The sequence below is a fragment of the Paenarthrobacter aurescens genome, assembly GCF_025421775.1.
GTDB classification, from domain to species: Bacteria; Actinomycetota; Actinomycetes; order Actinomycetales; family Micrococcaceae; genus Arthrobacter; species Arthrobacter aurescens_B.
Genome location: NZ_JAOEFX010000006.1, coordinates 115,344 through 173,014, shown reverse-complemented (window position 1 = coordinate 173,014; position 57,671 = coordinate 115,344). Strand labels below are relative to the sequence as shown.

At 62.2% G+C, this 57,671-nt stretch carries 51 protein-coding genes (2 of these 51 cut by a window edge); 22 read left to right on the top strand and 29 right to left on the bottom strand.

The genetic code is table 11. The annotated features are described in order from the left end of the window. On the bottom strand, nt 1-483 hold the 5' portion of the coding sequence (locus N7568_RS14390; RefSeq protein ID WP_261610477.1) for a hypothetical protein. Its footprint begins 747 nt before the window's first position; the window shows 483 of its 1,230 coding nt (coding positions 1-483); its start codon is at nt 481-483; the stop codon falls past the left edge of the window. A gap of 305 nt (nt 484-788) precedes the next feature. Here N7568_RS14390 and N7568_RS14385 point away from each other — a divergent pair, with 305 nt between their 5' ends. After that, entirely contained in the window at nt 789-1,619 is an 831-nt protein-coding gene (locus N7568_RS14385; protein WP_090826227.1) for an HAD-IIA family hydrolase, read from the top strand. Between the two features lie 12 nt (nt 1,620-1,631). After that, on the top strand, nt 1,632-2,339 hold the full coding sequence (locus N7568_RS14380) for a tyrosine-protein phosphatase (RefSeq protein WP_261610476.1): 708 nt from the start codon (nt 1,632-1,634) through the stop codon (nt 2,337-2,339). Nucleotides 2,340-2,342: 3 nt separating this feature from the next. Here the strand turns inward: N7568_RS14380 and N7568_RS14375 are convergent, their stop codons facing one another. From N7568_RS14375 to N7568_RS14280, 20 genes are all read right to left on the bottom strand, one after another. Further along, on the bottom strand, nt 2,343-3,467 hold the full coding sequence (locus tag N7568_RS14375) for a thioesterase domain-containing protein (RefSeq protein ID WP_261610475.1): 1,125 nt from the start codon (nt 3,465-3,467) through the stop codon (nt 2,343-2,345). A gap of 106 nt (nt 3,468-3,573) precedes the next feature. After that, nucleotides 3,574-4,146 carry an orotate phosphoribosyltransferase gene (gene pyrE / locus N7568_RS14370; protein ID WP_261610474.1) on the bottom strand — a complete coding sequence of 191 codons (573 nt, stop codon included), beginning with the start codon at nt 4,144-4,146 and terminating at the stop codon, nt 3,574-3,576. 5 nt (nt 4,147-4,151) lie between these two features. Beyond that, nucleotides 4,152-5,159: a LacI family DNA-binding transcriptional regulator gene (locus N7568_RS14365; protein WP_261610626.1), complete on the bottom strand. Its 1,008-nt coding sequence runs from the start codon at nt 5,157-5,159 to the stop codon at nt 4,152-4,154. Nucleotides 5,160-5,249: 90 nt separating this feature from the next. Next, nucleotides 5,250-6,533, bottom strand: coding sequence for a multiple monosaccharide ABC transporter permease (mmsB, locus tag N7568_RS14360; RefSeq protein WP_261610473.1), 1,284 nt, complete (start codon nt 6,531-6,533; stop codon nt 5,250-5,252). 5 nt (nt 6,534-6,538) lie between these two features. Next, nucleotides 6,539-8,068, bottom strand: a complete 1,530-nt coding sequence (mmsA, locus tag N7568_RS14355) for a multiple monosaccharide ABC transporter ATP-binding protein (RefSeq protein ID WP_261610472.1) — start codon at nt 8,066-8,068, stop codon at nt 6,539-6,541. 120 nt (nt 8,069-8,188) lie between these two features. Continuing rightward, on the bottom strand, nt 8,189-9,313 hold the full coding sequence (gene chvE, locus N7568_RS14350; RefSeq protein ID WP_368736520.1) for a multiple monosaccharide ABC transporter substrate-binding protein: 1,125 nt from the start codon (nt 9,311-9,313) through the stop codon (nt 8,189-8,191). A 359-nt stretch (nt 9,314-9,672) separates the two neighbouring features. Further along, nucleotides 9,673-11,904 (bottom strand): gluconokinase, GntK/IdnK-type, encoded by a 2,232-nt coding sequence (locus tag N7568_RS14345; protein ID WP_261610624.1) that lies wholly within the window; start codon nt 11,902-11,904, stop codon nt 9,673-9,675. Between the two features lie 28 nt (nt 11,905-11,932). Beyond that, a complete protein-coding gene (gene manD, locus N7568_RS14340; RefSeq protein ID WP_261610471.1) occupies nt 11,933-13,162 on the bottom strand; it encodes a D-mannonate dehydratase ManD in 1,230 nt (409 codons plus the stop codon). A gap of 147 nt (nt 13,163-13,309) precedes the next feature. Then, nucleotides 13,310-14,737, bottom strand: a complete 1,428-nt coding sequence (uidB, locus tag N7568_RS14335; RefSeq protein WP_261610470.1) for a glucuronide transporter — start codon at nt 14,735-14,737, stop codon at nt 13,310-13,312. A gap of 256 nt (nt 14,738-14,993) precedes the next feature. Next, complete coding sequence (locus N7568_RS14330) at nt 14,994-16,358, bottom strand: mannitol dehydrogenase family protein (RefSeq protein WP_261610469.1); 1,365 nt, start codon at nt 16,356-16,358, stop codon at nt 14,994-14,996. Next, nucleotides 16,355-17,761 (bottom strand): glucuronate isomerase, encoded by a 1,407-nt coding sequence (gene uxaC, locus N7568_RS14325; protein ID WP_261610468.1) that lies wholly within the window; start codon nt 17,759-17,761, stop codon nt 16,355-16,357. Before uxaC ends, N7568_RS14330 begins: the two co-directional genes overlap by 4 nt. A 92-nt stretch (nt 17,762-17,853) precedes the next feature. After that, nucleotides 17,854-18,900, bottom strand: coding sequence for a LacI family DNA-binding transcriptional regulator (locus tag N7568_RS14320; RefSeq protein WP_261610467.1), 1,047 nt, complete (start codon nt 18,898-18,900; stop codon nt 17,854-17,856). A gap of 77 nt (nt 18,901-18,977) precedes the next feature. Further along, a complete protein-coding gene (locus N7568_RS14315) occupies nt 18,978-20,144 on the bottom strand; it encodes a Gfo/Idh/MocA family protein (protein ID WP_261610466.1) in 1,167 nt (388 codons plus the stop codon). Between the two features lie 26 nt (nt 20,145-20,170). After that, nucleotides 20,171-21,031 (bottom strand): sugar phosphate isomerase/epimerase family protein, encoded by an 861-nt coding sequence (locus tag N7568_RS14310; protein WP_261610465.1) that lies wholly within the window; start codon nt 21,029-21,031, stop codon nt 20,171-20,173. A gap of 66 nt (nt 21,032-21,097) precedes the next feature. Continuing rightward, nucleotides 21,098-21,973 (bottom strand): ATP-binding cassette domain-containing protein, encoded by an 876-nt coding sequence (locus tag N7568_RS14305; protein WP_261610464.1) that lies wholly within the window; start codon nt 21,971-21,973, stop codon nt 21,098-21,100. Next, the gene (locus N7568_RS14300) at nt 21,970-23,844 is read right to left on the bottom strand and encodes a dipeptide/oligopeptide/nickel ABC transporter permease/ATP-binding protein (RefSeq protein WP_261610463.1); all 1,875 of its coding nucleotides are present in this window, start codon (nt 23,842-23,844) and stop codon (nt 21,970-21,972) included. The genes N7568_RS14305 and N7568_RS14300 overlap by 4 nt, the downstream gene beginning before the upstream one ends. Then, complete coding sequence (locus N7568_RS14295; RefSeq protein WP_026542293.1) at nt 23,841-24,782, bottom strand: ABC transporter permease; 942 nt, start codon at nt 24,780-24,782, stop codon at nt 23,841-23,843. Before N7568_RS14295 ends, N7568_RS14300 begins: the two co-directional genes overlap by 4 nt. 6 nt (nt 24,783-24,788) lie before the next feature. After that, nucleotides 24,789-26,327 carry an ABC transporter substrate-binding protein gene (locus tag N7568_RS14290; protein ID WP_261610462.1) on the bottom strand — a complete coding sequence of 513 codons (1,539 nt, stop codon included), beginning with the start codon at nt 26,325-26,327 and terminating at the stop codon, nt 24,789-24,791. Nucleotides 26,328-26,572: 245 nt separating this feature from the next. After that, on the bottom strand, nt 26,573-27,580 hold the full coding sequence (locus tag N7568_RS14285) for a Gfo/Idh/MocA family protein (RefSeq protein ID WP_261610461.1): 1,008 nt from the start codon (nt 27,578-27,580) through the stop codon (nt 26,573-26,575). A 42-nt stretch (nt 27,581-27,622) separates the two neighbouring features. Then, the gene (locus N7568_RS14280; protein ID WP_261610460.1) at nt 27,623-28,468 is read right to left on the bottom strand and encodes a sugar phosphate isomerase/epimerase family protein; all 846 of its coding nucleotides are present in this window, start codon (nt 28,466-28,468) and stop codon (nt 27,623-27,625) included. 214 nt (nt 28,469-28,682) lie between these two features. Between N7568_RS14280 and N7568_RS14275 the strand changes: the two genes are divergently transcribed. From N7568_RS14275 to N7568_RS14240, 8 genes are all read left to right on the top strand, one after another. Further along, on the top strand, nt 28,683-29,702 hold the full coding sequence (locus tag N7568_RS14275) for a LacI family DNA-binding transcriptional regulator (RefSeq protein WP_261610459.1): 1,020 nt from the start codon (nt 28,683-28,685) through the stop codon (nt 29,700-29,702). A 67-nt stretch (nt 29,703-29,769) separates the two neighbouring features. Further along, on the top strand, nt 29,770-30,591 hold the full coding sequence (gene nadE, locus N7568_RS14270) for an ammonia-dependent NAD(+) synthetase (protein WP_261610458.1): 822 nt from the start codon (nt 29,770-29,772) through the stop codon (nt 30,589-30,591). Between the two features lie 289 nt (nt 30,592-30,880). Then, complete coding sequence (locus tag N7568_RS14265; protein WP_261610457.1) at nt 30,881-31,534, top strand: PadR family transcriptional regulator; 654 nt, start codon at nt 30,881-30,883, stop codon at nt 31,532-31,534. A gap of 76 nt (nt 31,535-31,610) precedes the next feature. Then, nucleotides 31,611-32,369: a MerR family transcriptional regulator gene (locus tag N7568_RS14260; RefSeq protein ID WP_261610456.1), complete on the top strand. Its 759-nt coding sequence runs from the start codon at nt 31,611-31,613 to the stop codon at nt 32,367-32,369. Between the two features lie 44 nt (nt 32,370-32,413). Continuing rightward, complete coding sequence (locus N7568_RS14255; RefSeq protein ID WP_261610455.1) at nt 32,414-33,001, top strand: TetR/AcrR family transcriptional regulator; 588 nt, start codon at nt 32,414-32,416, stop codon at nt 32,999-33,001. Nucleotides 33,002-33,098: 97 nt separating this feature from the next. Then, the gene (locus N7568_RS14250; protein WP_261610454.1) at nt 33,099-33,434 is read left to right on the top strand and encodes a hypothetical protein; all 336 of its coding nucleotides are present in this window, start codon (nt 33,099-33,101) and stop codon (nt 33,432-33,434) included. A gap of 11 nt (nt 33,435-33,445) precedes the next feature. Then, the gene (locus N7568_RS14245) at nt 33,446-34,366 is read left to right on the top strand and encodes a hypothetical protein (RefSeq protein WP_261610453.1); all 921 of its coding nucleotides are present in this window, start codon (nt 33,446-33,448) and stop codon (nt 34,364-34,366) included. Nucleotides 34,367-35,277: 911 nt separating this feature from the next. Beyond that, nucleotides 35,278-35,439 carry a hypothetical protein gene (locus N7568_RS14240; RefSeq protein ID WP_261610452.1) on the top strand — a complete coding sequence of 54 codons (162 nt, stop codon included), beginning with the start codon at nt 35,278-35,280 and terminating at the stop codon, nt 35,437-35,439. A 78-nt stretch (nt 35,440-35,517) separates the two neighbouring features. On the opposite strand, the gene N7568_RS14235 is transcribed toward N7568_RS14240, so the two are convergent. Both N7568_RS14235 and N7568_RS14230 read right to left on the bottom strand, forming a co-directional pair. Next, nucleotides 35,518-36,303: a restriction endonuclease gene (locus tag N7568_RS14235; RefSeq protein ID WP_261610451.1), complete on the bottom strand. Its 786-nt coding sequence runs from the start codon at nt 36,301-36,303 to the stop codon at nt 35,518-35,520. A gap of 235 nt (nt 36,304-36,538) precedes the next feature. Further along, nucleotides 36,539-38,125 carry a molybdopterin-dependent oxidoreductase gene (locus N7568_RS14230; protein WP_261610450.1) on the bottom strand — a complete coding sequence of 529 codons (1,587 nt, stop codon included), beginning with the start codon at nt 38,123-38,125 and terminating at the stop codon, nt 36,539-36,541. 122 nt (nt 38,126-38,247) lie between these two features. On the opposite strand from N7568_RS14230, the gene N7568_RS14225 reads away from it, so the two are divergent. From N7568_RS14225 to N7568_RS14210, 4 genes are all read left to right on the top strand, one after another. Next, nucleotides 38,248-38,985 (top strand): hypothetical protein, encoded by a 738-nt coding sequence (locus N7568_RS14225; protein ID WP_261610449.1) that lies wholly within the window; start codon nt 38,248-38,250, stop codon nt 38,983-38,985. A 69-nt stretch (nt 38,986-39,054) separates the two neighbouring features. Continuing rightward, entirely contained in the window at nt 39,055-40,566 is a 1,512-nt protein-coding gene (locus N7568_RS14220; RefSeq protein WP_261610448.1) for an aldehyde dehydrogenase family protein, read from the top strand. Beyond that, complete coding sequence (locus N7568_RS14215; RefSeq protein WP_261610447.1) at nt 40,567-42,219, top strand: GMC family oxidoreductase; 1,653 nt, start codon at nt 40,567-40,569, stop codon at nt 42,217-42,219. Between the two features lie 144 nt (nt 42,220-42,363). Further along, on the top strand, nt 42,364-43,953 hold the full coding sequence (locus N7568_RS14210) for an APC family permease (RefSeq protein WP_261610446.1): 1,590 nt from the start codon (nt 42,364-42,366) through the stop codon (nt 43,951-43,953). A 17-nt stretch (nt 43,954-43,970) separates the two neighbouring features. On the opposite strand, the gene N7568_RS14205 is transcribed toward N7568_RS14210, so the two are convergent. After that, nucleotides 43,971-45,188 (bottom strand): acyl-CoA dehydrogenase family protein, encoded by a 1,218-nt coding sequence (locus N7568_RS14205; protein WP_261610445.1) that lies wholly within the window; start codon nt 45,186-45,188, stop codon nt 43,971-43,973. A 135-nt stretch (nt 45,189-45,323) separates the two neighbouring features. On the opposite strand from N7568_RS14205, the gene N7568_RS14200 reads away from it, so the two are divergent. Both N7568_RS14200 and N7568_RS14195 read left to right on the top strand, forming a co-directional pair. Further along, nucleotides 45,324-47,042 (top strand): AMP-binding protein, encoded by a 1,719-nt coding sequence (locus tag N7568_RS14200; RefSeq protein ID WP_261610444.1) that lies wholly within the window; start codon nt 45,324-45,326, stop codon nt 47,040-47,042. Between the two features lie 41 nt (nt 47,043-47,083). Next, entirely contained in the window at nt 47,084-47,590 is a 507-nt protein-coding gene (locus N7568_RS14195; RefSeq protein ID WP_261610443.1) for a MarR family winged helix-turn-helix transcriptional regulator, read from the top strand. Between the two features lie 34 nt (nt 47,591-47,624). Here the strand turns inward: N7568_RS14195 and N7568_RS14190 are convergent, their stop codons facing one another. Continuing rightward, nucleotides 47,625-49,034 (bottom strand): HNH endonuclease, encoded by a 1,410-nt coding sequence (locus N7568_RS14190; protein ID WP_261610442.1) that lies wholly within the window; start codon nt 49,032-49,034, stop codon nt 47,625-47,627. Between the two features lie 145 nt (nt 49,035-49,179). Here N7568_RS14190 and N7568_RS14185 point away from each other — a divergent pair, with 145 nt between their 5' ends. Beyond that, nucleotides 49,180-50,376 carry an MFS transporter gene (locus N7568_RS14185; protein ID WP_261610441.1) on the top strand — a complete coding sequence of 399 codons (1,197 nt, stop codon included), beginning with the start codon at nt 49,180-49,182 and terminating at the stop codon, nt 50,374-50,376. Here N7568_RS14185 and N7568_RS14180 read toward each other — a convergent pair. After that, the gene (locus N7568_RS14180) at nt 50,316-50,594 is read right to left on the bottom strand and encodes a hypothetical protein (RefSeq protein WP_261610440.1); all 279 of its coding nucleotides are present in this window, start codon (nt 50,592-50,594) and stop codon (nt 50,316-50,318) included. The two genes, N7568_RS14185 and N7568_RS14180, sit on opposite strands and share 61 nt — an antisense overlap. A 630-nt stretch (nt 50,595-51,224) precedes the next feature. On the opposite strand from N7568_RS14180, the gene N7568_RS25960 reads away from it, so the two are divergent. The 3 genes from N7568_RS25960 to N7568_RS14170 all read left to right on the top strand — a co-directional run bounded on the left by N7568_RS25960 (nt 51,225) and on the right by N7568_RS14170 (nt 54,400). After that, complete coding sequence (locus N7568_RS25960; RefSeq protein ID WP_368736519.1) at nt 51,225-51,698, top strand: lactococcin 972 family bacteriocin; 474 nt, start codon at nt 51,225-51,227, stop codon at nt 51,696-51,698. 64 nt (nt 51,699-51,762) lie between these two features. Continuing rightward, nucleotides 51,763-53,724, top strand: coding sequence for a hypothetical protein (locus tag N7568_RS14175; RefSeq protein ID WP_261610439.1), 1,962 nt, complete (start codon nt 51,763-51,765; stop codon nt 53,722-53,724). Nucleotides 53,725-53,728: 4 nt separating this feature from the next. Then, the gene (locus tag N7568_RS14170) at nt 53,729-54,400 is read left to right on the top strand and encodes an ABC transporter ATP-binding protein (RefSeq protein WP_261610438.1); all 672 of its coding nucleotides are present in this window, start codon (nt 53,729-53,731) and stop codon (nt 54,398-54,400) included. A 142-nt stretch (nt 54,401-54,542) separates the two neighbouring features. Here N7568_RS14170 and N7568_RS14165 read toward each other — a convergent pair whose 3' ends face one another. Then, complete coding sequence (locus N7568_RS14165) at nt 54,543-55,142, bottom strand: hypothetical protein (RefSeq protein WP_261610437.1); 600 nt, start codon at nt 55,140-55,142, stop codon at nt 54,543-54,545. Between the two features lie 137 nt (nt 55,143-55,279). Between N7568_RS14165 and N7568_RS14160 the strand changes: the two genes are divergently transcribed. Further along, nucleotides 55,280-55,519, top strand: a complete 240-nt coding sequence (locus N7568_RS14160) for a hypothetical protein (protein WP_261610436.1) — start codon at nt 55,280-55,282, stop codon at nt 55,517-55,519. An 89-nt stretch (nt 55,520-55,608) separates the two neighbouring features. On the opposite strand, the gene N7568_RS14155 is transcribed toward N7568_RS14160, so the two are convergent. Further along, nucleotides 55,609-56,505 (bottom strand): helix-turn-helix transcriptional regulator, encoded by an 897-nt coding sequence (locus tag N7568_RS14155; protein ID WP_261610435.1) that lies wholly within the window; start codon nt 56,503-56,505, stop codon nt 55,609-55,611. Nucleotides 56,506-56,564: 59 nt separating this feature from the next. Further along, on the bottom strand, nt 56,565-57,425 hold the full coding sequence (locus tag N7568_RS14150; RefSeq protein WP_261610434.1) for a universal stress protein: 861 nt from the start codon (nt 57,423-57,425) through the stop codon (nt 56,565-56,567). Nucleotides 57,426-57,531: 106 nt separating this feature from the next. Here N7568_RS14150 and N7568_RS14145 point away from each other — a divergent pair, with 106 nt between their 5' ends. After that, on the top strand, nt 57,532-57,671 hold the 5' portion of the coding sequence (locus N7568_RS14145) for a TenA family protein (RefSeq protein WP_261610433.1). 523 nt of this gene lie beyond the right edge of the window; the window shows 140 of its 663 coding nt (coding positions 1-140); its start codon is at nt 57,532-57,534; its stop codon lies off the right edge, out of view.

The following is a 57,671-nucleotide window of genomic DNA, read 5'->3' as shown; positions in this document are numbered from 1 at the left end:
GGCCGTGGGCTTGGTCATCGACGGAATCAGCCAGGTAAACGCCACCACCAGGGCAATGATCACGACGACGGCGACTCCGCCGAGGATCAGGAACAGGGATTTCTTGTTGTGGTCACCCGGGTTCTGGCCGGGTCCGCCAGGCTGGTTTGGGTAGCCGGGTCCGCCAGGGTAACCGGGCTGGTTGGGCTGCGCGGGTCCGCCAGGGTAGCCGGGCTGGTTGGGCTGCGCGGGTGCGCCAGGGTACCCCGGCTGTGCAGACTGGTTGGGATAGCCGGGCTGAATGGGGACATCCTGCGCGGGGAAAGCCTGGGTGGGTGCGGGCTGTGTGGGGACAGCCTCGGTCTGGCCCTCCTGCGCCTGGCCCGGTTGGTACTGCTGGCCCGGCTGGTACTGGCGATAGGGCTCCTGGCCCGATCCATAGCGTGGCTGTGGCACGCCGTCGGGGTTGTAAGGAGGCTGGGGTGCTCCGTTGTTATTGCTCATGGCAGGCCCTTTCGAGTGCAGTGCTGGCACCGGGCCTCTGAGGACACCGGTGGACAAATTCCGTGAAAAGGGGACCTGCTGGAGCGCGGCAGGCACTGGGTGGCCACCGTGTTGATCCCCCGACCCACGGTGTGGTCCGTACCGCGCAGCCACCAGCGTAGTTCAGGTCACCGCGCTTCACACAAGTCAAAACCCATATCCACATGGGCAGAACTACCCACATAAGGGGAATCCCAGGATGTCCAGCCGCCCGAATGATGAAAGACTGGGTGGCAGTGCATGAACAATCCCAGCCGGAGGCAAATATGGCAGAAGAATCCACGCCCCACACGTCCACATCGGTTTACCGTAACGGCCACGAAATCGAATGCTGGCTCACGGACATGGACGGCGTCCTGGTCCACGAAAACCAGGCGATCCCCGGTGCGGCCGAGCTCATCCAGCGCTGGGTAGACACGTCCAAGCGCTTCCTGGTGCTGACCAACAACTCCATCTTCACCCCACGTGACCTCGCGGCCCGCCTCCGCGCATCCGGACTGGAAGTCCCGGAAGAGAACATCTGGACGTCCGCGCTGGCCACGGCGCAGTTCCTCAAGGACCAGGTCCAGTCCTCGGATTCGGGCAACCGCGCCTACACCATTGGCGAAGCCGGCCTCACTACCGCGCTGCACGAGGCCGGGTTCATCCTCACGGACACCGACCCCGACTTCGTGGTGCTCGGCGAAACCCGCACGTACTCCTTCGAAGCGATCACCATGGCCGTCCGCCACATCCTGGCCGGCGCCCGCTTCATCGCCACCAACCCGGATGCCACGGGCCCCTCCAAGGACGGCCCCATGCCGGCAACCGGCGCCATCGCGGCCATGATCACCAAGGCCACGGGCCGCGAGCCGTACATCGTGGGCAAGCCGAACCCCATGATGTTCCGCTCCGCGATGAACCAGATCGACGCCCACTCCGAGACGACGGCCATGATCGGCGACCGCATGGACACGGACATTGTGGCGGGCATGGAAGCGGGCCTGCACACCGTCCTGGTGCTCAGCGGCATCACGCAGCGGGAGGAAATCGTCTCCTTCCCGTTCCGGCCCAACCAGATCCTGAACTCCGTGGCCGACCTCAAGAGCCAAATCTAGAAGGATAGAACCATGGCTGTGCTCAATCTGCGTCCCTTGGCCGGTGGCCGGATACTCAGGGGGAGCCAGCCGTTCGGCTTGGATGCCGCTGCAACGTCGGGTTTCCTTGCGGCGCACGGCATCCAGGCGATCGTGGATTTGCGGAGCGAGCTTGAACGCTCCTTGGTTCCGTGGCTGGTTGACGACGACGGCGGGCCTGCCGCCGTCGTCCCGCCCGCCGTCGAACTCATCCATAATCCACTCGACCCAAACGCCATTGCGGGGTCGCTCCAAGCCGTGGAAACAGCGGAGGATCTCGGCGAGCTGTATTTGGGGTGGGTCCGAATCAAGCCCGAGTGGGTGGCTGACGCCTTGCGTCCGGTAGCCCGAGGCAAACGCACACTGGTTCACTGCTCGTTAGGCAAGGACCGGACGGGTGTGGTGTCGGCTGTTGGACTTCTTGCAGCCGGCGGGACCGAGGATCAAGTGGTGGCTGACTACGCCGCAACCACAGCAAACCTGCCGGACGTCCTGAAGATCATGGCGGAGACATGGCGCCTTAGCGTCCCGTCAACCCCGGCAGAGTATTTCAGCCCGGACCTCATGATCCTGCAAAGCCCCGAAGCTGCGATGCGGCACTTCCTGGCCGGCTTCGCGCAGGAGTTCGGGGACGTTCGAGGCTTCCTTCGCGACGCGGGCCTCACCGCCGTCGAAGTTGAATCGCTGGAAAACGGCGCCTGAAACCTACACCGGCCGAATGACCCTGCCGTTCGGCTCCCGGAATGACGGCTCCTGGGGCTCGGGCGGGAGCGGCTGTAGCTCGTTCTGGACGCGTTCCAGCAACGGACGGTACAGGCCGCCGTTCCATTGGGGACTCGCGTGCGCGGGCCGGGCGCCTTCGGTGCTGAGCGTGGGCAGCGCCATGTTGGCTCCGAACACTTTGCTCCACCCGGCTCGCGCGGACTCATAGTCCACCGTGCCATCCTTGGCGTTGCCCAGGAACGCCATCTTGGCTCCCCCGATCTTTCCCGCTAATCGGAGACCGTCAAAGTGGTAAATGTAGGCCGATTCGGTCTGTATGAGCACGCTGGAAGGGGCGATCGGCGAGAGCTGCTCCAGGCTTTGGTCAAGGATCTGCCGCCACGTGCGCTCGTCCTTGTGGGCCACACGCTCCCCCAGCTCATAGCCGCCGCGGAGGACCGACGGGATGCGGAAGCCATTCTCGTAAAGGAACACCACACCGTCGAACCAACTCTGGTCCAGCACGTCCGCCCGGCTGAACGGGCTCGAGTCCAGGACGATCAACTGTGTCTCAACGCCGTGCAGCTCCAGCAGCCGGGCGGCCACTTGCGTGGCCAGCATCCCACCGAAACTGTGGCCGTAGAAGTACAGCTTCTCCAACTCCAGTTCACGGACGTGCAGGATGATTGCGCGGACGACCTCGTCCACGTCCAGGCCCAGGTTGGAATATCCGACGGCGGCGAGACGGCCGCGCTGGTGCAGGGCCGGGCGCAGGGTGTTGAGAATCCATTGAGCTTCTTCCCAGCTCGTTTTGTACCCGGGGAAGAGGATCCAGCTGGCCTTGGGAAAGTAAAGGTCCGAGTACGGATCGGGCACGCGGAGGATCTTGGTTGCCCGGCGCTCGGCCTGCACATGCCGGGTAAAGAGCATGTCCCCCGCGAGCGCTGCCGAGGCTCCGGCGGTGATGAGAAAGTTGCGGCGGGACGTCTTCTTCAGCCGGGCAGCGTAAGGCAGGACCCGGGCCCATGCGCCCGGATCCTCTGCTTTCCCCGCTTCTGGAGAAGCCGGCACCGGGAGGTTTTCGTCCACCTCCGGAGGTGCCGGGAGCTTCCCTACTTGAACGTCCACGCAGCAAGCATAGGCTTCGAAAGGCGGTGCCTCACAGCCCCGGAGTTTGTGTACACCTGATGCCCTTAAGATGCGCCTTTAAGGTCAAGAGCTGTACAAAAACTCCTTAGCTGAGGCCCAGCTCGTCCTTGCCGAAAGCGAAGAGGTACGGCACGCCGGTTTCGGCTTCGATCTTCTCTTTGGCACCGGTGTTGCGGTCAACGATGACGGCGACGGCCACCACATTGCCGCCCGCCTTACGGACGCCCTCGACGGCGGTCAGCGCGGATCCGCCCGTGGTGGACGTGTCCTCGAGAACCACAACATTGCGGCCCTCAACCGAGGGGCCTTCCACTTGGCGGCCCATGCCGTAGGACTTCTGGGCCTTGCGGACAACGAAGGCGTCCACTGCGCGGCCGGCGTCGGCAGCAGCGTGCATTACAGCGGTACCGACGGGGTCGGCACCCATGGTGAGTCCGCCAGCGCACTCAACTGAAACACCGGCGTCGTCGATCATTGCCAACATGACCTGACCCACCAGCTTGGAGGCCTCGTGGTGCAAGGTGATGCGGCGGAGGTCGATGTAGTAGTCCGCTTCCTTGCCGCTGGAAAGAATCACCTTGCCGCGGACCACCGCCAGTTCTTTGATGAGTTCAAGAAGGCGGGCACGGGCAGCAGAGGTGTCAGGCGAGGAAGTCATGGCTCCTAGTTTAGTGGGGACGGAGCTTTGTGAAGGCCAGGGGCCGCCGTGGTTGAGCGGATGACCAAGCGGGGGTTGACGATCTGTTCCCCGCTTCCACCGCCTCCATCCAGTTGCTGCAACATCGCTTCCATGCAGCGCCGGCCTAGTTCCTCGAAATCCTGCTTGATGGTGGTCAAAGGCGGCATGAAGAACTCCGCTTCGGGCTGATCGTCGTAACCCACCACGCTGATCTGGCCCGGTACCTGGAGTCCGGCTTCCTGCACGGCGCGGAGCACACCCACAGCCATTTGGTCATTGGCAACGAAGACGGCGGTGATGCCGCGGTGGTGAAGCAGCTCCAGGCCGGCGCGGTAGCCGGAGGCAGCGTCCCACGCGCCCCGGAGCAGGACCTCGGTTTCGAGGCCGGCATTGCCCAGCGCTTCCTCCCACCCCTTGATGCGCTCGGCGGCATCGATCCAGTGGGGAGGCCCCGAAACATGGGCAATATGACGGTGCCCCAGGGCGATCAGATACTCAACGGCCAGGCGGGCACCCAACCGCTGATTCAGTGATGCGCCCGTCAACTGGTTTCCCGCGCCCGCCCCGACCGCCACTATCGGCACGGGAACGGCCACCTCGTGCAAGACGCCGAGGACGTCCGGGTGCGGAACCAGGATGACGATGCCGTCCACGGACTGGTTCCGGAAGTGGGCTATGGCGTCATTGACGCTGTCGCTGGTCACTTCGCGAAGGTTGGCGATGCTGACGAAGTACCCGGCTTCCCTACCGGCCTGCTCAACTCCGAGGAGTGTGTTCGCAGGCCCGAACTGGCCCGTCTCGCAAGCGAGCACCCCAATGGTCCGGGAACGCCGCGTCACCAGGCTGCGGGCTGCCGTATTCCGCCTGTAGCCAAGGTGGGCGATGGCCGATTCCACGCGTTCCTTGGTCTTGCCGCTCACGTTCGGATGGTTGTTCAGTACACGGGACACGGTTTGGTGCGAGACCCCGGCCATCTTGGCGACGTCGCCCATGACTGGAGGCCTCGCCGGTGGGTCCTGGGCGGCCCCGGACAGTGCCCGGGGCCGCACGGAAGGCGGATACTCGCCGCGAGACATGGAATCCTACTTCGCGTCGACGCCCACAGGCTCCGTTGTCGCAGCCGGAGCTGCCTCGGTTGCCGGAGGTGTGGTCTTCCACTTGAAGCGCCTGCCCATGGAGGAACCTCCACCGGCACCTGTCCGGTTCTTGTTGAAGATATCGAAGCCGACGGCCAGCAGGAGCACCAGGCCCTTGATGAGCTGCTGGTAGTCGGTGCCCAGTCCAAGGATGGACATGCCGTTGTTCAGGACGCCCATGATGAGGCCACCGATCATGGCGCCGGCTACCGTGCCGATGCCACCCTGGACCGCAGCGCCACCAATGAAGGCGGCAGCGATGGAGTCGAGTTCGAAGCCTGTACCGCCCGCGGGCTGTGCCGAGTTCAGGCGGGCCGTGAACACCAGCCCGGCCAACGCGGCCAGGACGCCCATGTTGACGAACAAGCGGAAGGTGACTTTCTTGGTCTTGATGCCGGAGAGCTCGGCTGCGTGGAGGTTGCCACCAATCGCATACGTGTGCCGGCCGAAGATGCTGTTGTTCATCAGTGCCGAGTAGACGATCACCAGGACGGCCAGGACGATCAGGACGATCGGGGTACCGCGGTAGCTGGCCAGGAGGAAGGTGATGATGAGCATCAGCACTGCGATGAAACCGTTCTTGACGGCAAACCAGGCCATCGGCTCATTCTCCAGGTTGAACTTGCGGCGGACCCGGCGTTCCTTCAGTGCTTGGAAGAGGATGGCTGCAGTGCCGCCGACGCCGAGGATGACCGTCAGCCATTCCAGGACGGAGGTGCCACCGGAGATGTCCGGCAGGAAGCCGCCACCCAGTGCACGGAGTTCGTTCGGGAAGGGGGTGATCTGCTGGTTCTTGAGGGTGATGAGGGTCAGGCCACGGAAGATCAGCATGCCTGCGAGGGTGACAATGAAGGCTGGAATGCCCACGTAGGCAATCCAATAGCCTTGCCACGCACCCACCAATGCGCCAACCAGGAGGCAGGCCGGGATGGCCAGCCACCAAGCCCAACCCCAATGCACGATCATCACGCCGGCAACAGCCCCGATGAAGCCTGCGATGGAACCAACAGACAGGTCGATGTGCCCGGCGATGATGACCATCACCATACCGATGGCCAGGATCAGGATGTAGCTGTTCTGGACCACCAGGTTGGTGACGTTCTGCGGCTGCAGCAGGATGCCGTCGGTCAGGACCTGGAAGAGGATGACTATCAGGATCAGGGCGACGAAGATGCCAACCTGGCGGAGGCGGCTTGTGAGGAAGCCAAGGGATTCTCGTAGGGCGGACATGTTCGCTATTCCTTCTCTTTGGTCATGAAGTGCATGAGGGTTTCCTGGGTGGCTTCGGCGATGGGGACTTCGCCGGTGATATGGCCTGCGGACAGCGTGTAGATCCTGTCGCAGATGCCCAGGAGCTCCGGAAGCTCAGAGGAGATCACAATGACTGCCTTCCCGGCAGCTGCAAGTTCCGCAATGATCGTGTAAATCTCAAACTTGGCGCCGACGTCGATCCCGCGGGTTGGTTCATCCAGGATCAGCACGTCGGGATCGGAGAACATCCATTTGCTCAGCACTACTTTTTGCTGGTTTCCGCCCGAGAGTTTGCCGGTGATGGCGGCCACGGACGGAGCTTTGATGTTCATGCTCTTGCGGTAGTGGTTGGCTACGGTGGTCTCTTTGTTGCCGTCCACCCAGCCGCGCTTGGCCAGCTTGTTCAGTGCGGCCATGGAGATGTTCCGTTTGATGTCTTCGATCAGGTTCAGGCCGTAGTGCTTCCGGTCTTCGGTGGCATAGGCGATTCCGTGGTCGATGGCGTCGGAGACGGTGGAGGTGTTGATTTCTTCCCCATATTTGTAGACCCTGCCCGACACCGTTCGTCCGTAGGTACGCCCGAAGACGCTCATGGCGAGCTCGGTCCGGCCGGCGCCCATGAGACCTGCCAGTCCAACCACTTCACCCTTGCGGACGTTGAGGCTGGCATTGTGCACCACCGTTCGGGCATGGTCCTGTGGATGCTGGACTGTCCAGTCTTCGATGCGGAGGACTTCCTCGCCGATGTTGGGGGTCCGGTCCGGATAGAGGCTTTCAAGGTCGCGGCCCACCATGCCGCGGATGATACGTTCCTGGGTGATTTGGCCTTGGTCGAGCCGCAGGGTCTCAATGGATTTTCCGTCGCGGATGATGGTGACCGCGTCGGCCACCTTGCGGATCTCGTTGAGCTTGTGGCTGATGATGATGCTGGTGACGCCCTGGCCCTTGAGGTGCAGGATGAGGTCCAGCAGGTGGTCTGAGTCTTCATCGTTCAGCGCAGCGGTGGGCTCGTCCAGGATGAGGAGCTTCACCTCTTTGGACAGGGCCTTGGCGATTTCCACGAGCTGCTGCTTGCCCACGCTGATGTGCTGGATGGGCGTGACCGGGTTTTCGCTGAGGCCGACGCGTGCCAGCAGTTTGGCAGCTTCCAGGTTGGTCTTCCGCCAGTCCACCCAGCCGTTCTTCGCCAACTCGTTGCCAAGGTAGATGTTCTCGGCGATGGACAGGTACGGGCTCAATGCCAGTTCCTGGTGGATGATCACGATGCCGCGCTTCTCGCTGTCCGTGATGCTGGAGAAGTCACAGGGCTCGTTCTCAAAGAGGATGTCGCCGTCGAAGGTGTTGTGCGCGTAGACGCCGGACAACACCTTCATGAGGGTTGATTTGCCGGCGCCGTTCTCACCACAAATGGCGTGAACCTCGCCCCGGTTGACGTCCAGGGTGACGTCCTGGAGGGCTTTAACCCCGGGGAAGGTCTTGGTGATTCCTCGCATTTGAAGAATGGGTACGTTCATCGTCATTTCCCGCTGACTGGTTGAAACTTGGCCGGGCCGAGGACTCGACAGGCTCTGAGGGGAGACTGTGCCCCCGCTGCACTGCGCGGCGAGGCGCAATGCAGCGGGGACGCAGGGGTGCTACTTGACGTCGGATTCCTTGTAGTAGCCCGAATCGATGAGTTCCTTCTGGAAGTTGTCCTTGGTGATGATGACGGACTTCAGGAGGAATGCCGGGACGACCTTGACCTTGTTGTTGTAGGTCTTGGTGTCGTTGGTTTCCGGCTCGGTGCCCTTGAGAACGGCGTCAACCATCTTCACGGCCTGCGCGCCGAGCTGGCGGGTGTCCTTGAAGATCGTGGAGTACTGCTCGCCGGCGACGATGGACTTCACGGAGCCCTTCTCTGCATCCTGGCCGGTAACCACGGGGAGGTTTCCAGTGGAGTAGCCGCCCGTGCTGGTCAGTGCCGAGATGATGCCGATGGACAGGCCATCATACGGGGACAGGACGCCGTCCAGCTTGGTGCCGGAGCTGTAGGCGGACGTGAGGATGTCTTCCATGCGCTTCTGGGCTACGGGTGCCTGCCAGCGGAGGATGGCTGCCTGCTCGAACTTGGTCTGGCCGCTGGGGACCTTCAAGGTGCCCGCATCCATGTACGGCTTAAGCGTGTCCATGGCGCCGGTCCAGAAGAAGTTGGCGTTATTGTCGTCCGGGCTTCCGGCGAACAGCTCAACGTTGAACGGGCCCTTGCCCTCAACCTTTTTGCCGCTGGCATCAAGCAGGCCCAGGCCGGTCAGCAGCGAGGTGGCCTGCTGGACGCCCACGGTGTAGTTGTCGAATGTGGTGTAGTAGTCCACGTTCGGGGTGCCGTTGATGAGGCGGTCATACGCGATGACCTTGACGTTCTGTTCCTTGGCCTTGGCCAGGACGTCGGTGAGCGTGGTGCCATCGATGGCTGCAATGATGAGCGCCTTGGCACCCTTGGTCAGCATGTTCTCAATCTGGGAAACCTGAGTGGGAATGTCATCGTTGGCGAACTGGAGGTCCGTCTTGTAGCCAAGGTCCTTCAGGGACTTTTCGACGTTGGCGCCGTCAGCGATCCAGCGCTCGGACGTCTGGGTTGGCATCGAAATGCCAACCAGGGAGTCGCTGGGATTTGCACTGCTGGTGGACTCGGCCGCGCCTCCGCGGCTGCCGCAGCCCGTGGCTCCAACAGTCAAGGTAAGGACAACCGCTACGGCGCCCAGGAGTTTCTTCAATCTCACGATGCTCTCCTTCCGCGGCAGCATTGCCGCGAACTCTGATGCAGCCGGAGCATCTGCGCGTCCGGCACGGTAAAGCTGGATTGGCCTGTGGGCGGGGGGCGACACGGGCCAGTGTGAAAGGTGGTGCGAATGCCATTGTGAACGCTAACAATACTGCCGGTCAAGTGCTCTGGATCACGAAATGATTGCGGATCCGAACCCCTCCCGGCACTCTTGACTTGAAACGTTGTGAGCGTTCACAATTGGGCGGCCTTGCGTTCGGAGGGAATCAAAAAGCCCGGCACCGCCTTGTGGGCAGTGCCGGGCCGGTGTTCCTCCGTGATGGCGGGGAGGAACTCTTCCCTGCTGGGAACAGGGAGTTAGAGACGGGTGTCGAACGAGTCGCAGAAGACGTTTTGGTTGAACGTTCCTTGGAATTCGGATTTGCCCTGGATTTTCCGGATGGTTGCGCGAATGGCCTCGCGCGTTCCTGCGTGGGCGTGGATGGCCGTCTTGACCATGGGCACGTCGATCAGGTGGTTTGGCTGGTTCAAAGAGACGAACACGGTGGGAACTTCCGTGGTGTACCAGGGAATCTCGGCAGCCATCGGCGAAGACCACTTGATCCGAATCGAAGCCTCTTGCGCGAAGCCCTTCACATTGGCGAAGACGAAAGCGGCGTCAAACCTGTCCGCGTAGTCGCCCGTGGCTTCCTCGGACAAAACCCGCATGAAGTTCATGCCGGGCTCCCCTGCTGCTTCGCGCTGCTCGGCGGTCTTGAACACGCTGACCTCGAAACCTGCCGCTTCCAGCTCTTCCCGGACGGTGTCCAGGTACGCGAGCGGATCAGCCCGCGTGAAGTCGGCGCCACCTGAGATGCCGTAGAGGCGTATCCGGGGATGGGTCTGAGGCGTAATCGGCAGGTTACCAGCCGTGTCCTTCACCAGCGTGACGGTCTTGTCGGCGATGTCGGCGGCGATGGCGCGGTGGGCTTCACTGCCGATCACCGCCAAGGCCTCGGCCGACGGAACCAGCGATTCCCGGGAAGCACGGTGCAGTCCAAGGCTCGCCTTCAAGCCAAGGATCCGCCGCAGCGCATCCTGCAATCGCCCCTCGGTGATCACGCCGGACTTGTAGCCATCCAGCATGTACCCAAAGTCCTCCGATGGGTTCCGGAAGAACAGGAACATGTCGCAGCCCGCGGCGATGGTCGCAGGTACAAGGTCGCGCCGCTTCATCGCCTGCGTCAGACCGACCATCAGCGACGCGTCCGTCAGGACCAGTCCATTGAAGCCGAGCTCTCCGCGCAGCAGATCCTGCAGGAGCTCAGGCGCCAGGGTAGCGGGAAGGATCTCAGCATCGGACAAACCCGGCCGGAAATGCCTGGACACTTCGGGCGCACCAATGTGGCCCACCATGATGGACTGCACTCCGTGCCCGATCATTTCGCGGTACACGTGCCCGTAGCTCTTGTTCCACTCGTCAAAACCGAGGGTGTTGTACGACGTCACCACATGCTGGTCACGCTCATCGATGCCATCGCCCGGGAAGTGCTTCATGGCGCAGACCGTGGGTGATTCGCTGATGCCGTCGAAGTACTCCTTGGCGCGCTCCACCACGATCTCCGGGGCGTTGCCGAACGCCCGCGTGGAGATCACGGTGTTCCGCCAGTTGTAGTGGATATCCACGATCGGCGCGAACGCCCAGTTGCAGCCGAGGGCAGCCGTTTCGACGCCGGCAACCTGGCCCATCTGCCGGGCGATGGACTTGTCAGGGTGCGAGCCCGCCTGCAGGTGAGTGGAAACGAAGGTGCCGTCGTCGCAACTGCCGGCGCCGCCCATTTCCGGGTTGGAGGCAATCAGCAGCGGGATCCGGGTTTTGGACTGGGCATAACGGATGTGTTCCTGCACGGCAGAAGAGGGGCCCGGCCGGTAGCGCATGCCGCCCACATGGAAGTTCTCCAGCACGCCGTCGAGGTACTCCGGCGAATAGTCGTTGTTGTGGTTGATGAACAGCTGGCCGATCTTCTCTTCCAGCGTCATGGAACCGATGGTGCTCTCCACCCACTCCACAGCGGCTTCGTCCAGGTTGAAGGGAGCAGCTTTGAGGTCCACGGAGAACGGTCCGGCCGGCACCTCCACCATCCCGCTCAGGGCCGAGGTCACTTCATTCACGATGTCCTCCACGGATTGGGCAATGTTCACAACCACCCCCGCTTCGTTGTCCTCCAACGGTTCCAGCGTAGCCAGCTGCGAGTCCAGCAACGAGGCCGGCATGAAGTGTCCGGGGCGGGCATTCATGCGCGCGTTCAGCAGCTCTCTGGTGCCGTGCAGATGCACGAACACCACTGACGGATCGGCGCTGCGGATGATGTCCCGGTACGAGCGCTTGAGCGCGCTGCACGCGATGACAAGGGCAGAGTCCGACGCCGGGAATCGCCGTCCGATTTCGGCCAGCCACGGTGCGCGGTCGTCGTCGTTCAGCGGAGTACCCGAGGCCATCTTGTCGATGTTCGACTGCGGGTGCAGCGAATCGCCGTCGAGAAATTCGGCGCCAAGCCGCTCGGCGAGGGCGGCACCAATGGTGCTCTTGCCGCAGCCGGCCACGCCCATCACCACGATGTGGTGGCGAAGGTTCACATCACCAATCATGAACAGTGCCGTCCACGAGGCGGTTGTAGGGCAGGTAGGCCTGCTGGTACGGGAACGCCAGGGCGGCTTCCTCGTTGAATTCGACGCCGATACCGGGGTTGTCGCCGGGGTGCAGGTAGCCGTCCTTGAACGTCATGGACTGCTGGAAGACCTCGTTGGTCTTGTCTGAGTGCTGCATGTATTCCTGGATGCCGTAGTTGTGGATGGCCAGGCCAACGTGCAACTGGGCGGCGAAACCCACTGGGGAGATGTCCGTGGGGCCGTGGAAGCCGGACTTGATCTGATACTGGGCCGCGAAGTCCATGACCTTCTTCAAAGGTGAAATACCGCCGAAGTGCGTGGAAGCTGCTCGGACGTAGTCGATGAGCTGTTCCTTGATGAGGGTCTGGAAGTCGAACACGGTGTTGAAGATTTCGCCGATGGCCAGCGGAGTGGTGGTGTGCTGGCGGACCAGGCGCAGGCCTTCCTGATTCTCGGCCGGGGTGCAGTCCTCCAGCCAAAAGAGGTCGTACGGCTCCAGGGCTTTGCCGAGCTTGGCTGCCTGGATGGGCGTCATCCGGTGGTGGCCGTCGTGCAGCAGCGGGATCTCCGGGCCGAACTCGTTCCGGACCGCTTCAAAGACGGTGGGCAGGTGGCGAAGGTAGGCCCGGGTATCCCAGTCTTCTTCCTGCGGGAAAGCGCCGCGGCCTGCGGGCTCGTAGTCGTAACGTTCACCCGAAGCCTGGGCCTGGGCGGCCACTCCATAGACGGCCTTAATGCCGGGGATCGCGGTCTGGATGCGGATGGACTTGTAGCCCAGCTCCAAGTGCTCGCGGACAGAGTCGAACAGCGAGGGAATGTCAGCACCCGAGGCGTGGCCGTAGGCACGCAGCCCGTTGCGGGACGCACCACCGAGCAACTGGTACACCGGCATGCCGGCGATCTTGCCCTTGATGTCCCACAGCGCCATATCGACGGCGGCAATGGCCGCCATGGTGACCGGGCCGCGGCGCCAGTACGAGCTGCGGTAGAGGAACTGCCAGGTGTCCTCGATCCGGTGCGGATCCTTGCCGATCAGCAGCTGCGCGACGTGCTCCTTGAGGTAAGCGGCAACCGCGAGTTCACGGCCGTTGAGAGTCGCGTCTCCAATGCCCGTTACACCGTCCTCCGTGGTGATGCGGAGGGTAACGAAGTTGCGGGAGGGGCTGGTCACGAAGACGTCAGCGGCAATGATTTTCACAGCTTTTCCTTTCGGGATCGGGCTGAGTAGAGGGGTGCACTCTCATTGGGATGCGACGTGCGCCCAGGGTTTACATACGATGTTAGGTTGGATTGCCATGATTGGCAACCGGTTGCCTTTAAGAGGAATAATGCGCGTTGGGAGCGGTTAGTGCCGGGAATGATCCAGCGCTGAAGAACGGTCACCGGCCTGGGCCTGAACACTCGGCCCACCCCCTTGGCCAGGAGCCTCATCGCCGGACCCTTCGAGTCTCCGGCGGGCCCTGATCTCCCCGACAATCCGGGCGTGCAGCGAATCTGTGAGCTTGTATTTGAGCATGACGACAATGGCCAGGATGGTCATCACGGCCGGAAGGGCGCCCGCCGCGAACTGGATTCCAGACAAGGCTTCAGCGGTCTGGACAGCCCCCGACTTGTATCCTCCGACAGCGAGGCAATAGGCGGCCAGGGCGCCACCAACAGCCTGGCCCGTCTTCCGCGTGAAGGAGAACAGCGCATAAGTGATTCCTTCGGTGCGTACGCCCGTCTTCCACTCGCCGTACTCCACCGTGTCTGCCTCCAAGGCCCACACCACGATGTTCACGGCCATGACGCCCATCAGGCTGATCACCAGACCAGAGAATCCAACCCAGACCATGGAGGAAGGCGAGAGGAAGACGATGATCCCACCCGCCATGGACAGGGCTCCCGCCGTGATGTAGACGTTCTTCTTGCCGAGCTTGTGGACCAACCGCGGCATGAGGGGTGCCAGGGCCAGCGTCATGACCAGCTGGACGATTGCCAGCACCGGGTAGAGATCCAAGCGGCCCAGGACGTCGCGCAGGTAGTACAGCTGCACGGAGGACAAGGCCATGTAGCCGGTCAGGAAGAGGAAGCTGCTCAGGCACAGCATCAGCAGAGGGCGGTTGGTCTTCAGAGTATCCATGCTCTGCTTGAAGGAAACGTTGGGCACCGAACGGTGAACGCGTTCCTTGGCAGTGAGGACGGTGAAGAAGTACAGCGCCGCACCGATCACCACAAAAGCCAGCGTGATGGTGGTGAACGTGGACTGGAGATCCGCGCCGGGCTTGATCAGTGGAGCCACGAAGATTCCCAGGGCGGAACCGACCAGCAGCGCCCCCACCGTGCGGGCCGAGCCAAGCTTGGCCCGGTCCCCCGGATCCTGGGTCATCGCTCCGGCCAGCGACCCGTAGGGAATGTTGACCAAGGAATACGCCAGGCCAAGGGCCGCGTACGTCACGTAGGCGTAGAGCAAAGTTCCCGTTTCGCCCAGCTGCGGCACGGAAAACGTGGCCACGCTGAGGAGCAGCAACGGGATGGAACCGAACATGATGAACGGACGGAACTTCCCAAAGCGTTTGCTGTAGCTCCGGTCCACCATCCGTCCGGCGAAAACATCGGCGAAGGCGTCGAAGATCCTGACCACCAGGAGCAGGGTGCCTGCCGCGGCAGCCGAGATTCCAGCAACATCCGTGTAGTAAACCAACAGGAACATGGTGGCAGTGGTGAAGGCGAGATTATTGGCGGCGTCGCCGGCACCATAGCCGGCGATGCTGAGTTTGCTGAGCTTTTTCAATGCGGGCTCCTTTACCCTTCGCGTCATTGCGGTCCGAGTCGACTCGACAGTGGATCACTGGAACTGGCGGCTCGGTTGTGCAGCTGTTGTAAGCCTAATCACTTTGGCAAGGTTTTGGCAATCGGTTGCCGCAGTATTTCCTTGAAAGTTTTACACCTGTTTCAGCGCGCTGCCCGGTTAAACGCCGGCGGCCCAAGTTGCCGGTGAACTCCGGACAGCCTGGGCACGCAATCGGGTGCCGAATCCTAAAAAAGCCCTACGCCGCGGTGCCTGTCTTCGCGGGAACCACAGAAGCGAAGCCTGCGCTGAGCTTCTGGATGAGCTCCACAACCGCGGGATCCCCGGCAAGCCCGGTATCAAGCAACGCCACAAGGGCAGCGGTACGCTCGACGCCGGAAAGCCGGCTGGCCTCAGCGACGGCATCCGATTGCGGGTCCTGCAGCCCGGGATTGCCCGCCACAAATGCGACCCACACCGCGATCATCCTGGCAGCACCCTCACCGCTCCGGCCCGCATCACGCTCAGCGCGGAGCACGGGGATGGCCCGCATCCGCAACTTGGTGCTGGCGTCCATCGCGATCTGGGCCAAATGGTGCGCGATCCGTGAGTTGCCAAAGCGCTCCAGCAATGCGGCCCGGTACTCGGGAATCCGCAACTCTTCGCCGGAAAGATGGCGGGAGGCTTCTTCCCAGAACTCCTCCACCGCGTCGCGGCACACAGCATCGGCCAGTGCTTCGGCCACAGTGGTATGCCCACGCAACTGACCGGCATAGGCCAGGATGGAGTGGGCTCCATTGAGGAGCCACAGTTTGCGGTTCTCGTAGGGCTCGATGGCGTCCACGAACACAGCACCGGCATCTTCCCACCGTGGTCGTCCGGCGGGGAAATCACCGCTGAGAACCCAGTTGTGGAAAGGCTCTGTAACCACCGGCGCTTCATCCCTGTACCCGCACCTTTCAGCCACCAAGGCGAGGTCTGCCTCGGTGGTGCGCGGCGTGATCCGGTCCACGGACGTGCTGACGAAACTGACGTTGGCTTCGATCCAGGCGGCAAGCCCTGCATCGAACGGGTGGGCAATGTCCAGCACGCCCTTCCGTGCGACTTTCCCGTTGTCCGAGAGGTTGTCGCAGGAAACGATGGCGAGGGGACCGGCGTCGGCGTCCCTGCGTGCGGCGAGGCCACGGACCAAGCGACCCAACGGCGTCGTGGGTTTTTCACCGGAAACCAGCAGCGGAACGTCGTTGGCGCCGAATGCGTAGGCTGCCTCCGTGATGGTCAGCGTGACCACAGCCGTCCCCGACGACGCCAGCAGTTCCACCAAACGGTCCACGTTGGCGCCATCGACGGCCTCGACGATACTCCCCACCGTCTCAAAGGAATCGCCCGCATCCGAGCGTTCCACCACCGTGAACAGTCCGTCTTGGGCGGCGAGGACTTCGGCGGCGTCCGGGCGGCGGCCAGTGAACGCGGCAATGCCCCACTCCCCCGCGTCGCCGGCATGCTGCGTGTACCACGCCTGGTGTGAACGGTGGAAGGCGCCCAAGCCAAGATGCACCATCCGGACTGGCGCTGTGGCAGCGGGCGACACGTCGCGGCTGAGGCGCGGAAGCTCGGCGCTCATAGCTTGAACACCCTGCGGGGCGAGGAATCGACGACGTCGAGGATCAACTCGTGCGCGCGGTCCTCGGTGACGCGGTGCTCGGCCACAAGACGCGCCAGGAAGGACGCTTCGATCCTGCGGGAGGCGTCGTGCCTTGCGGGGATGGAGCAGAACGCGCGGGTGTCGTCGATGAAACCTGAAGAGCGCGAGAAACCGGCGGTCTCGGTAACTGCTGAGCGGAAGCGCAGCATGGCGTCGGGCGCGTCGAGGAACCACCAGGGTGCGCCGATGTAAACAGACGGGTAGAAGCCGGCCAGCGGCGCCAGTTCGCGGGAGAAGACGGTCTCATCCAGCGTGAAGAGCACCAGGTGGAAGTCCTTGGCCGTGCCGAAGTCCTGCAGCAGCGGCCGGATAGCCTCGGTGTAATTCACCGCGAACGGAATGTCGTGCCCGGTGTCGGCGCCGAAGGTCTCGAACGTCGGGCCGTGGTGGTTGCGGTACGACCCCGGGTGGATGGTCATGACCAAGCCGTCCTGCACGGACATGCGGGCCATCTGGTACATCATGTGGGCCTCGAACGCATCGCGGTCTTCAGCTGTCGCCTTGCCGGCGCGCGCCTTCTCAAAGAGGGCTTCGGCTTCGGCAGGATCGAGTTTGAGTGTGGCGGGCGTTCGGACTCCATGGTCCGCGGAGACCGCGCCATGCTCCACAAAATAACGACGGCGGTTTTCCAGGGCTGCGATGTAGCCGGCGTAGCCAGTGACGCCGCCGGCCGCGGTTTCGATGAGCCGGTCTACGTTCGTGTTCCAGTTGGGGTGGGCCACATTCAGGTAGGCATCCGGACGGAAGGTGGGCAAGACCCGCCCGTTGAAGCTGGGGTCCTCGGTGAGGGCTTTATGGCTGGCCAGGTTGTCCAGGGGATCGTCCGTGGTGGCCAGGACTTCGATGTTGAAGTCCTTGAACAGCTGCCGCGGACGGAAGTCCGGCTCCACCAGCTTTGCGGCGATCGCGTCGTAGCTGGCGTCGGCCGGCATCTCGCTGAGGTCGGCGCCGAGCTTGAAAACGTCATCGAACTGGGTGCGCAGCCAGTACCCCGAAGCCGTGCCCTCGAAGAGCGGCCAGGCATCGACGAACTGCCGCCAGATCTCCCGTGATTCCGGAGCCGAAGAGGTTCCGGCCAGCAACTGGTCCATCGGAACACCGTTGGCGTGGATCAGCCGGGTGACGTAGTGGTCGGGGCTGACCAGGAGCGCAGCAGGATCGGGGAAAGGCGTGTTCTGTTCGATGACAGCGGCGTCAACGTGGCCGTGCGGCGAAATGATGGGCAGGTCCTGGACGCGTTCCAGCAGGGAGCGCGCGATGCTGCGGGTTCCGGGATCTGCGGGCAGGAGCCTGTCAGGGTGTGCGGCAATGGACTGTGACATAGGTCAATCTTGCGGTCCGGGTTCCCCTCTTGTCAACCGGTTGCCAAATATTGCCATTTCGTTGCAACCTGCACTGCTCCGTGGCCGGAGAGCTACGCCAGGAGCCTGCCGCTCGAGCCACGCACCACGAGTTCCGTTTCCACCCGGACAGCTTCGTCGGGGGCATCATGGCCCTGCAACATATCCAAAAGGATGGTGACTGCGCGGGTGCCGCACTCCCCCAACGGCGAGCGAACCGTGGTCAGGGCCGGCGTGGTGAAGTCGGCCCCGAAGATGTCGTCGAAGCCAACAATGCTGATCTGGTCCGGGACACGCATCCCGCCGGCCTGGAGTTCCTGCATCAAGCCAATGGCGAGGAGGTCGTTGTAGGTGATCACCGCCGTCGCCCCGCTGTCCAGGACGTCGCGCGCAACCTGCCTGCCGCCGTCGACCGTTGGCTTGGACGACTCCAGGCGGACGGCATCCAGTTTGGACCATTCGCATGCTGCCTTGACGCCCTCCCAACGGCGGGCGGTCATCCACGATTGCTTGGGGCCGGCAACGTAGGCGAGCTTTTCGTGTCCATTGGCCGCCAAGCTGCGAACAGCTTCGCTGATGCCCTTGTTGACGTCCGGGACGACGCAAGGGACACCTCGGATCTCGCGGTTAATGACGGCAACGGGCTTGTCCGCTGCCAGGGCGCGAATGTGGTCATCATCCATGCGTGGGCTGGCCAGGATGAGGCCGTCCACCGTGCTGAGCAGGCGCCGGGCGGCAGTGACTTCAGTCTCCGGCGACTCAGCGGATTCTGCCAGGACCAGCGTGTAATCGCGGGCTGATCCGGTGGTCTCGGCGCCACGGATGATGTCGAAGAACGTGGGGTTGGTGATGTCCGCGACGATCAACCCAATGGTCTGCGTGCGTCCCGTAGGGAGTGCGCGGGCGAAAGGGTTCACCTGGTAGTTCAGTTCCGCTGCTGCGTCCTCGATGATTTTCTGGGTCTTGGCACTGACCCTGCCCGGCTTGCTGAGGGCGCGGGACACCGTGGAGGGGTTCACCCCCGCAAGCTTGGCGATGTCGTAGATGGTGGCGGAGGATTTCTCGCCCCGTCCACGTTTGGCGGGTGCGGTTGCTGCTCCGGGGCTCGTCACGTCGGTCACCGCTCCATCGTAGACCTCGTGGCAACAAAACAGGCCGGTTGCCAAAGAATGGTGGCAGCCGGCCTGTTCCGAAGGAGTCAGGAGCGCTCGGGGAACTTGCCTTCTTCGCTGATTCGCTTGTTCAACTCCTGCAGGAATTCATCCTCGTCGAAGTCCAGGGAGACTTCCTTGCCGGTCCAGCTGGAGAGGTGGATGGCGTTGGCGAGGCGGACACCGTTGATGCCGTCCGATCCCGGGGCGAGCAGCGGGGTGCCGTCCAGGATGTTGGCAGCAAAGTTCTCCAGGACGCCGGCGTGCTGGCCACCCCAGACAGATTCGAACTCGATGACCTCGGTGCTGTAAAACTCGTCGCGGTTCAGTTGGCCCATGAAGAGCTTCCGGACATCGTCCATGTCCATGGAATCGCTGAGTTCGCGTTCCGGCTTGACCAGGCGCGTTACCGTGGCAACCTTGCTGTCTTCCACCACGATCTTGCCTTGGTCGCCCAGGATTTCGAAGCGGTCGGTTCCCACGATGTCGTGGGTGGCTGTCACGAAAACGCCCGTGGCGCCGTCGCCATAATCAACTACTGCGGTGACCTCATCCTCGACGGCGATGTCGCGGCGGAAACCGTACGCCACCTTGGAGTACACGGACTTGGGGACGCCGCAGATCCACTGCCAGAGGTCCAGCTGGTGCGGTGCCTGGTTGACCAGGACTCCGCCGCCTTCGCCGCCCCACGTTGCGCGCCACTCACTGGAGTTGTAGTAGCCCTGCGGTCGCCACCAGTTGGTGATGATCCAGTTGGTGCGCCGGATACTGCCGATCTCGCCGTTATCAACGATTTCCTTGAGCCTCTTGTACAGCGGGTTGTTGCGCTGGTTGAACATGATGCCGAAGGAAAGCTCCGGCTTGGATGCAGCGAACTCGTTCAGTTCCTTGACCTGCTTGGTGTACACCCCGGCAGGCTTCTCCACCAGCGCGTGGATGTTGCGCTTGAGCGACTCAATGCCCATCTCGGGATGCAGGAAGTGGGGGACGCAGGTGACAATTGCGTCCACGGAGCCGCTTTCAAGCATCGCCAGGTAGTCGTCGTAGAACGGAACGCCCGGATACTGGGATGCTGCCAGTTCCTTCTTGGCGGGATCGACGTCGCAGATGGCGCCGATCTCCATGTTGGTGACGGTGCCGTCCTTGATGAACCTGGCGTAGGCGCCACCCTGCTGGCCCAGGCCGATGATGCCGAGGCGTACTTTCTTGCTCATGAATGCATTCTCCTGTGGTGAATAATCTAGAAAAGGTCGGCGTGGCCCATGGCCACCAGGTTGTCGTACGAGGTCTGGAGGGCATCCCATACAGTGCGGCCGTACAGTTCGTCCTGCTCCACCAAGAGGTACTGGGCGCCGGCGGCCACCGCTGCGGGCACGATTGACGGGAAATCCAGGTTTCCCTCGCCCACCTCAGCGAACTGCACCACGTTCTTGAACTCGGCCATGAAGCCGGGGAAGTCGCCCTTTTCCAGGAGGTCGAAGGACGATTCCGGCATTTGCCCGATCCTGTAATCCTTCAAGTGGACCATTGCTGTGCGTCCCGAGTACTTTTCAAGTGTCCGGACCGGGTCCAGCCCGCCGCGCTGAACCCAGTGCACGTCGATTTCCATGCCCATGGCCGGAGAGTTTTCCGCGATGATGTCCAGCATGTATTTGCCGTCGAACTTCGCAAACTCGATGTGGTGGTTGTGATAGTAGAGACTGATGCCCTGCTCCTGGAGCCGCTCGGCATAACCGTTTGCCTGCTTGGCGAAGTCAACCACGGCCTCCAGGGACTTCATGGCCCCGAACGGCAGCATGCCAATCCGCAGCAGCGAGGTGTCCAGTCGCTTCGCGTCATCCACAATCTTGTCGAAGTTGTCCGCAAGGGATTCGACGGGCATGCCCTTGCGGCCTTCCACATTCACGGAGAGGGCCGCAATATCCATGCCCAGCTCCGAGCGTGAGCGGTCCAACTCGTCAACATTTTCCGGTGTCATGGGGATCTGGGAGATCTCCACCGCGTTGTACCCGATTGCGTTCACTTTCCGCAGGGTCTCAAACGCTCCAACTTCGGCGAAGCTGTCCTTCAACATCATCGCCTGTACGCCTATTGTGGCCACTTTTTCCTCCAAACTTTCCGGCCACAGTTAAGGGGCCGCGTGGGTTCTGCTCGGTGCCGCCGGCCATCAGGCCACGGCACCCGCTTGTTCAATCTGGTTACGTTGGGTGGCCATCAGCCGGTGCCGGTCTGCGCGGCGTTGTTCCTGCCGGTCCGGATCGGGCACGGGCGATGCGAGCAAAAGCCGCTGCGTGTAGGGGTGTTCGGGATCGCGGGTGACGATCTCCGCGGGGCCTTGTTCCACAATTTCGCCGTGGTACATGACGGCCACACGGTGGCTGATGTGCCGCACGACGTCGAGGTCGTGCGAGACGAACAGGTAGGAAACGCCGGTGTCCTTTTGGATCTGCAGGAAGAGGTCCAGCACGCGGGCCTGGGTGGAGAGGTCGAGTGCGCTCACGGGCTCATCGCAGACAATCAGCTTCGGAGACAGGGCAAGTGCCCGGGCAATTGCAACGCGTTGGCGCTGGCCACCGCTGAACTCGCGTGGCAGCCGGTGGATGGCGTCCGTCGGCAGGCCCACCTGGTCCAGGAGTTCCTTGACACGCTTCTTCGCAGCGGTGGGTTCCATGCCCTGCACCCCCAACGGTTCAGCCAGGATGTCGCCGATCTCCAACGCCGGGTTCAGCGAGGTGTACGGGTCCTGGAACACCACTTGCAGGTCCCGGCTGAGCGTGCGGCGTTCCTTTCGGGAGGCGTTGCTGATGTCGTTGCCCTCGAAGATCACCTTTCCGGCGGTGACCGGGGCCAGGCCCAGGACGGCGCGGCCAAGGGTGGTCTTGCCCGAACCGGACTCCCCCACCAGGCCCAGGGTTTCGCCCTGGCCGATGGTGATGTTGATGTCCGTCAACGCTCGGAAGGGCTTGGCCCGGAACCGCTTGCTGGGGTACTCCACCACCAGGTTCTCCACTGAGAGGAGCGGGGACTTGTCTGCGGCACTCATGCGACAGGCTCCTTCTGTGCTGCTGATCCAGGCTGTGACACAAGCATGGTCATGGGGGTCTTTCCTTCGAGCATGGATCCCAGCAGGGTCTGCGTGTACGGCTCTTTCGGGTTCCGGAGAATGTCCCGGACCGTGCCTTCTTCCACGAGCCGCCCGTTCTGCATCACGGCCACACGGTCGCAGAGGTCGGCAACAACTCCGAAGTTGTGGGTCACCAGGATCACGCCGATGTTCAGCCGTTGCTGCAGTTCGCGGAGCAGGTCCAACACATCTGCCTGCACGGTGACATCGAGTGCGGTGGTGGGTTCGTCAGCGATCACCAGGTCCGGTTCGCAGCTGATGGCACCGGCAATCAGCACGCGCTGGGCCATTCCGCCGGAGACCTCGTGGGGGTAGGCGTTGAAAGTGCGTTCCGGGTTGGCAATGCCGACGTCGGTGAGCAGCTTGAGCGCACGCTGGCGGGCTTCTGCCTTGGAGATTCCCAGGACACGGACCATGGGCGTGACCAGCTGGTAGCCGATGGTGAATGCCGGGTCAAGGTTGCTCATGGGTTCCTGCGGAATGTAGGAGATCCGCTTGCCACGCAGCTTGGACAGCCGTTCCTGGTTGACGCGGTCATCGCCGGGGGCCACCGTGTAGTTGCCGTCGAACTGGATGGAACCGCCCACAATCCGGGCGTTGTCCGGCAGCAGGCCCAGGATGGAGAACGCGGTCTGGGACTTACCCGAACCCGACTCGCCCACGATGCCAAGGATCTCGCCGCGGTCCACGTGGAAGGAAACATCGTCCACTACCTTCTTGATGGAACCGTCAGCCTGCGGATAGCCGACGCCGAGGTTGGTCACCTTGACCAGGTGGTGCTCGGTTCCGGCGTCGACGGCGGCCACGGACTTCCGTGACTGTCGCGCCTTGGCGGGGTCCGGCGTCGTGCTCGCAGAAGAGACAACCTTCTTGCGGTGCTTGATCTTTTCGCCGTCTTCCAGGGCGTCGCGGATGGCGTTGCCCAGAAGGACCAGTCCTCCGATGGTGAGCGCCATGGCCAGTGCCGGCCAGAGCAGCAGAATCGGGGTGAGGTAGACGTTCTTGAAGCCTTCAGAGAGCATGACGCCCCAGGTGGCTTTGGTGGGATCGCCCAGGCCCAGGAATTCGAGTCCGGACTGGATGGCGATGGCAACCCCGGCGATGGCGGCGGTTTGGATGATGATGGGTGCGCGGACCACGGAGAAGATGTGGCGGGCGATGATGCTCAGGTCCGAAAGACCGGAAACCCGGGCAGCGTCGACGTAGAGCTCGTTGCGGACCGACTGGACTGCGGTCCGGGTCAACCGGAAATACGACGGGCTGATGAGGACACCAAAGGCGATCATGGAAATCCATACCGACGGTCCGAAGGCTGCGCGGATGGTGAGCAGGACGATCAGGCCGGGCAGGCTCATGAGGATGCTGACTACCCAGTTGGAAACGGCCTCGAATTTGCCTGCGTAGTAGCCGGCGATGAGGCCCGCCGGGAGTCCGATGGCGATCGCAACACCCGCACACAAAAGGGCAGACAACAACGTCAGCTGCGCACCGAAGAGCAGGCGGCTCCAGGTGTCGCGTCCTGCACTGTCCGTGCCCAGGATGTTCACTGAATCCGGGGCGGCCAGGGTCTTGGAAATGTTGGCGAAGTTCTCTTCGAAGGGCGCGATCACCGGCGCCAGGATGGCCAGCGCAGCGATCGTCAGCAGGATCACCAGCGAGGCGATGCCCATGGGGTTTTTCAGGAGGCGGCGCATCACGGTGGAACGGACCACCGTGCCGCTCTGGCCTGTCTTGGCCGCAAGGCCGGTGACTGCAGCTGTTGCTGCTGTTGAATCTACGGAGTCGCTCATGAGACACGCACTTTCGGGTTGAGCCAACCATTGAGGATGTCCACCAGGAGGTTCACGACGATGACCACCACCACGGTGTACATCACCACTCCCATGACCACGGGAAGATCGGTTTGGGTGGTAGCGGCAACAGCCAGCGGACCCATGCCCGGGAGGGCGAAGATCTGCTCGATGATCACTACGCCGCCCAGCATGCCGATCAGTTGCAGGCTCAACACCGTCAAGCCTGCAGGTGCCGCGCTGCGGAGCACGTGCTTGAAGAGGATTTCTCGCTCTCCAATGCCGCGGCTGCGCAACGTCCGGACGTAGTCACGCTCAAGCTGTTTGATGACTGCGGAGCGGATCTGCTGTGCGCCGCCAGTCACGCCGTTGATCAGCAAAGCGATCACCGGGAGGGTCATGGAGTAGACCCAGGCCTCCGGCCCCACCTCCGGAGAGATGGTGCTGGTGGCGGGGAAGAAGCCCAGCTGGATGGCCAGGATGGTTACCAGGAACACGCCGATCACATACCCGGGAATGGAGTCCCCCACGATCGCGCCGATCTGGACCACCCTGTCCACCCAGCCGCGCTTCACGGCTGCGGCAACACCGATCAGTGCTGCGCAGATGGCGATCAGGATCATTGCGGTGAAAACCATGGTCATGGTGACCGGGATACGGGTGGCCAGGGAGTTGGCCACCGGCTCCGAGGTGAACCAGGAAGCTCCAAGGTTGCCTGTCAGGGCATCGCCCAGCCAGGCGAAGTAACGGACAAAGAGCGGCTGGTCGAGTCCCAGTTCCTGTTCCTTCAAGGCAACCTGTTCCGGTGTTGCCTGATCGCCCAGGATGTTTTGGGCGATACTTCCGCTGGAGGTGTACAGCAGGGTGAAGGTGAGGACCGAGACTACGAACAACACCACCAGACCACTGCCCAATCTTTTCGCAATGAACTTGATCATGGGTTCCTACTTGGCGGGCGAGTAGTTGTAAATGGATGGAACGGCCTGCTGGACCTGCGGCGTGACGTTCACTTTGTCGTTGTGGTAGTACATCTGGTTCACGCGGAACAGCGGGGCGAACCAAGCCTGTTCCACCACGTACTTGTTAACTTCCTGGGCCAGCTTGCCGGCATCTGCACCACCGGTGCGCACGGCCGCGATCTTGGCCTCCAGCTCGGGGGTGGTGGTCTTGAACGGGTTGTAGAGGGCCTTGGTGGAGACGATCTGGTCGATCGCCACCGTCGGCTGCCCTTGGAAGAGGTTGTAGAAGAGGGCCGGGTACTTCTGGGCGGCAACGTCGGAGGTGAAGGTGTTGGTGATCGCAGCGCCCGGGTTCAGTGTGATTCCCACATCGGAGAGCTGCTGCTTCATGACCGAGATCAGTGTTTCGGCACCAGGGAGGGTGGGAACGTCGATGCTGACCTTGCCCTCGAAGCCGGACTCCTTCAGGAGATCCTTGGCTTTCTGCGGATCGTAGCTGTAGTAGTTCTCCAGCTCTTCCGTCCACGCCCCGCTGTCCTTGCCGAACGGCTGTGAGGTGGGAGTTCCTTGGCCCAGCATGACCTGCTCGAGGATGGTCTTGCGGTCGAAAGCGTGGTTGATGGCCTGGCGGACCTTGACGTTGGCCAGCGCCGGGTTCTTGGTGCCGTCACGGTCCAGCAGCAGGAGCCCGGACCAGTCAACCTGGTTGGTCTCAAGCTTCATCTTGGCGCCCTCGGCCTGCTTGCCGTTCTTCGGGTCCAGCAGGGTGGCGTCGATCTGGCCGGAGACCAGTGCGTTGGTGCGTGCAGTGGGATCCAGGAGGACCTTGAGGGTCAGCTTCTTGTACTTCTGCAGGTCCGTGTTCCAGTAACCTTCACGGGCGGTGAACACCGTCTGCGAGTCCTTCACCGAGGCTGCCTTGTCCATGACGTACGGGCCGGAGCCAACGGGCACGGTCTTGATGGCGTCCGTCCCCAGTGCTGCGGGGCTTCCCATCAGGCCGGCTGCCTGGCTCAGGAAGTACTCCAGTGCTGGCTCTGGTGCGCTCAAGTTGATGTCGATGGTGTCCTCGTCCACCACTGCGATGTCAGATACAGAACTCAACTGGGCCATCTGGGGACCGTTGGCCTTCTTGAAGTGGTCCATATTGGCCTTGGCCGCAGTGGCATCGAACTTGGCGCCATCGCTGAAGGTGACGTCCTTCCGGAGATCCACTGTGAGCTTGGTGTTGGTGTCGTTGTACTTCCACGCCGTTGCAAGCATGGGGCTGAGCTTGCCGTCGGGTTCGCGCAGGATCAGGGAATCGTACGCTGCCTGGTACGGCTGCAGCGCGTGGCCTACGTGGGCCTGTGCCGGGTCCCAGGATGTGAGGTCGCGCAGGGTGCCCAGCGTCAAGGCCGTGACCGTCTTGGTGCCGGGAGTGGAACCGGATCCGGCACCGGCATTCCCGCCGCCACATGCGGTGAGCGCCAGGGAGGCGCTGAGGACGATGGCGGCTGCTGCCGCCTTGGGACCTAACTTCATTGTCGGCTCCTACTGAGTCTTTGCCTGATGCGAGTCAGAGCGGGTGATGTGGCCTGCGCCACATATTTCTGGGTGTGGGATTTACAGTACGGACTTTGTTCGAGCTTGGCAACCGATTGTCAAAAGTTTCTTAAATTGTTGCCAAGCGGCTGCAAGCCTTTATCGAAAGCGATAAATCAGACACGAAAATGGCCGGAACCCCCAACGGTTTCCGGCCCCAATCGCCAAGCGGTTGCACAGATGGCTCAGCCCACCCGCCCGGGCATGTCAGGGTAGCTCTGCGCGTAGATGTCCTTGATGATGCGCAATGACTTCCCAGCCTCCGCCGGGTTGATCCAGAATGGCTCGGGATCTGCCAGCCGGGAATAGAAGTCAGCAATAAGCAACTCGTGTGAGACACCCCAATAGGACCTGCCGCCGGATTCCACCACCCGCTCCGGGATGACGTCCACCGTGCCGTCGGCGTAGGTCACCGTAAGGTCGCCACGCAGGCTGAGGGTTGCTTTCTCGGTCACAACGTCCAACGTCACTGGAGCGTTGATTGCGTTGGCCAGCGTTGCGTAAAAGACACTGCGAGCGCCACCAACATGCTCCGCCACGAACTCCGCAGTGTCATCCACCTCGATCACGCCACCCAACGATCGCGTTGACGCCCGACCTTCCACCTTGGCCACATCGCCCACCAGCCACTGCAACAAGTCGACGGTGTGAATGGCCTGGTTCATCATCAATCCACCGCCACCTTCGGCCCACGTTCCACGCCACGGCCGGCTCCGGTAATAGTCGGCGTCGCGATGCCACATGACGGTGGCCGACGCGCCAACCACCTGGCCCAACCCGCCGTCGTCGAGCATTCTGCGCATGGCTTGCGACGTCGCGTTGTAGCGGTTCTGGAAGCAGACGGCGATTTTGGCCGAGCTCCGCTCAGCCACCTCAATGAGCCGCTTACCTTCTGCCAGCGTGTGCGCCAGCGGTTTTTCCACGATCACATTAACGCCGCGCTCCAGGCAGTCGGCGGCCACTGAGGCGTGGAGGTGGTGCGGCGTACAGACATGTACGACGTCGGGACGCACCTCCTGGAGCATGTCCAGGTAATCCGCGTACCCCGGCACGCCGTGGGCGGCTGACGCCGCCTCCAACCTCCCTGGATCGGTATCGCATACCGCCGCCAACTGGACGCCGGCCAGGGTGGAAATTGCCGAAAAATGGACGGTTGAGATGTCACCGCATCCGATGATTGCCGCTGTAGTCATTCCTGCTCCTTCGAAGGATGATGCTGTCGGGTTTTGCGCTTGTCAGGCGAGGGTGACGTTGCTCTTCGCGGCGAGGCCGGCAAAAGCGCGTGCTGCGACTCCGAAGGCGACGGGGCCCGAGTATCCGCCCAGTTCATGGGCGCTGGCCAGGTGCGGCTCAAGGGAGGCAAAACCGGTGTAGCCATCGGCGGCGAGGGCGCTGATGGTTGCGTCCAATTCGCCGTCGCCTTCGCCCGACGGGACCACTTCGCCAGTGGTGGCAATGGCATCCTTGACTTGCAGGTACTCCAGGTACGGGCGCAGGATGGCGTAGCCCTCGGTGTATGGCTTGACGCCCACCTGGACGAAGTTGGCGTTGTCCCATGCCACTCGGAGCGCTGGTGAGTTGACCGTCTCCATGATGTCCAGGACGCGGTCCGGCGTATCCCCGTAGATGCCCTTCTCGTTTTCGTGCAACAGGACGATGCCGTGTGCCGCGGCTTCTCCTGCCAGCGCAGCCATGCGTTCCATAACGGCCTCGCGGATGTCTTCCTGGCTCTGGCCTTCAGCGCGGTAGAAGGAGAAGATGCGCACGTATTTCGTGTCCAGGGCCTTGGCGACCGAGATAATCTGGCGGAGCCGGGTGATCTCATGCTCCACCGGCAGGCTGACATCCACCTTGCCAATAGGGCTGGCGACGGCGGAAACTTTGAGGCCCTTCCCATCAAGGATGGCCTTGAGCCGCGTCACCGCCTCCTGCTCCAGTTCTGAAACATTGGTGCCCCACGCGCTGCGGACTTCGATGTGGTTCGCTCCGAGGGCCAGCAGCACTGCGGCCTGGATGGCGGGGTCAGGATCTACTTCGTCGCCGAAACCGGACAGGTTCCACACGGCATTGGGTTGAGTCACGAAATCTCCTAGGTGGTCCTGTGGCTTAGTCCCGTGGCCGCACCGCTGGGGGGCTCGGTGACGCAGACCACAGGCAGGTCTTGTTCCCCCGAGTTTAGCCATATTGGCACCGGCTTGACAACCGATTGCCAAAATCTGCCAAGGTGTGGCACTCTAGATCTACGGTGTGGCACTGATCACAGCCGCATGATCCGACGTTCAGAGAGGAACGCCCATGGCGACGCAACCTGTGGCTGCAGGCCGGCCTGCAACCATCCACGACATTGCCGCCCTGTGCGGCGTCGCGGCGTCCACGGTATCCAGGGCCCTCGCCAATCCGGACCGGGTCAATATCCGCACCCGCGAGCGGATCCAAGCCGCCGCCGTCGAACTTAATTACACGCCCAACTCCCAAGCGAAGGCCTTAAGTTCCGGCCGGACCGGCGCCGTGGGTGTCCTGGTCCCGGATATCACCAACCCGTTCTACTTCGACCTCATCCGCGGCACCCAGCTGCAGCTCAAGGCCGCCGGTTACACACAGCTGCTCGTTGACACCGAAGAGTCCGACGAAGTGGAGGCCAGCACGCTGGAGCAACTCCGCAAGAGTGCCGATGGCGTGATTGTGGCCGCATCCCGCCTCAACGACGAGGCGCTTGCCGCTGCCGCCGCACGCATGCCAATGGTCACCGTCAACCGGGACGTCGACGGCGTCCCGGCGGTCATCATCGACACGCCCTCGGCCATGCCCCAGGCCTTGGACCATCTGATTTCCCTGGGCCACACATCCGTGGCCTACGTTTCCGGACCGGCGGTTTCCCAGTCCAGCGCCCGACGATGGGCCGCCTTATCCGCCGCTGCTGAAAGCCGGGGCGTGGACGTTCGCATCATTGGGCCCTTCGCGCCCAAGACACAGTCAGGAGCTGCGGCCGCTGATGCGGCGGTCCACAGCGGAGTCACTGCGTGCATCGTCTTTAACGACCTCATTGCCATCGGCATGCTGCAAAGGCTTCGGGAGCGCGGGCTGCGGGTACCGGAGGACATGAGCATCGTGGGCTGTGACGACATCTTTGGTGCCGACTTCTGCAACCCCCCGTTGACCACCATGAGCTCCCCCATCGAACAGGCGGGACGCGTGGCCGTGTCCATGTTGCTTGCCCAGCTCAACCCGCTGGCCGGGGGCGGAAACCGCAGCCGCTCCGTCATGCCCACCCACCTCACGGTCCGCGGCTCAACGGGCCCGGCCTCCCCCAACTAACTGTCACTTGGGCCATACGCGTGCAACATGGTTGAGCCTTCGTCACACCGCTGACTAGTGTTGGACCATGCGCGAACTCCAGGCCACCATCATTGAGGAAATGGGCGTCCAGCCCCGGATCAATCCTGCGGAGGAGATCCGCAAACGGGTCGCCTTCCTGAAGGATTACGTCAAAGCGACCGGCACCAAGGGCTTTGTCCTGGGCATTTCCGGCGGCATTGACTCGTCCCTAGCCGGCCGCCTCGCCCAGTTGGCTGTCGAGGAACTGGAGGCTGAAGGCGTCGACGCGAACTTCGTTGCGGTCCGCCTCCCCTACGGCATCCAGCACGACGAAGACGATGCCCAAGCAGCCTTGGACTTCATCAAAGCCAAGACCGAGTGGACCTACAACATCTCCCAGGCAGTGGACGGCTTCGAGGAGGAGTTCGAGAAGACCACCGGATCGCCAATCTCCGACTTCCACAAGGGCAACACCAAGGCCCGCGCGCGCATGATCGCCCAGTATGCATTGGCCGGCGAGCACAACTACCTGGTGATTGGAACCGACCACGGCGCCGAGTCCGTGACGGGCTTCTTCACGAAATTCGGCGACGGCGGTGCGGATATCCTGCCGCTGTTCGGCCTGAACAAACGCCAGAACCGCGCCCTCCTCGCCGAACTCGGCGCACCAGCCCGCGTGTGGGAGAAGGTCCCCACCGCCGACCTCCTTGACGGCAAGCCCGGCCGCACCGACGAGGACGAGCTCGGCATCACCTACGACCAGATCGACGACTACCTTGAGGGCCGCGACATCCCCGAGGATGCTGCTGGCCTGATCGAGCAGAAGTACCTCCGGACGCGCCACAAGCGCACTGTTCCGGTCACGATCTTTGATACGTGGTGGAAATAGCCACCGCTTTTTAGAACTAACCACGACGGCGGGTGCCGGCTTCCGAACGGAAGTCCGCACCCGCCGTCGTGCTTTAACCGATCCTCTCTCACCTTTCGACGCTTTCCCGCCGGCCCTCTCTCACCTTTCGACGCTCTCCCGTCATCCCTCTCTCACTTTTCGACGCTTTCCCGCCGGCCCTCTCTCACCCCCTAATTTCAGGGTATTGACGTTGCGATAGTTACCGATATATCGTTAACTATCGCCGATACTCCTTCGGCGTAACTACAACCGAAAGGACGATGCTGTTATGAAAGGCATCAACGAACACGACAACTCATTCCCCGAGCACGACCACGGGCACCCGGAACACGGACACGGACGAGGCCGCTTCAATCGCGGCAAAGGCCGACGCGGCCCGGGCGGACACGGCGGCGGCGGATTTGGTCCCGGCGGCTTCGGACCAGGCTTCGGACCGGGCGGTTTCGGCCCCGGATTCGGGCCGAGGGGCTTCGGTCCCGGCGGTTCACGCCGAGCCAACCGCGGCGACGTCCGCGCAGCGATTCTCTCGCTGCTGGCCGAGGCTCCGTCCAATGGCTATGGCTTGATCAAGACCATCGCCGAGAAGACATCCGGCGCATGGCGCCCCAGCCCCGGTTCGGTCTACCCGACGCTGCAGCAGTTGGTCGACGAAGAACTGATCGTCGCCGTCGGCGAAGGTCGGCGCACCGAATTCACGCTCACTGATGACGGCAAGGCCTACATCGCCGAGCATGAAGAGGAACTCGCCAACGCCTGGAACACTGAGGCCGATGGAACCGGCGCCGCATTGCACCAAAGCGTCGGCAAGCTCATGGGCGTCATCCACCAGTTCCGCGCCGCGGCCACTGACGAACAGCGTCAAGCTGCCATCGAGAAGCTGGACGAAACCCGCAGGGCGCTCTACCTGATCCTGGCTGACTAGTGATCGCCACAGTCCCCTTGACCTTGACGTAGCGTCAACCTCTACTGTCGAAGAACAAGGCTAGGACGGAGGACTGATGGACTGGTCAATCCAGGAAATCGCAAAGATCGCAGGCACCACCAGCCGCACGTTGCGTCACTACGACGACATCGGGTTGCTAAAGCCAAGCCGGACCGGCCATAACGGCTACCGCCACTATGACGGTCCGGCCCTGGTGCAACTCCAGCGCATCCTCCTGCTACGGGAACTAGGGCTTGGCCTCCCAGCCATCGCCGAGGTTCTCAACCGCGAGACGGACACCGTCAAAGCGCTGAGCAGCCATCTTGACTGGCTCGCCCAGGAGCAGGACCGGCTGACCCGGCAGATCGCCTCCGTTCGGCAAACCATCGACACAATGAAAGGGGATGGAAAGTACATGGCACAGGACATGTTTGACGGCTTCGACCACACTCAATACAAAGACGAGGTGGAGGAGCGCTGGGGCAAGGATGCTTACGCCGCCAGTGACTCTTGGTGGCGCGGCATGAGCGCCGATGAGAAGCAGCAGTGGAAAGATCGCGTCCAGAAGCTGGGCTCGGACTGGATTTCGACCGCCGAATCCGGAGTCTCGCCGGATAGCGACGAGGCGCAGGACCTGGCGCGGCGTCACGTTGAGTGGCTCAGCGGCATCCCGGGAACCCCGACGGCGGCACCTGGCGGTGACGTCAAGGGTTACGTCACGGGACTCGGAGAAATGTACGTTGCAGATCCGCGGTTCGCGGCCAACTACGGCGGGGAATCAGGGGCGACATTCGTCCGCGACGCGCTGCGGATTTACGCAGAACAGAACCTGTAGACGGCCGGGATGCGCCGAACAGGGTTAGGCAATAGTCTGACCGAATGGGTACAAGCACCGTAAAGTCCGGCGAACAGGTTGACAGACAAAAACGCATCCTCGATGCAGCCTTGGAACTGCTGTCCCGCCACGGCATTTCGGGCATCAACATGCGCGCGGTGGCGCGTGAAGCCGGCGTCGCACTGGGGCTTGTGAATTACTACTACGCAGACAAACCGAGTTTGATCCGCGCGGTGCTCCACCAGATTGAAGAGCACGACCTCCTCTTGGTGGAGCCAGCGCCTACGTCAACCCCGGACGAGCAACTCCGGGAGTCTCTTCGTCGCGTTGCGGACCCCGGGCTTTTGACCACGCCATACCTATCCCTCCGCCTTCATTTATGGGCCCTCGCCCAGGCGGATGAGGAGTTTGCCCACATCAATGCGGCGGCCTTTGACAGATATCTCCAAGGGCTCGCGGCGTTGATAGGCAATGCCGTTCCCGGGCTGTCCCCTGAGGAATGCCGGGATCGGGCGGCCGACGTCGTCGTTGTGCAAAACGGCATGTGGCTCACCACGCTGCTGGGGATCGACAAAGCAGCCATCGAGCGAGGCATTGCGCGCACGGAAGACATCGCCTTCGCCCCTCGCTGAGCACAACACGTGGGTAGTTCGCCCCATAGCGCCAAGGCACGATGTGGCCGAATATCAAATGACCACATTGGAAGCCAAACAGATTTGGGGGAACACCATGAACTTTTCTCGAAAGATTCTTGCTGCCAGCGCGGCCCTTGCCTTCATGGGCGGGACATTGCTCACGGCTCAGCCTGCGTTGGCGGACGATGGCTATGCCAACTGCAACGTCTGGATCCACTACGAGTTCAGTGTGGGAGGCACCTGCAATTCCGATGCCCCGGGCACTGAGTATCAGGTCGCGGGCAAGTGCCGTCATGTCCCCACCGGCCATGAGGCTATCGTGACCGGGCCCTGGCGGTGGCAGATGCCTGCCTCGCAAGGCTTCAACACCTCCTACGCCAACTGCCCGGCAGGCACCAGGGCCGTTCAGGTTTGGCGCAACGTGCGATGAGCAGTCCTCACATGAAACTCACCACTAAGCTGCTCGGGGGCCTCGCCGCATGCGCACTGGCCCTCTCCGGCTCCGCTCCCGCCAGCGCCGCCACCTCCTACCCCACTCCCACCCCTACGCCCACCGACTGCTACGGCGCCTTGCTGACCATGGAACCGAACCGGAATCTCGGTGCGGTCTTCCTCAGCGAGGGCAAGCTTCGCTGGGAACACAGCAGCTGGTCCTCGCCCGTTCCGTTCGACGCGACCTACCTGACGCAACTCGGTGGTTTGGGCGACGATACCTTCGGCAAGTTCTCCTACTTCGGCACATCCTCAGACGGCAAAGCGAAGTTCTACAACCAGCGGCAGGACCTCCAGGCAGACGGCACCTGGAAGCACTCCATCGACGGACCGGTGACCACCATCGGCAACGGCTGGTTCCAGAAGTCCATCACCACCGCCTACAGCGGAACAGCCGACGTCCGGGGCCAGCAGTTCATCTTCCGACTCACCAGCGGCGGCGAGCTCTACCGCTACACCATCGATTCGAGCGCCCGGACCATCACCGGCACGGTCAAGGTGTTCGACGGAGGCGCCTCCATCACGTCGATCGGATCGGCGCCTTCAGTTGCCATCAACGGCAAGCCTGTTGCCGTCTTGATGGCCACCCTCTCCACCGGCGAGCTGCGCCAGTACCTCATCCCGGATGCCACACCCACCCAGTGGAGCTCCAAGACGATCCGCCCGGCTGCGGGGAACGGTTGGCAGAACTTCACGGCCATCACCGCCAGGAACTGCGATAGCAAGGGGCAGATAGTGCTGGGCTACATCAAGCAGCGCTTGGTCGCCGCCTACTACGACCCCACCGGCCTGACCGCCAATGACAAGGACCTCGGCGGCGGAGCCTCCTCCATGCCCGCGATGCCCGAAGGCACCCGGGTGTTCGGCTAGCGCCCACTTACTCACTGGAAAGGGAAGCCGACGACGGCGGCAGCACCCGCCGTCGTCGGCATTCAGCCGTGGGGCGATTGTCAGCATCCATGGCGAGAGTGACTCCCCCAAAGGGACCTTGATTGTTGGCTGGCAGCCGTTCAATCCCGCGGAGCTGTCCGTAAGGGGATCCCCAACCGGGCGCGTAAAGCGTCCGTTGAGCCACCGGCTTGCGGACTCAGTCTTGACCTCGCTAGCTATAACTCGAGGAACACCCCCGGCCGTGCTTCTCTGCCCTCCGCCGTGTGAACCATTCCATCGTGGGTGAAAACCACATCCACAAACCCTTCGCTCTCGGCTTGTAATGTCATAGGATGCCGTTCCAACCAGAGCACGAAAGTTTCACCGATCAGCCTCCCGCGACAGCCGCGGTGTGGCGGTACATGGACCTTGCCCGTTACTTATCTCTCCTCGAAAACGAAGCACTCCACTTTGCGCAAGCTGAGGTGATGAGTGACCGCTGGGAAGGCGCTTATGGCGCGCCGAATCGAATTCGGCGACCTGCCTGGCTCACACCTGAGATTGATGCAGCGGACGCGACCGTTCGGTCTCGCATGCGGTCCTGGGTCCGGAAACATACCTACTTAAACTGCTGGCACCTTGGGGAGTACGAGTCGGCTGCGATGTGGGACATCTACCAACGAGAAGGCCGTGGAGTTGCCGTCCGATCAACTTGGGGCTCGCTAACCGCCAGCATTATCGATCCTCGGCCCATCTTCGGCACACGCGTTAAATACATCGACTACACGAGTACTTACATTCCCGAGGACAACAACTTCGACGCTTACGTACACAAACGACTTAGCTTCGAACACGAAAAGGAAGTCAGGCTTGCTGCTCTTCTTGAGACCGAAACTAAATCTCCTTCTGCCGTGGTTCCCATCTCGGTTGACCTGAACAGGCTCATTCAGAGCGTGTATGTAGCTCCAGATGCACCGTTATGGGTAGCTGACACGATCGAATCCGTGAGTAGCCGATACCCCTACAACATCAACGTCCTGCAGTCGGATCTTGCCAGCGACCCCTTGGAGTGAAGGCATGAATAGGCCTGGGTGCGTGCACTGTGAGCCATCCTCTATTGGGCACTTCAACTCCAAGGCAGGTCAGTTGGCTTATGTATGTCTGGTCGATTCGCTTGGGTCTTTGGAATCTGACCCAAGGAGCGGTCCAGGATGCAGAGCTGCCTTGAGCTCCGCGGCCGCCTGCTCTCCAAGAGGTAGGAGGATATCCAAAAAATCCCCGTAAGCCGTCGCATTGAGCAGCGCATCCGGCATCCCGATGGTAGAGGAACTCACCCGATCTCGAAGGGGAAGATCAGGGACCTCAGCATGAATCATTTTGAAATACGTCGTAAACATCATCGCAATGGCCCCCAGCTCCCAGTATCTCTCCCGCAACTCCAGATACCGGGCCTTCGCCGGTTCGCTTAATTCCTTGAACGCCCGGGGCAGCAGCGGCTCCACCAACTCCATGAGATCGTCCAAACGTCTTGTCACCTCAGGGCGAAGATGGTTCTCAATCCAGAGACTCTCGAACTCAGCCTGAAACTCAGGCCAAGTCACAAGCCGGAGGTTAGTCAGATCCGCAGCTGCGAATGCCCCCGACTGAAAGCCGCCCGATGTGATGATGTAACCAACGTTGGCGCCACCATCCTGCACAACGGTACGAAACCCGTGCACCACGTTCTTCGGAATTGAGCTTTTCCACCGTTTGCATTCGCAGAAGATGGTGTTAGTCCGTCCATTGACCGTTTCAACGGCTACGACATCTACCTCAGCCACGTCCCTGGCAAGTGTGACCGTCTTTTCGACCTCAGCCTGCATACCGCATTCAACAAGGATTCGAGCAACTTCGCTCTGGAGATCGCGCCAATTTTCGGGCTGCCGTTCAGTAATCATCCAAACAGCTTGCCAGATTAAGCCGAGTATCCAGCGGTACGTTAGCCGGTCTTCCACCGGCCGCCATGCAGTCCCAGATAGCGCTCATCAAATTTCGCGTCATTCTGCGGAACCAAAATTCCCGTAAGACCCGCCCGCAAAACTGCCCGGTGAAGGTGCCCTAAACGCTACATAGTTTCCGGTCCACTTACTTCACTATGGAACGCCCTCGGCGGGATGAATCAAGTCGAAACAGCTACTCCACAGTCACCATCACCGACGGCCAGCCCGAGGCTCCGTCCGGCACCGGATCGGCACGCTTTTCGGTCTGGGTTTCCCCGGTGGCGTCGGTGGCACGGGCCTTGACGTAGTGGATGCCGGGTGTGGCGTCCCATTCATAGGACCACTGGCGCCACGTGACGGTGGAGGCCTCGGTGGAAAGGGTTGCTTCCACCCAATCGCCGTCGTCGATCTGTACTTCCACTTTGGTTATTCCCCGTGTCTGCGCCCAAGCTGTGCCGCCCACCGCGACCTTGCCTGGCGGGAACTTGGCAAAGGACGCCGGCACGTCTACGCGTGCCATGGTCTTGATGGGGCCGCGCTCTGACCAGCCGCGCTCAGTCCAGTAAGCCTTGCTGTCCGCGAAGCGGGTGACTTCGAGTTCCACCACCCATTTGGTGGCCGAGACGAACCCGTACAACCCCGGAACCACCATTCGCACGGGATAGCCATGCTCCAGTGGGAGTGGTTCCCCATTCATGCCGATGGCCAGCATTGCATCGCGGTCATCTTGGAGGACTTCCAGCGGGGTAGAGGCACTGAAGCCGTCAATGGAACGTGAGAGCACCATGTCCGCGCCATCTTTTGGTTTGGCCATGGCCAGGACTTCGCGGATGGGCATTCCCAGCCATTTGGCGTTTCCGGCGAGCTTTCCGCCCACCGGGTTGGAGACGCAGGTGAGGGTGACGTGCGATTCGATCAGATCGGCGTCGAGCAGGTCCTGGAAGGTGAGAGTTACTTCCTTTTCAACCATTCCGTGCACCCGCAGTACCCAATCCTCGACATTGATTTCCGGGACGCTCAGGGCTGTATCAATGCGGTAGAACTCGTTGTTCGGTGTCAGCCACGAGGAGACTCCTGCCACTGGGGACTGGACGCCGGCTGGAACAGGGGGCGCAGCCTTCAAAGGCGACGGCAGCGTGAGAGCATCACGGGCCTGAGCTATGTTGTTGCGCGCGGCACCGAGCAACCGCCCACCGGTCGCCGCGATTCCGGCAGCTACCGCGGTGATCCCGGCAGCAGCGAAGAAACGACGGCGGCTGGTGCCGGCGCCCCCAACCTGGGCATCGGCGTCGGCCGCCATATCGGCGGGGGCTTCAGGCCACGCTTTCATCCTCCACAACGGCAGCATGAGACGGCGCAGGACGATGAGGCCTGCAATGGTTCCCAGCACGGAGGGGATGGCGTCGGCAGGCCCCACACCGGCACGGGTCAGAACGGCGGCCACAATCACCGCACCCATGAAGAGGACGCCCAGGACGCCAAGTGCCCACTTCTTGTAGGCCACAACGCCCAGAACGCAGGCCAGTACGGCGATAGTGACGCCCATACCTACGAACAGCGCGGCTTTGTCGTTCGTGCCGAACGTGGCGATCGCAAAGTCCTTCATCCACGGCGGAGTGAAGTCGATGAAGGTGGATCCCAGCGCAAACACCGGGGTTGCCCTGGCCGTGAAGAACGCGCCGATCAGTTCCGCTACGGCGAGCACGACGGCGGCCGACACCACGCCTGCCAGCGCTGCCATGGTTTCGGGACCTTTGGTCCGGAGTCCGAGCTTTTTCATGTAGGGAGTTCGTAGCGGGCGGCAGCGGGGATGGGTGACCTAAATGGTAAATTAATCCAATTGATAGAAATATACCTCCGGAGACCGCTGCTTTGGCTCGGCACCTCCATCAGCAAAGGATCATGATGCAGACCAGAAGTTCATACCGAAAGCCGTTAGTTGCGGTGGCCGCATCCATTCTTATCACCACAGCCTTGGGTAGCTGTGCGGCTGGCGCACCCGCCCCCGCCGACACTCCCGGCACGAGCTCCACGCCATCACAGAGCCCGGACCGCAGCGACACAGCAGCCTCCCCTCAGACTGAGCCGCCTGCTGGCAACTCCGGCCCCGAGGGAAGGCTCGACCCGGCCACCGAATATCTCACATGGGACAACGGCAACAGAATCCTGGGTGATGAAAACGGCGGACACACTCCTGACATCGCCAGCTCCCTGACGAATCCCAACGCCGGTTGGCAGGCCGACTACAGCCGCATGGCTACAGACGGGATGATGACCTTCACCTCCGACAACACGCAATGCAAGGTGCGAACGCTCCAGGTGCGCAACCAACCCTCCGAACTGGTACCCGGTGACGACAGAGCATCAACGCTGAAGGTCCTAGCCATCCTCATCCCTGGCAAGAAGGATCTCGCCGCAAACGTCAAGGATGCGAGCTTGGGCTACGGCATGGCGGGCAATCGTGGAGTGGACATGCTGTCGCTGACCTACACATCGGGCGACTCCTATGGCTATACCGCGGTACGAACTTTCAGCAAGCCGGCGGTCACCCTCAAGGTCGAAGCGCTCTGCCCCACGATCGAGACCCTCAAATCCACCCTTCCCGAGATCCACAACAACATCAGCATCAACGCACGCTGAAGCCCCACTTTGAACATTTGTTCATAATTTTCCTTGAACAGATGTTCAAAGTGCATTAGCCTGCTTCGTATGACCCAAGCCACATTTTCCGATTCCGCCTCCACACTTTTCATCAACGGCTCGTGGGAGTCGGCCGCGTCGGGCGCCGTGCGGCAGATCCGCAACCCGGCCGACGGCGAGCTGGTCGCCACGGTGTCCGAAGCCGGCCGCGAAGACGCAGAGCGCGCCATTTCCGCAGCCCGCAAGGCCTTCGATTCCGGCGTTTGGGCAAACGTCCCCGCTCCGGAGCGCGGCGCTTTCCTACTCAAGGTCGCCGCGGAACTGCGCGAACGCCGGGAGAAGTTCGCCCGCGCCGAATCACTGGACACCGGCAAGCGGATCATCGAAAGCCGCATCGACATCGATGACATCGCCGCTTGCTTCGAATATTTCGGACGCCTCGCCGGGCAGTCGGCGGGCCGTGTAGTGGATGCCGGGGATCCCGCCGTCGTGAGCAAAATCGTCTACGAGCCCGTGGGAGTCTGCGGCCTGATCACGCCGTGGAACTACCCGCTGCTGCAAGCTGCGTGGAAGATCGCTCCCGCGCTGGCCGCCGGCTGTACTCTCGTCCTGAAGCCCGCCGAGCTGACCCCCTCCACCGCAATCCTTGCCATGCAGTTGCTGCAGGATCTGGGCCTGCCGGACGGCGTCGCCAACCTGGTGACCGGCCCCGGCGCGCAAGCGGGCGCACCGCTTTCGGAACACCCCGACATTGACTTGGTTTCCTTCACCGGCGGCTTGGAAACCGGCAAGCGCATTGCCGCCGCCGCAGCCGGCACCGTCAAGAAGGTCGCGCTGGAGCTCGGCGGCAAGAACCCCAACGTGGTGTTCGCTGACGCTGACTTCGACGCCGCCGTCGACAATGCGCTGAACGGCGCCTTTGTGCACTCAGGGCAGGTCTGCTCCGCCGGAGCTCGGCTGGTGGTGGAGGAATCCATCGCGGAGCGTTTCGTCGAGGAACTGGTCCGTAAGGCCAAGAACATCCGTCTCGGCGGCCCGTTCGATGAGTCCGCCGAAACCGGACCCCTGATTTCCGCGGCCCACCGGGAGAAGGTGGACGCCTACGTCCAGCGCGGTGTTGCCGAAGGCGCGCGGCTGCGGTGCGGCGGCGCGGCCCCTGAAGGCGAAAAGTTCGACGCCGGTTTCTACTACCAGCCGACCATCCTGGACCGCGTGACCAGGGGAATGTCCGTAGTGATCGACGAAGCCTTTGGCCCGGTAGTAACAGTGGAAACCTTCCGCACCGAGGACGAAGCTGTGGCCACCGCCAACGACACCATCTACGGACTGGCCGGAGCCGTCTGGACCCAGGATGCCGGCAAGGCCCAGCGCGTCGCTGGCCTTTTACGGCACGGCACGGTCTGGATCAACGACTACCACCCCTACCTTCCGCAGGCCGAGTGGGGCGGCTTCGGCCAGTCCGGCGTCGGCCGCGAACTCGGCCCCACCGGGCTGGGCGAGTACCAGGAAGCCAAGCACATCTACCAGAACACCAGCCCCCAGGTGACCGGCTGGTTCGCAGACCACGGCAAGGAGAAATAGATGCACGTTGACACCATTGAGAACCTCAGCGAGCGCGGGTTCGATTACGTCGTCATTGGCGGAGGATCCGCCGGAGCTGCCGTGGCCGCCCGGCTGAGCGAGGACCCTGCCGTCACCGTGGCCCTGGTGGAAGCCGGTCCGGATGACCGGAACCTGCCGGAGATCCTGCAACTGGATCGCTGGATGGAGTTGCTGGAATCCGGCTACGACTGGGATTACCCGGTGGAACCCCAGGAAAACGGCAACTCTTTCATGCGCCACGCCCGCGCGAAGGTCATGGGCGGCTGCTCCAGCCACAACTCCTGCATCGCTTTCTGGGCTCCCCGCGAAGACCTGGATGAGTGGGAATCGAAATACGGCGCCACGGGCTGGAACGCTGCTGCCGCCTGGCCCTTGTACCAGCGCCTGGAAAGCAACGAGGACGCCGGACCGGACGCTCCACACCACGGCCACGACGGCCCGGTGCACCTGATGAACGTTCCTCCGAACGATCCCGCCGGCGTCGCGCTCCTTAATGCCTGTGAGCAGACCGGCATCCCCCGTGCGAAGTTCAATGACGGCACCACAGTGATCAACGGTGCCAATTTCTTCCAGATCAACCGCCGCTCTGACGGGACGCGTTCTTCAAGCTCGGTGTCCTACATCCATCCCATTATGGATCGGGAGAACTTCACGTTGCTGACCGGCTTGCGTGCCCGCCAACTGGTGTTCGACGCGGACAAGCGCTGCACCGGCGTCGACGTCGTGGACTCGGCCTTCGGCCGCACGCACAGGCTGAACGCGCAACGCGAGGTCATCCTGTCCACCGGCGCCATCGACTCCCCCAAGCTGCTCATGCTTTCCGGCATAGGCCCGGCCGAACACCTGGCCACGCATGGCATCGAGGTCCTGGTGGATTCCCCGGGCGTCGGCGAGCACCTGCAGGACCACCCGGAGGGCGTGGTGCAGTTCGAGGCCAAGCAGCCCATGGTGCAGTCCTCCACCCAGTGGTGGGAGATCGGCATCTTCACTCCCACCGAAGAGGGCCTGGACCGCCCGGACCTGATGATGCACTACGGCTCCGTCCCGTTCGACATGAACACCCTGCGCTACGGCTACCCCACCACGGAGAACGGCTTCAGCCTGACTCCGAACGTCACCCACGCGCGTTCCCGCGGGACGGTCAGGCTGCGCAGCCGTGACTTCCGGGACAAGCCCATGGTGGACCCCCGCTACTTCACCGATCCGGACGGCCACGACATGCGAGTCATGGTGGCCGGTATCCGCAAGGCCCGCGAAATCGCCACACAGCCGGCAATGGCTGAATGGACCGGTCGGGAGCTCTCCCCTGGCATCGAAGCGCAGACCGATGAGGAACTGCAGGACTACATCCGCAAAACGCACAACACCGTGTACCACCCCGTCGGCACTGTCCGCATGGGATCGGTGGACGACCACATGTCACCCTTGGATCCCGAACTGCGGGTCAAGGGCGTTACCGGATTGCGCGTGGCGGACGCCTCCGTCATGCCGGAACACGTCACCGTCAACCCGAATATCACCGTGATGATGATCGGCGAACGCTGCGCCGATCTCATCAAGGCCGATTTCAACAACAGCCGGACGGAGGAAACCACGACGGCGGAAGCCGGCTTCAGCTTGTCTGTCGCCTGAACAGGCACCCTGCTTTTAGACCCACGCAACAAACAATGGGGGAACAGCCGGAGGCACAGCGTGGTGCCCGGCCTTTGATTTCGACTGCGACCAACGGCGGCCGCAGGTAATCACCATTCGTGCACGTCTGAACTAGGAGTTCGCATGTCAGAACCCAGCAAATTAGGACCCTGCAAGAGCGATGCAAGCGGCATGGACGAGTTTGGCTATGCCCAAACCCTGGACCGCAGCATCGGTAAGTTCGCCAGCTTCGCCGCCGGCGTCAGTTACATCTCCATTCTCACCGGCGTTTTTCAACTGTTTTACTTCGGATTTTCGACGGCGGGACCCGCCTACGCCTGGTCGTGGCCCATCGTCTTCGTCGGCCAGCTGATGGTCGCCCTGTGCTTTGCAGAATTGGCCGGACGCTACCCGGTGGCCGGATCGGTCTACAACTGGGCCAAGCGTCTCTCGACTGGAACGTGGGCCTGGTTGGCGGGCTGGTTGCTGTTGCTCTCCTCGATCATGGCCCTGGGTTCGGTTGCCTTGGCCCTCCAAATCACGTTGCCCCAGATCTGGAGCGGCTTCCAACTGGTGGGTGATGGAACGGGGCCCTATGACTTTGCGGTCAACGGGGTTGTCCTGGCCAGCATCATGATCGGCATTTCCACCCTCATTAACGCGTTCGGCGTGAAACTCATGACCATGATCAACAGCGTGGGCGTGTTCGTGGAACTGGTTGCGGCCGTCCTGCTCATTGCGGCGCTTATCTGGCACTCCGTGCGGGGGCCGGAAGTCCTCCTGGATACTGCCGGATTCGGTGAAGAGCATCCCCTGGGCTTCTTCGGAGTGTTCCTCATTGCTGCCATGGCTTCGGGGTACGTCATGTACGGCTTCGACACCGCCAGCTCCTTGGGCGAAGAAACCAAAGACCCCAAGAAGACTGCGCCCAGGGCGATCCTGCGTGCCGTTACGGCATCCTTCCTCTTGGGAGGCCTGCTCCTCCTGGGCGGAATCCTGGCCGCGCCGGATCTCTCCGACCCCAAGCTGGGAGCCGCCGACGGCGGCCTGCAGTACATCGTGTTGTCGGTGCTGGGCGGACCTTTCGGCAAGGCCTTCCTGGCGTGCATCGTGGTGGCCGTGGTGGTCTGCACACTGGCCGTCCATGCAGCAGCCATCCGGATGATGTTCGCCATGGCCAGGGACAACAACCTTCCCTTCAGCCGTCAGCTCAGCAAGGTGCATCCCACGCGTAAGACTCCCACCGTCGCTGCCATCGTCATCGGTGTAGTGGCCGTTATTCCGTTGATCGTCAATATCTCCCAGCCAGCCATCTTCACCATTCTCTCCAGCATCAGCATCGTCCTGATCTACCTGTCCTACCTGCTGGTGACGGTGCCCATGCTGCGGCGCCGTTTCCTGAAGAAATGGCCCCTTAAGGACGACGGATCAGAACCGGGATTCAGCCTCGGCAAATGGGGGCTGCCCGTGAACATCCTGGCCGTGCTGTGGGGCGGTGCCATGACACTGAACCTGGTGTGGCCGCGGCCGGAGATTTACAACTCGGTGCCGCCGTTCGAGTGGTACCTGCAATGGGGCGGTGTGATCTTTGTTGGCACAGTCATCATCGGCGGCACGCTGCTTTACCGCCTGCGCATCAGGCACAAGACCGGAGTCCTGGCCGAACACGCAGCCGTCGCTGCGCCTTCGGATCCGGAGCCGGACCCGGCCTTGGTGGTAGCTCAGAAATCGTGACCCACGCCCGGGCGGTCTCAGACAAACGCAGATTTACCCGTTACCGCCCGGGCCACGATCATGGAATTGATCTCGTAGCTGCCCTCGTAGGTGTAGAGGATCTCGGCGTCGCCGAAGAGCTTGCCCATCTCGTAATCCGTGGTGATCCCGTTCCCGCCCAGGAGGGAGCGTCCCATCGCCACGGATGAGCGCGCCAGCCGGGTGGTGGTGGCCTTGCACATGGCAGCCTGCACCATTTCGAGCTTCCCGGCCTGCTGGATCCGCGCGAGTTCCACCATCATGGACAGCGATGCGTTGGCATTACCCAGAATGTCGGCGAGCTGCTGCTGGACCAGCTGGAAGCGAGCCAGCTCCTTGCCGAATTGATGACGCTCCAAGGCGTAGGACCGGGCGATATCAAAGGCAGCCAATTGGATACCCGCAGCCTGCCACCCAACCCAGGCCCGGGAATCGCGCAAAAGATCATTCGCCCGCGAGAACTCGGTGGCACCCGGCAGCAGGTTCTCCAGCGGAATGCGGACCTCGTCCAGGACGATGTCCGCATTCTGCATGATGCGGAGTCCGATCTTGTTGGAAATCTTGGTAGCCGAATATCCGGGGCGGTCCGCCTCCACGATGAAGCCCTTGATCTGCCCGTCGGATTCGTCACGCGCCCAGACCAACGCGAAGTCGGCAATCGTGCCGGCCCCAATCCAGCGCTTGGCACCGCTGATGACCCATTCGCCGCCGTCGCGCCGCGCCGTCGTCGAGAGTCCTCCGGCGATGTCCGAGCCGTGGTCCGGTTCGGTGAGGGCGAAGGCGCCAAGCTGGGTGAAAGCTTCCAGCCCGGGCAGCCACGTGCGCTTCTGCTCGTCGGAGCCGAGCTCGTTGATCATGCCCACAATGAGCTCGTTATGGATGCCCACCAAAGCCGAGAGTGACACGTCAGCCCGGGCGATTTCGGTGTACATGAGGCCCTTGAACAGCTTGCTGGAGCCGTCTGTTTGCAGTCCGCCGAGCCCGAATTTGGCCATGTCGGCAAGCAGCCCGAACGGGAACTCCTCGCGGTTCCAGTAGTCGATGCTTGCGGCCCGGATCCGGGTCTGCAGGAACTCCCTGATCTCCAGATATCGCAAGCGCTCTCCGGCCGGGAGCAGGTCGATCACGTGCATCAGGTCCGCCTCCGGGTAAGGAGGGAGGACGTGTTCTGTTGCCGCACCACTGGTGACGGTGCCGGCAGCTTTCTCGTCGAGCATTAGACCCCTTCGTCATGTCCCGCACGGGCTCTTCCAAACCCTTGGATGTCCTAGTATATTGCAAGGTGATGTGGATCACTAGGCGGGCTGCTTTGGGCAACGATGCCAAGGCAACCCGAAAGCGAAAGGCGGACTATGACAGTCACAGAAGACTTCCGTGCGGCCCGCGACCGGCTGCTGGAACTGCGCGAAGACTACAAGGAAGCACACAACGAGTTCCAGTGGCCCCGTTTCGAGGAGTTCAACTTCGCACTCGATTGGTTCGACCAGATCGCCGCAGACGAGGCCAGAGGCAGCAGGCCCGCCCTGGTCATTGTGGAACAGGACGGCAGCTCCACGCGCCGCTCGTTCAAGGACCTCTCGCAAAGGTCATCCCAGGTAGCCAACTGGCTCCGAAGCCAGGGCGTCCAGCGCGGCGACCACATGATTATCATGCTCGGCAACCAGGTTGAACTCTGGGAACTCATGCTGGCCGGCATCAAACTGGGCATCGTCATGATCCCCACCACCACCCTCATGGGTGCCCGCGATCTCCAGGACCGCGTTGAGCGCGGTGGGGCCAGCTGGGTGGCCGTCGGAAGTGCCAACATCAGCAAGTTCGCCGCAGTGGAAGGCGATTACACCCTGATCGAGATCGGCGCGGAACCCACCATCGCCGACGCCAAACAGTACGCAGATTCGTACGACGCCGGCACGGACTTCAGGCCCGACGCCGTCACCAAGGCAGATGAGACACTGCTGCTCTACTTCACCTCCGGCACGACGTCACGGGCCAAGCTGGTGGAGCATACCCACAGCTCGTATCCTGTGGGCCACCTGTCCACCATGTACTGGATCGGCCTTGAACCCGGCGACGTACACCTGAACGTCGCCTCGCCTGGTTGGGCCAAGCACGCCTGGTCCAACGTCTTCACCCCGTGGATCGCGGAGGCCTGCGTCTTCATTTACAACTACGAACGCTTCGACGCCGCCGCCCTCATGGACCAGATGGGCCGCGAAGGCGTCACCAGTTTCTGCGCCCCGCCCACCGTGTGGCGCATGCTCATCCAGGCCGACCTCACGCAGCTCACTACCCCTCCCCTGAAGGTCGTCTCAGCCGGCGAACCACTCAATGCGGAAGTCATTGGGCAAGTAGAGGAAGCCTGGGGCGTCACTATCCGCGACGGCTTCGGCCAGACCGAATCCACTGTCCAGATAGCCAATACTCCCGCGCAGGCGGTGAAGATCGGCTCCATGGGACGGCCGCTGCCCGGGTACGACGTCGTCCTGGTGGACCCGGTCACCGGGCAGGAAGCCGACGACGGCGAACTCTGCTTGCGCTTGGACCCCCGGCCCGTGGGGCTCATGAAGGGCTACTTCGGCGATGAAGCGAAGACCGCCGACGCCTTCCGCGACGGCTACTATCACACGGGCGACATGGCCAGCCGGGACGCCGACGGCGTCATCACATACGTCGGCCGGGACGACGACGTTTTCAAGTCCTCCGACTACCGTTTGTCGCCTTTCGAACTTGAAAGCGTCCTGATCGAACACCCCGCAGTGGCGGAGGCCGCCGTCGTACCTTCGCCTGATGCCGTGAAGCTGTCGGTGCCCAAGGCGTTTGTGGTGCTGGCTGCCGGCTATGAAGCCGGGCCCGCTGTGGCCGAGGACATTCTCAAGTATTGCCGCGAGCATCTGGCACCGTTCAAGCGCATCCGGCGGCTGGAATTCGGCGAGTTGCCCAAGACTATTTCCGGCAAGATCCGTCGCGTGGAACTGCGCGGCACGGAAGTCGCCCGGCACGGCGACGGTCCGTTGCCCTCAGGTTTGGGCGTGGAATACTCCGAGGAAGAGTTCCCGAATCTGAAAGACTAGCCAACCGAACACTCGACCAACCAAGCAAACGAAGGAGGCCCATGGGCACCCCGCTCCCCCGCGACCCCATCGCCGACGCCCAGCGCAACTGGGAACGGCATGGCTGGGGCGACGTTGCCGCGCCCATGGCTGCCATTACAGCGATTATGCGCACCCAGCAGATCCTGCTGGCGCGCATCGAAACGGTGCTCAAACCGTTCGGGCTGACCTTTGCACGCTACGAACTGCTGGCGCTGCTGAGTTTCGCCCGCAGCGGCGCGCTGCCCATGAACAAAGCCAGCGCGCTCCTGCAGGTGCATCCCACCTCGGTGACCAACGCCGTCGACCGCCTGGAAAAAGCCGCCCTGGTGGCGCGTTCCCCGCATCCAACAGACGGACGCACCACCCTGATCGAGCTCACAGCCGAGGGCCGCACCCTCGCGAAGAAGGCGACGGCGGCACTCAACACCGAGGTTTTCGGCAAGTCAGGTTTCGGGCCCGACGACGTCGATCACCTCATCCGCGTCCTGGGCACCTTCCGCAGGGACGCCGGAGACTTCGAAGACTAAGGCGCTGAACGGGCTTTCAACGTGTCCGGGGTTTCTACGTTCTGGAAGGCTGATGCCCGGGCAGGCTTGGCGCTTTCGATTGGTAAGTATGCCCAGTGGGCGTGCGGATTTCCAAGGTGTGCACGTCGGCACGCACAGCACGGGTGCCCCACCCGGGGTTTTCCTTCGTGTGGTTACATGCTTCGCATAGTCCTGCGCCATTAGCGAGGTTTGTTTGTCCTCCGGAACGCCACGGAACCACATGGTCAATATGCCGGATGGGCGCGTCGCAATACGGGGTCCGGCAGGTGTCGTCGCGGGTTTCGATGAAGCGCCGGAGCCCACCAGCGAAGACCCGGGCCTTGGAGTCGGCGGCAAGGAGTTCTCCCGTGGCCGGCGCGGTGTAGAGCCGGCGAAGCCAAACAGTTAGCTCTGTCTTCGGCACTGCCGCATGATCTTGACCGGTTTGCCCTGTTCCGGAAGCTGCGTTCGCACCTGGCTGTCCCAGGGCTGCGGTTTGTCCTGAGGTGGCGGCTTGCGCCAGGGTTGCGACTTGCCCCGATCCGAGCAGTTCCCTTCCCCATTCAGCGGGGACGATTCCATAGCCCTTGAGCCGGGCTGGTTCACTGTCACCTTGGAACAGGGTGCGGTCCGTCATAACGAGGTCCAGGTTGATCCCGGAAATCCCGCCCGGGGTACCGGTGATGCGTTCGACGAGGGTATCGGCCATGGCTTGACCGCGGTTCCGGCCATCGCCGCTGGAACGGGCTGAATCAGCGGCCCGGGTCAGCGCCGCATAGACCGCCACTCCCTGGGCAACAGGAAGGAGGGCCGTCAGGTAGGTCATGGTGTCCGGCGCCGGACGCAGGCTCACTGTCCTCTCGGTTGCAGCGCGGCTGGCACGCCCGGCCACTGACCGGGGATCCCTCCGATATGCGGCAGCTTTCGCCGCGGCCACGATCGCTTTGTCGCCCTTCCCGACAAAGGTCCCTGTGTCGGGGGCGAGCTCCTTGTCGACAGCGGCACGGTCCTCAACAGACAGGCATGCGGTTTCTTTCACCAGCAGCGTGGCACGCCACTCATTCAGCTGCCCGGACTGCAGCGCCGCCAAGGTGTGCGGCATCTCGATCACGAGGGCCTTCGCCAAACCAAGCAACCGGGAGCCACGGTTCGGTGATTCCCTCCTTGCCAGCGCCACTTGGGCTCCCACGCCCTGGCCGCGCTCCGAGGAAGGGACCCCTGCCTCGGCCTGCTCCTGACGTTGAGCCAGATCAAAAGCCACAGCAACCCGCGCCTGCAAAGCGGTGATCGCCGACTTCATCTCCTCCAGGGCCCGCAACTGCTCGATCAGGTCCCCACAAACGGTGCTGGCTGTACCCCTGCCTGGCTGAACGGAATCCACAACTACGGGAGCGCGCCCGAGCGCCACTGCGGCGCCCGTATGCCTCTTCCCAATTCGTTCCATTCCCTTACTCTGGCAGCAGGCACTGACAATATAAGGTCAGCGATCACAGGGAAGCCCCATAGCCTTTGCGCAGCAAGGGAGTCCCTCGGAGGACCTCCCTCAAGCGGGACTCCCACCCCCGCCGTGAACCTGATGTTCTGGATCCATGACCACAACCTTTCCCACCGCCAAGACCCGGCGTCTGCCGTTGGTGACCTACGTCCTGGCAGCCGGAGTGTTCCTGATGGGAACCACCGAGTTCATTGTTGCGGGGATACTGCCGGAGATCGCCAGTGACCTAGGCACCTCCGTGGCAAGTGCGGGACTCATGATCACGGTGTTTGCTGTCGGCATGATCGTGGGTACCCCCACAATGTCCATCCTGACCCTCAAGCTGCCACGCCGGCTGACGCTGAGCCTCGCGCTGGTGGTGTTCTCTGTTGGTCACGTCATCGTGGCGCTCACCTCCGATTTCACGCTCATTCTTGGCGCTCGTTTCCTGACGGCGTTGGCGACAGGCGCTTTCTGGGCGGTAGCCGCCGTCGTGGGTGCCAAAGCTGCAGGTGCTGCGGCAGCCTCGCGGGCGCTAGGGGTGGTGTTGGGCGGCGGGATGCTTGCCAACGTGGTGGGTGTTCCCCTTGGGGCGTTTGCCGGTCAGGTGATTGGCTGGCGGGGACCGTTCTGGATACTCGCTTGCCTGGCCCTGGTGGGTGCAGTTGCCGTGTACCGGTTGGTTGCCTCGGATCCTGTTTCCGGACCCACCCCGTCGGTGCGTGCTGAGCTGGCGAGTATGCGGGACTCGAGGGTTTGGCTTGTCCTGGCGGGCTGCGCGATTGTGTGCGGATCTTCCTTGGCCGCCTACACCTTCATCTCTCCGCTGCTCACCGAGAACACCGGGCTTGCCGCAGCCGCGGTTCCGCTGGTGCTGATGGCGTACGGCGTCGGGGCGTTCATCGGATCCACTCTGGGTGGCCACTTCGGGGCACACCACCCGTACCCGGCCCTGTTCATCTCAGCAGGCATGACATTCCTGGTTCTCGGAGCCCTCTTCCTGTTCTCCCACTACGCCGTGGTGACAGTGGTCCTGATCTTCCTGCTGGGCCTCTTCGGCATGGCCACCAATCCGATATTGATCGGGAAGGCAGTTGGATATGCCGGGCATGCGCCCACCCTTGCCTCAGCGCTTAGCACTTCAGCATTCAACCTGGGTACGGCCGTGGGGTCGTGGATGGCCGGCTTCGCGCTGGAGTCCGCGCTGGGAGCCACAGGTCCGGTGCTGGTGGGCACTGGGGTCGCGGCGCTCTATTTCCTGCCGCTCACGGTGCTGATGCTCAAGGATCGGAAGGAAGGTGCTGTGGCATGAAGGGCAGCACCGCTGGACTTGACCATCGGTGAGGGAGCCCGGTCACCCGGGGCATCCTTTGCCCGCTCGGCCCTTTGGCGATCCCGCCAGGCAGGAGATCCTGCCCGCGGCGAAGCGAACATCTCCAGCGCATCCTTTGCCACGCTCTCGATCGCCAGTCCCTGCTGATCGATGATTCGCTGCACGAGTAGCTTCTCATCCGGTTCCTGAACTGGCATGGCCCAAACCTACTTCACCGCGCTCCCCCAGACCTCCAGTGTCCTCTTCTACCGCCCCCGGTCGAACCCAAACCAAGAGATCAGGGGGTAGCTGCCAGCCGCATGGTGATCTGCTTTGGTGTCACGCTGAAGCATCTCCGCGCGACGTTTCCGCCTGACGCTTCTGGGCCGCCCAGGTCCGCTTCCGGCACCGGGCTGAGCAGTAAATAGCGTCTTTGCGGTGGTAGTTCCCGCCGGGAAGGAAGCGGTATCCGCACCCCGGGCAGTTTCGCCACTGCTGGATCCCTTCGGCCATGGAGAGCCCCAGCTCCTCTGAGTTCTTCCCCCCCCTTCACGGATCAGCCGGACCTCAATGAGAGTCGATATCCGGGACCTCTGATACTTGATGCGGCGCCGGTGCCTTCTGTCTGCAAGCATGCGAGCAGTACCGCGCCTGCGTCCTGGCATCGCAGGCCAGCAGCTTTCGGCAACTCTGGCAACGCCGACGTTGTCCCACACACTGATTCTCCCTCCATATCTAACCGAAAGCACCGGCACTACATGAGCAGCAGAGCCACCCCAGGGGCCTAGCAAGCGGGCGCCCCGTGAGCGGGCAGTTCATATGACTGGCATTATTTCTAAACACCCTTTATGGTTAGCCCAGACGCTGGGGGAAATCACTGGTACTGGTTTATCCAGATATTGGAGGATGCATTCGGTGTTCTAAAAAAATGGAGATCCGACACCGCACTTCCCCCTGCCTCTTCATGGCTCAGGGGAATCTGTGGGCGGATATTTTGGAAATTGGAACCAGGGGGAAGCACAAAGAATATTCGTCGCAGTGTCGCAGGGGGGATCCTCGCTCTTGCATTATCGGCAGCAGGTGGCGCAGCAGCCGTGGCCTCAACCGTTTATCCCAACGAGGGCGGCACCTGGAATTACGGTGTGAGTGGTGGAGTGCATCTTTACTCCGATTATTTCAATCAAGTCCGGTGCCACGCATCGTCGACACAAAATGACTGGGGCTACTCATCATCAGGTGAGATGGCAGCAAACACTTGGGCAAACAACTCCCAACCGACGACGGCCTTCCAGAACAACCGCGCGTACTACCGCGTTTGCTAGCGGAACAAGACTCGCGGTGCACCGGTGTGAAAACCGGTGCAGCGCGGGACCGTAGGGTGGAAATATGCTGAAAATACTTGTCCGTTTTGCTGCCGTGGCGATCGCAGCACTAATCGCATTGGTTGCTGGCGTCTATGCATCCGCGGCGGACCTGGACGGTTTGCCAGACGCTGAACACGTTGCATCAATACGTTTCGACAACAGTCAATTATCTCGCGATGAAATAATTGATAGACTCAATCATTACGCTGACTCCACGGGTACTGACATAGCTCGTGTAGCAAGCGCACCAGATGACTTCCTAAACAAGCGTGTTGCCTTCAAATTCGGTTCCGGTGCGATTCAAGACACGGACATTGATTGGTTCTCTCCGACGATGAGCGGATCAATAACCGACTCAAGCAATCTCGGATTTACATCATTAAACGGCGTTTACGCTCTGCATAGTGGGAGCACCAAAGCAGTATCCTTTCAAGGATGGGTGAGGAGCGACCTGGGCGCCGATATTTCGCTGAAAGAAAAAACGTCTGCAGGTTTGCTAACCTACGCGCTGCTAACTGTCGGAGCGTGGGTGCCGATGTCAGCGGCGATTCTTCTGCTTGGGGCGACGATCATGTCCTGGTACGTCCTGCGTGCTCACGGCCGAGAGTTGAGAATCCTGGCCGGCATGCGCCTTTCGACCATCGTGCTCAGTGACCTTCGCTCGCTCTTCGGAGCGTTGGGCATTCCCGCACTGGCAACCTTCCTGGGCTCCATCGCGGTGGTGCAAACGACCGGATTTGGCCGGCTGGACTTCTTTGTTGGCACCCTCGCATTTTTCACGGCCGTGGTCGCAGCACTCGCCATCGTTGTGGCCCTGCTCATGGGAATGGTCACACTTCCTGCCGTGAGAGATATAGCAGCGCGCCGACCGTCCGAACGAGGTTCCTGGGTAATCAGCGAGCTACTTAAAGTAGCCGCAGTGGTCATTGTCGCCGCCATCCTGCCCACAGTCTTTGGAGTGGTGGGCAATGCTTCGGCCGCTACCGCTCAGGGCGCGATCTGGAAATCCATGGGCGACAGCGTCACGGTACGAGTCGCAAACCGGCTAGGCGATACCGAAAACACAGCTTTCGGTGGCCTCATCCGGGAAATGTCCAAGCGGGATGCAGTGATGTTCTCGATGTCGTTGAGTTCTGACAGCGTCAACGTTGTGGACGAAATCGCCCGGAATGACCTTAAGGAACTTGGTTTCGACAGCATCGTACTGACCGGGGAAAAGTACCTGAACACCGTTAATGGGGCCGGCGGCGCTACCTGGGAACCAGTTACCACTGTGCAGTCCCTCCAAGACCTTCCCGGCTCGATCACCCGCCAGCTACTTCCCAATCTGGAACTTTGGACCGTGGCGCGGACCTTGCCGGACGTTCATCTATACAGCAACACGGGGGAAGTCCCGATCACGGTATCAGGGGGAATGGCTGGAACTCTGGACAACAGTCACCGTCCACTCATCATCGCGATGAATGATATCAGCCAGTTCAATGACTCCTTCCTGGCGGCGGCCCTGACCCGCGGCAACATTGTGTTTACCGATCCCGAGGGGACCAAAGCGCTCCTGGAACAACGACAGCTGAACTCCGAGGTCCTGTCAGTGGACCGCATAGCCGATTTGGGACTCTACGACGCCCAGTCAAAACAGCGGAATGCGCAACTGGGCGCAGCGGCGATTGCCCTGGCCGTCCTTGCCCTCGTCATGTGCGTCAGCGTGACCGCTTGGATTTTTGCGCTGTTACGTCGGCGCCGCTGGTTCGTGCAACGCACAGCAGGGAAGGCGTGGAGCGCCGTTCTCCTGCCACGACTGCTCTGGGAAGCATGTGCTGCCCTGCTCTTTGGCGCCGTCATGGCCGTGTCCTTCGCGGCCGTATCCCCCTCAAATATCTGGATTTCCTGGTTTGCTCCACCGACATACCTAGCTGTTGTTTGGCTTATTCATCAATGGGCTGCCACCACGACGTTCCGCACGACACTCGCACGAAGAGGATAGAACTATGCAACTGCGCGCTGAGGGAGTATCGGTCGTCATAGATGGCAAACCCGTCCTTGACTCCGTATCCGTACAAGCCGAACCTGGCCGAATGCTCGTGCTTGCCGGGAAGAGCGGAAGCGGCAAGACAACCCTGCTGAATGTCCTCGGCCTACTACGACGAGTCGATACCGGCACTGTGCTGGTCGGGGATCAAAACGCCACGAAGTGGAACGACGCTCGACGCCGGCGTTTTTGGCGGGACCACGTGGCCTTCGTTTTCCAGGACTACGGGCTTATCGAAGAATCAAGCGTTGAATACAACGTCACGGTCGGACGCCGCGGCATCCTCGGCCTCCGACCGGCCCAACGCGAACGCGTCAACCAAGTACTGAGCCACGTTCTACTCTCAGGCCGCGGCAAGGAACAAACCGCTCGATTAAGTGGCGGCGAGAAACAACGCGTCGGATTGGCCCGCGCGATGTTCCGCGGAGCCGACATCGTTCTCGCTGACGAACCGACAGCTTCACTGGATCGAAAGAATCGCGAGCTAGTGATCAACTTCCTCATCGAAGAAGCACGACGCGGCGCTACCGTCGTCGTAGCAACACACGATGAGGACCTCATGGACGCCGGCGATGACCTCATCCGGCTGGGCGAACAACCAGCACCCGAACCCAGCGCCGTTGAGCGCTGACGCGCTGGAGTCTACTTCGCGCCTGTATGATGGCTTCTCCCCGCGCTACAGGGCAGGCCCGTGGCCCTGCATCGCGGCGATCCAGCAGTGCTACACGCGGCACCCGAATGGACCTTCGCGTCCGGGAGCTGCCAGTAAGCTTTTACGGGATATTTGGGTGGTTGCCCTGGGTACGCCTTCGATGCGGACTTCCACTGTGGAGCGGTCGAGGTCCCTGCCGGGGACAAGCTTGGCGCGCAGTTCGTGGCCTTTGGCCGCCGACAGTGGCTTTGAAGGCGTCCGCGGTGGTGTCCACGGTCCGCGCCACAGCGGCTTGGATCAGCGGCAGATCGTCGGCTGCCGCGTCAGCGGCTGCTTGTTCTCCGCGTTTGGTGTGGCTCACCGCGAGTAGGTTGCGGTTGTAGGCACGGTCCAAACGGGACAGGCGGGCCAGTTCCTGGTCAGCGACGGCATTTTCCAGAACCAGCGGGTTGCCGCTGGTGATGGCTTTGGCCTGGGCGAAGTTCAGGGTGTTATCCCCGATGTCTTCGATTTCGCGGACGCCCAGGCGGCCGCGCATGATCTTGTTGATGGACCGGGATTTGCGTTCCAGTCCCTGCCACATGAAGGAATCGAAGGATTCCTTGGTGACGACTTGGGAGATGCGGACCTCGGGGTTCTGGTTGCCTTGGCGCAGGATACGGCCGTGGCGTTGCTCGACGTCGGCCGGCCTCCTTGGGGCGTCCATGTCCACCAGGTGCACGGCACGTTTTTGAATATTCGTGCCGACACCCAACTCGATGTTGACCCAACGATCACGGCGATCTGACCGGAACGTGCGGCTGCGAACATCCGGCCTTTCTCGGTGACGTTTTTGGCTTCGCGGATGAACCGCACCATGTGTTGGGGAACGCCCCGGCGCCGGAGCTGATCTTTGAGTTCGCCGAAGAGGTTCCATTTTTCCGAGGGTGTGCCGAAGTCGCAGAAGACCAGTTGCAGGGCACCGGGGACGGGTTCCGGTTCCCCGGTGGAGGGTTCGGTGTAGGTGCGGTCTTTGTGTTCTTCGTACACGTTGGCCAGCAGGTCCGCTGTGGCGCTGATCTTGATGGTTCCGTCCTGGAAGAGTGCGGGATCCACTAGCCAACATCACCCCGAATAGTTTGCGCGCTTCGAGGGCCGGGGCGTCCGGGTAGAAGTCAGCCGCTGACAGCGCGCCAGCCCGTAAATGGTCAGCCGTCCGTTCGTGTCTTTTTCGACGACGGTTGGACGCCTTGTCCGTATTCGCTGGCCGCCCACGATGCCAACAACTGGAGACGCTCGGCCGACGGCGACCCGGGCTCGGCGGCGTAGATCGTGAGAGTCAGCCCGGGTTCTGCGGCCATTTCCAGGCCCTCGAAGGCGAGCGTCATCTCGCCGACGATCGGATGGTTGAACGTCTTGAATCCAGTGCCATGGTGGCGGACGTTGTGCGCACCCCAGCGGGTGCGGAACTCCTCGCTGCGGGTGCTGAGTTCACCAATGAGATCGTGAAGCTCTTTGTTGTGCGGGTCCCTGCCGGCTTCAGTGCGCAGGATGGAAACCGTCACCTCGGCGAAGGCGTCCCAGTCCGGGTAGAAATCGCGGGCACGGTCATCCAGGAACGTGAACCGTGCGATGTTGGGTGCCTGGCCCGGCATGTCGTAACAGTCCTTGTAGAACGCCCGGGCCAACGGATTAACCGCCAGTAGATCCATCCGGCCATTGCGGACGAACGCGGGTCCTGCCGTGACAGCATCCAAGGCCCACTGCAGGCTCTGGTGGGGCACATAGGATTTCGAGTTCCGGCGTCGCGGCGGTCGGGCAACTGGACTCGCTGCATGGGCCAGATCAAAGAGGTGGGCACGCTCGGCATCATCCAGCTTCAGTGCCCTGGCGAGGCTCTCGAGTACTTGCGGCGAAGCGCCACTGATGGCGCCGCGCTCCAGGCGGGTGTAGTACTCGACGCTCAGCCCGGCAAGCGTGGCCACCTCGCTCCGACGCAATCCCTTGACACGTCGATTCGAGCCGGCCGGCAATCCAACCTGCTCAGGGGCCACTTGGGCGCGCCGGGAGATCAGGAATTCGCGTACTTCTGCCCGATTGTCCATACCTTCACACTAGTTCCGGGCCGCAGCGGGAGGGAGTCCCTTTGAGGGCCCCCAACGGCTTACGTCGGCTCGGCCTTCCGGCGCGACACCAACACGGGACTGTGGGCATGGTGAAGCACAGCGTGGGCTGTGGACCCAATGGTGCCCTTGATGAGTCCATGCCCTTTGGTCCCCACCACCGTTAGGCGTGCTCCTTGCGAGGCTTTGACCACCGCCCGTGAGAAGGAAGCATCCACCAGCAACTCTCCGGCCACCGAGATCCCGGGTGCTTTGTGGCGGGCTTGGCTCAGCACCGAGTCAAGCATCGCTTCGGCGTCAGGGTATGCCTCCACGGGCTCCCGCAACCGCCGGTAGCCATCGGGTTCGTGCAGTACGTGAACGATCATGAGTTCGGCACCCGTTGCTGCCGCGAAAAGGCAGGCATCCTCAAGGGCTGCCGGTGACCCTGAGTCATCAATGGCAAGCAGCACCCGGCCCTCGGGATGGTCATCCGAACGGATCACTGCCACCGGGCACTCTGCCGTTGCGGCCATCTCCAGGCTGACGGATCCCACCAGCAAACCCATGAACCCGCCAAGTCCCCGGCTTCCGAGCACCAACATCGCAGCGCCGACCGAAACGTGGGCGAGATGGTCGCGTGGCATTCCGTGAAGTAGCGTGGTGCGGACTTCCAGATCGGGGACGGTCTCCTTTGCGAGCGCCAGACCCTCTTCCAGGACTTTCTGGGCCGCACGTTCGAGGCCGCTGTCGGCCACACCGGGGACAGGCCCCCTGTTATGGGACAGCAGGACCCACAGGGAACAGTGAACAATCTGCAGGGCACAATCCCTCAGAACCGCGTGGCGGGCTGCCCATTGGACGGCACGCTTCGCTTCTTCGGATCCGTCATAGCCAACCACGATCGTGCGGGTTTCCGTCATGGCCAGAGCCTACGCTGGCGCGGGAAGCGGCACCATAGCGTAACGCCCGCCGCCAAAACCCAGTACGCTGCTAGGCTCCGATGCTGACACTTCAGGAGGAAACACCGTGGGCTTTGCCGAAGAACTCAGGAACCAGTACGCCGAAGATTGGGACGCTGCCGTCAACCATCCGTTCGTGGAGCAACTGCTGGACGGGTCCCTCCCGGACGAGGACCTGCGCCACTACCTCGTGCAGGATTACCAGTT

What these genes read in the sequence shown, in the direction of transcription:
- N7568_RS25960 (WP_368736519.1), top strand. Translation starts at nt 51,225, where the DNA reads ATGGTTAGCCCAGACGCTGGGGGAAATCACTGGTACTGGTTTATCCAG.
- N7568_RS14295 (WP_026542293.1), bottom strand. Translation starts at nt 24,782, where the DNA reads ATGATCAAGTTCATTGCGAAAAGATTGGGCAGTGGTCTGGTGGTGTTG.
- N7568_RS14215 (WP_261610447.1), top strand. Translation starts at nt 40,567, where the DNA reads ATGCACGTTGACACCATTGAGAACCTCAGCGAGCGCGGGTTCGATTAC.
- N7568_RS14175 (WP_261610439.1), top strand. Translation starts at nt 51,763, where the DNA reads ATGCTGAAAATACTTGTCCGTTTTGCTGCCGTGGCGATCGCAGCACTA.
- N7568_RS14365 (WP_261610626.1), bottom strand. Translation starts at nt 5,159, where the DNA reads ATGGGCGACGTCGCCAAGATGGCCGGGGTCTCGCACCAAACCGTGTCC.
- mmsA (WP_261610472.1), bottom strand. Translation starts at nt 8,068, where the DNA reads ATGAACGTACCCATTCTTCAAATGCGAGGAATCACCAAGACCTTCCCC.
- N7568_RS14205 (WP_261610445.1), bottom strand. Translation starts at nt 45,188, where the DNA reads ATGCTCGACGAGAAAGCTGCCGGCACCGTCACCAGTGGTGCGGCAACA.
- N7568_RS14225 (WP_261610449.1), top strand. Translation starts at nt 38,248, where the DNA reads ATGATGCAGACCAGAAGTTCATACCGAAAGCCGTTAGTTGCGGTGGCC.
- pyrE (WP_261610474.1), bottom strand. Translation starts at nt 4,146, where the DNA reads ATGACTTCCTCGCCTGACACCTCTGCTGCCCGTGCCCGCCTTCTTGAA.
- N7568_RS14275 (WP_261610459.1), top strand. Translation starts at nt 28,683, where the DNA reads ATGGCGACGCAACCTGTGGCTGCAGGCCGGCCTGCAACCATCCACGAC.
- N7568_RS14245 (WP_261610453.1), top strand. Translation starts at nt 33,446, where the DNA reads ATGAAACTCACCACTAAGCTGCTCGGGGGCCTCGCCGCATGCGCACTG.
- N7568_RS14265 (WP_261610457.1), top strand. Translation starts at nt 30,881, where the DNA reads ATGAAAGGCATCAACGAACACGACAACTCATTCCCCGAGCACGACCAC.
- N7568_RS14200 (WP_261610444.1), top strand. Translation starts at nt 45,324, where the DNA reads ATGACAGTCACAGAAGACTTCCGTGCGGCCCGCGACCGGCTGCTGGAA.
- N7568_RS14210 (WP_261610446.1), top strand. Translation starts at nt 42,364, where the DNA reads ATGTCAGAACCCAGCAAATTAGGACCCTGCAAGAGCGATGCAAGCGGC.
- N7568_RS14260 (WP_261610456.1), top strand. Translation starts at nt 31,611, where the DNA reads ATGGACTGGTCAATCCAGGAAATCGCAAAGATCGCAGGCACCACCAGC.
- N7568_RS14300 (WP_261610463.1), bottom strand. Translation starts at nt 23,844, where the DNA reads ATGAGCGACTCCGTAGATTCAACAGCAGCAACAGCTGCAGTCACCGGC.
- N7568_RS14235 (WP_261610451.1), bottom strand. Translation starts at nt 36,303, where the DNA reads ATGATTACTGAACGGCAGCCCGAAAATTGGCGCGATCTCCAGAGCGAA.
- N7568_RS14155 (WP_261610435.1), bottom strand. Translation starts at nt 56,505, where the DNA reads ATGGACAATCGGGCAGAAGTACGCGAATTCCTGATCTCCCGGCGCGCC.
- N7568_RS14255 (WP_261610455.1), top strand. Translation starts at nt 32,414, where the DNA reads ATGGGTACAAGCACCGTAAAGTCCGGCGAACAGGTTGACAGACAAAAA.
- N7568_RS14220 (WP_261610448.1), top strand. Translation starts at nt 39,055, where the DNA reads ATGACCCAAGCCACATTTTCCGATTCCGCCTCCACACTTTTCATCAAC.
- mmsB (WP_261610473.1), bottom strand. Translation starts at nt 6,533, where the DNA reads ATGTCCGCCCTACGAGAATCCCTTGGCTTCCTCACAAGCCGCCTCCGC.
- N7568_RS14230 (WP_261610450.1), bottom strand. Translation starts at nt 38,125, where the DNA reads ATGAAAAAGCTCGGACTCCGGACCAAAGGTCCCGAAACCATGGCAGCG.
- uxaC (WP_261610468.1), bottom strand. Translation starts at nt 17,761, where the DNA reads ATGTCACAGTCCATTGCCGCACACCCTGACAGGCTCCTGCCCGCAGAT.
- N7568_RS14315 (WP_261610466.1), bottom strand. Translation starts at nt 20,144, where the DNA reads ATGAGCAAGAAAGTACGCCTCGGCATCATCGGCCTGGGCCAGCAGGGT.
- N7568_RS14290 (WP_261610462.1), bottom strand. Translation starts at nt 26,327, where the DNA reads ATGAAGTTAGGTCCCAAGGCGGCAGCAGCCGCCATCGTCCTCAGCGCC.
- N7568_RS14190 (WP_261610442.1), bottom strand. Translation starts at nt 49,034, where the DNA reads ATGGAACGAATTGGGAAGAGGCATACGGGCGCCGCAGTGGCGCTCGGG.
- N7568_RS14345 (WP_261610624.1), bottom strand. Translation starts at nt 11,904, where the DNA reads ATGGGCGTGGCCGGCTGCGGCAAGAGCACCATTGGTGCCGCCCTCGCC.
- N7568_RS14305 (WP_261610464.1), bottom strand. Translation starts at nt 21,973, where the DNA reads ATGAGTGCCGCAGACAAGTCCCCGCTCCTCTCAGTGGAGAACCTGGTG.
- N7568_RS14195 (WP_261610443.1), top strand. Translation starts at nt 47,084, where the DNA reads ATGGGCACCCCGCTCCCCCGCGACCCCATCGCCGACGCCCAGCGCAAC.
- N7568_RS14250 (WP_261610454.1), top strand. Translation starts at nt 33,099, where the DNA reads ATGAACTTTTCTCGAAAGATTCTTGCTGCCAGCGCGGCCCTTGCCTTC.
- N7568_RS14150 (WP_261610434.1), bottom strand. Translation starts at nt 57,425, where the DNA reads ATGACGGAAACCCGCACGATCGTGGTTGGCTATGACGGATCCGAAGAA.
- N7568_RS14385 (WP_090826227.1), top strand. Translation starts at nt 789, where the DNA reads ATGGCAGAAGAATCCACGCCCCACACGTCCACATCGGTTTACCGTAAC.
- N7568_RS14170 (WP_261610438.1), top strand. Translation starts at nt 53,729, where the DNA reads ATGCAACTGCGCGCTGAGGGAGTATCGGTCGTCATAGATGGCAAACCC.
- N7568_RS14285 (WP_261610461.1), bottom strand. Translation starts at nt 27,580, where the DNA reads ATGACTACAGCGGCAATCATCGGATGCGGTGACATCTCAACCGTCCAT.
- N7568_RS14380 (WP_261610476.1), top strand. Translation starts at nt 1,632, where the DNA reads ATGGCTGTGCTCAATCTGCGTCCCTTGGCCGGTGGCCGGATACTCAGG.
- N7568_RS14180 (WP_261610440.1), bottom strand. Translation starts at nt 50,594, where the DNA reads ATGCCAGTTCAGGAACCGGATGAGAAGCTACTCGTGCAGCGAATCATC.
- nadE (WP_261610458.1), top strand. Translation starts at nt 29,770, where the DNA reads ATGCGCGAACTCCAGGCCACCATCATTGAGGAAATGGGCGTCCAGCCC.
- N7568_RS14330 (WP_261610469.1), bottom strand. Translation starts at nt 16,358, where the DNA reads ATGAGCGCCGAGCTTCCGCGCCTCAGCCGCGACGTGTCGCCCGCTGCC.
- N7568_RS14185 (WP_261610441.1), top strand. Translation starts at nt 49,180, where the DNA reads ATGACCACAACCTTTCCCACCGCCAAGACCCGGCGTCTGCCGTTGGTG.